The sequence below is a fragment of the Blastomonas sp. AAP53 genome, assembly GCF_000331245.1.
Lineage (GTDB): Bacteria > Pseudomonadota > Alphaproteobacteria > Sphingomonadales > Sphingomonadaceae > Blastomonas.
On the sequence record NZ_ANFZ01000024.1, the window covers coordinates 1 to 56,993 of the forward strand.

Genomic DNA, 56,993 nt, shown 5'->3' on the forward strand with positions numbered 1-56,993 from the left:
GCGAGACTGGCCCCAGCCAGCTGGGGGAGGATTTTGGGTGCGAGACTGGCCCCAGCAAGCTGGGAGAGGATTTTAGAGGTCCGCAATCAGTCGAGGTTGCTTTCCTCGTCGTCGTCATTGCGTTCGCCGGCAAAGGCGCTGTTGTCGATCTGGCCGGAGCTGACCATCTGGTTCATGTGATCGACCAGATCCTGCTCATCCTCGGGCACGACCGGAACGCCGCTGGTGGCGACCTTTTCGCTGTCCTCGCTCGGGTCTTCCTGCCGGTTCAGCGCGTCGTCGGCGACATCGTTCGCCTGGCCTTCGTCGCGCTGCTCCTGGTTGTCCATGGCGTCGGTGGTCTTGGTGTCGTCGGGCGTGTTTTCGGGAGCATTCTCGGGAGTGTCGGCCATGCGGTGGTCCTTTGCGAAGAGGTTCGTCTGCCGCATACTACCCGCAGCATGGCCAGGGCGTTCCGCTCCTGAAATCCTCCCCGAGCTTGTCTCGGGGAGGATTTAAGAAGGCTGGCCGATCAGCGGCACATGCGGGGCGCAGTCCTTGGGGATCACGCCGGTGAGCCTGGGATCAGGCAGCAGTTCGATCTCGCGGCCCGTCGCCACAAAGCCCTGCGCGATATAGAAGCCGAGCGCGCGCGGATCGTCGAGCGTGCAGGTGTGCACCCAGACGCGTTCGACGGCGCCGCGCCAGGCGAGGCCCAGCGCCTGCCCCATCAGCCAGCCGCCAAAGCCCTGCCCGGTCAGCTGCGGGATCAGCCCGAAGAACGCGATCTCGCACTGGCCGCTCGTGCGGAAATCGAGTTCGAGCAGCCCGACCTCGATCCCCTGCGGGTCGAGCACGGCGAAGATCTCGACCGCCGGATCGGTCAGGATCGTGGCGAGAGCATCATCGGCCATGACGAGGCGCGAGAACCACAGCCAGGGCTCGCCCACCCGCCGATACAGCATGCGATACTTGTCGATCCCCGGCGCGCTCCAGCGTTTCAGCCGCAGCGGCGAGGGCTTGAGCGGACGCGGTTTAGGCCGCACGCGCATCTCCAGATGCGTCACCACCGTGGCGATCTCGCCCGGCGCCACCGGCACAAAGCGCGAGGTCATGCGCTCAGCGGAAGACGCAGTTTACGCCCGACCACATATTGGTCACGCGCGCCTTGCCGCCGGTGCCCTCGAGGATGCCCGAAAGTCCGGCGGTGTTGAACTCGGTGCCCAGCGTCGTCTGCTCGATCTTGGCGTCGTACACGTCAAGCAATTGCGCGCGGGTCGATCCGATGCCGATGCCGCTGATCGTGGTGAGCCTGGGCGCGGGCTTGCCCTTGGCCTTCGCGGCGGCGGGCGTGCCGGTCTCGTCGAGCGACCAGCCGGCAAACAGCCCGTCGAGCGAATACAGGGTCAGCCCGTCGCTCCAGCGCAGGAAGCTGAGCGGCCCTGCCCCGCACTCTTCGGCGCGGCCCTTTTCCGCAGGGCCTTTCAGCTTTTCCGCAATCGGCAAGAGCTGGTCTTCGGGCATGCCAAAGCCCACAGGCCGTGTCGCGCCGCTCTTGGGATCGACCAGCCGCAGACCCTCGCCGTCGAGGCTGATGACGGGCGGATGTGCCGATGCGCCGCCTTGTGCTGCCACGCCATCGCCGGGCAGCACCGCAGGGTGGCCCGGCGGCAGGTCGATGCCGGCATGCGGATCGGCCTCGGCGTCCCGCGCGCCCTCACCCTCGGCCCGTTTCTCCGCTGTGGGCTGACAGGCACACAGCAGGACGAGCGCCATCAGGAACGGCGCGGAGCGAAGCGGGGATGGGATGATCATGCCGCGATGATTACGCGCGCTGTGCGCAACTGCAAAGCGGCTTTTGCGGCAAGGGCCCTTGCGATCAGCTGCCAGACAGCATGAGCGCGGGGCGATCCTCTCCGGCAATCTGCGTCGGGGCGCCGGCGATCACCTTGCTCTTGTGGCGGAACTGGCCATCGACATGGCCGCCCTGCTCGATGGTGATCGTCTCGTAGCTAACATCGCCGGTCACCTGCGCGCTGGCGGTAATCACCAGATCGCGGGCATCGACCGAACCGTTGACGGTGCCCGAAAGCCGCGCCGATTCCGCCGTGATGGCGCCATGGATGGTGCTCGATTCCCCCTGCACCAGCGAGGCGCAGGTGATGTCGCCTTCCACCCGGCCGTCCACGTGCAGATCGACCTTGGCCGAGATGTTGCCGGTGATCACGACATCGCCGCCAATGACCGAAAAGGTGGAATTGCCGACCATGTTGGATCCTGACCTGGAAGAGCGGGCGTTAGCGGGTGGTGTCGTCTGTGCGCTGTTCGGCGACGGCTTGGATCTCGAGAACATCTCTGTTTGCCTCCAGGAACGGGCGGGGGTTCATCGCGCGGTCATTGTGACGCACTTCGAAATGCAGGTGGGTACCAGTGGAACGCCCGGTGCTGCCCATGCCGCCCAGCCGCTCGCCCTTGCCGACCTTCTGACCGGGGCGCACGCCAATCGATGAAAGGTGCGCATAGCGCGTGACGAGACCATTGCCGTGCGCCACTTCGACGCAATTGCCATAGCCCGATTTCACGCCGGCATAAACGACCTTGCCCTGTGCGGCGGCGAGGATCGCCGATCCGTGCGCGCCCTTGAAATCGATGCCGCTGTGCAAGGCCGCCGCGCCGGTGAACGGGTCGCGGCGATAGCCAAAGCCGCTGGTGATGGCAGGGGCCAGCGCCGGCGAGCCCGAGGGAATGGCGACCAGGCCACGCTCCAGCGCGTCCATCCGCGCGAGCGTCTGGCCCAGAGCGGTGAAGCGCGGGTCGAGCCGGGCGTTGCGCGATCCCTTGAAGGGAATGAACGGACCACCCTGTGCGACCGCGCTGGCACGGGCGACGCTGTCGGGGTTGAGGCCGAACTTGCGGATCGCGGTTTCGGCATTAGTCGCGCGCACGGCGGCGGCGCGGGTCAGCTGTTCGACGAACGCGATCTGGCGCGCTTCCATCCGGGCAAGGCCTGCGGCTTCGGGCACCATCGCGCTGATCTTGCGCGCGGTCTGCGCGGCTTCGTCGCTGCTGCCCTTTTCGGCGGCGCCCACGACCGCGCTGGCATCATCGCTGGCGGCCTGTTCGCCGATATAGCTGGTGACGATGTCTTCGAGGAAAGCCTGGCGCTTTTCGAGATCGGCGGCGACATCGTTGACCGAGGAGCGGTATTTGTTGACCCGGCTCGCCGAGCTTTCGACCTCCGCCTGCTTGGCGACCAGCGCCATCCGCTCTGCACTGATGCTGTACTGACTGGCGAGCATGGCCAACGTGACGATCAGCCACAGCAGCAGAGCAGCGGCTATCGCACCGGCGATCGTCATCTGCAGACGCGATGACACTTTCACAAATTTGATCTGCCCCTTGGATCGCATGAAAAATTCGCGATCAGGGAACCATTGCGCCAGCGCGTTCGTAACACGCTCACGCATCAATAGAATTTGCACGACCCGTTCGACCCTAAAATTAACCCCGAGGGGCGGCTAGCAAAGCGTCCTGCGCTTGGCGAATCGAGTCCGGGATCTTTGCCACGAGTCGGACGAGTCGTGCGATGAGCCGCAGTCTGAAGTGAATTTTTCGCAATTAATGCGACATTGCGAGTGTCAAAATCATCTCGCAAACGGTTGCGAGTCGATTTTGTCCTATATCTGCGACGAGTCGAGTCGCGGCTTGGAAGCCCCGGTCTGCGCTGATACAGGCGGCGGCATGATCGACACCCTGAACCCTACGTCCGCCACCGTGTCTGCCGCATCGCCTGCGCAGGTCATCGCACAGTGCTGCATCGCCGCGCGCCGCGCCTCGCACAGCCTCAAGCGGATGGACGATACCGCCAAAGCGCACGCGCTGCGCTCGGCTGCGGCGGCCCTGCGCGAAGACGCAGGCACGATCCTGGAAGCGAACGCTCGCGATTGCGCAGCGGGCGAAGCGCGCGGGCTTTCGTCCGCCATGCTGGACCGGCTCCGGCTCGATGCCGGGCGGCTGGAGGCGATGGCTGCAAGCGTCGAGGCGGTCGCCGCACTGCGCGATCCGGTGGGTGAAGAGATCGACCGGCGCACCGCGCCTGCCGGCATGGTGCTCCGCCGGGTGCGCGTGCCTATCGGTGTCATCGGCATCATCTATGAAAGCCGCCCCAACGTGACCGTCGATGCAGCAGCCTTGTGCGTCCGCTCGGGCAATGCGGTGATCCTGCGCGGCGGCAGCGAGGCGCAGCTCTCCAACCGGGCGCTTCACGCCAGCCTTGCGCGCGGCCTTGCAGCGGCGGGGATGGATGCAGACGCGGTGCAACTGGTGCCCACGCAGGACCGCGACGCGGTGGGCGCAATGCTCACGGCGGCAGGCGGCACCGACCTCATCATCCCGCGCGGCGGCAAGTCGCTGGTCGCGCGCGTCCAGGCCGATGCGCGCGTCCCCGTGCTCGCGCATCTCGACGGCATCTGCCACAGCTTCGTCCATGCTGCCGCCGATCCAGCGATGGCTGAGGCGATCGTGGTCAACGCCAAATTGCGCCGCACCGGCATCTGCGGCGCGATGGAAACGCTGCTGATCGACCGCGATTATCCGCACGCCCAAGCCCTGCTCGCTGCGCTCGTCGATAGCGGCTGCGAATTGCGCGGCGACGAGATGGTGATGGAACTCGAACCGCGCGCGGTCTCGGCCACCGCCGAAGACTGGGACACCGAATATCTCGACGCCATTGCCAGCGCCTGTTTCGTCGACGGGCTCGATGACGCGCTCGATCATATCGCCCGGCACAGCTCAGGCCATACCGATGTGATCATCACCGATGATGCGAATGCCGCCGCGCGCTTTCAGGCCGAGGTCGATAGCGCGATCGTGATGGTCAACGCGTCGAGCCAGTTCGCCGATGGCGGCGAATTCGGGCTGGGCGCGGAAATCGGCATCGCCACCGGACGGCTGCATGCGCGCGGCCCCGTCGCGCTCGAAGGGCTCACCACCTACAAGTGGCTGGTCGATGGCGAAGGGCATGTCCGCGCCTGAGCGTCGCTTGCGTGTCCCACGTATACAATGTATACATAAGGCATGAGCAAGTCCCAGGTCATCACCGCCCGCATCGATCCCGAGGTCATGGAGCTGATCGACCGGCTCGCCAAGGCGCAGGGGCGCAGCCGCAGCTGGCTCGCCGCGCGCGCGATCGAGAAGATGGCCCGCGCCGAAACCGCGTTCATGGATTTCGTGAAAGAGGGCGAGGACGACATCGCCGCCGGCCGCACTCTGACGCAGCAAGAGATGGAAGAGTGGTTTGCGGGCATGCGCGCTGAGGCCACAGCGAAGATTGAAGAGCAGGACAGGAAGCGCCAGCAAGAGCAAGACAAAGCTGCGTGATGCCCGTCACCTGGTCGCGGCGAGCGCAAGCTGACTTCACCGCCATTTACAACCGGGCGCTCGATGAAGACGCGCGCTACGCCCTCAATCTAGTCGAATCGCTTGATGCAGCCTTGGCCCGGTTGGCGGATTTTTCGCGCTTGGGAACACCCGTCGGATCACACGGTCACTGCAAATGGCGGCTTGGCAAAACCCCTTTCCTGATCATCTACGCGGATGAAGATCGCGGCCTCAATATCCTGCGCGTCTATCACGAACGCCTGGACTGGGGCTTCGAGCCATGAGCGGGCGTGCCGTACGCACCGGGCTGATGGGCGGGTCGTTCAACCCCGCGCATCGCGGTCACCGCGCGATCAGCCTGTTCGCGATGGAGGCGCTGGGGCTCGACGAGATATGGTGGATGGTCTCGCCCGGCAATCCGTTGAAGGCGGGTGCGCGCGACATGGCGCCGCTCAAGGCGCGGCTCGCTTCGGCGCACAAGATGGCGCGGCGCAGCCGCATCCGCGCCACCGCCATCGAGTCGCAGCTGGGCACGCGCTACACCGTCGATACGCTGTCAGAGCTGCGAAAGCGCTTCCCCAAACGGTCGTTCATCTGGCTGATGGGAGCCGACAATCTGGCCAATTTCCACCAATGGTACCGGTGGCGGGACATCGCGCGGCAAATGCCGATTGCAGTCATCGCCAGGCCGGGATATGATGGTGATGCCATTTCGGGCCCCGCGATGGCCTGGTTCGGGCATCGTGTCCGTCCCCGAAGCCAGGCAAGTGACTGGACACGATGGAGTATGCCGGCGCTCGTGCAGCTGCGCTTTCGTCCTGATCCGCGATCTGCCACTGCCCTGCGCAGGGGCGATCCTGACTGGTTTCTGGATTACGCCGACACGGTCGTGCGCGATGCAGTTACCCGGCAGGATGTTGCGTGACAGTCTGGCCCGTCGCTTCGTCCGTCCTTCGGGACATGCCTTCCAACCTGTCCACTGTGTTCAACGCGCACCCGCACCGCTTTCGGCCCGCGCGATTTTCTCAAGCGAATATCTACAAGGAACTCCATTGACCAATCTTTCCCCAGCCCAGACCCCGGCCCAGCCGCCCGCTGGCCATCCGGCCCCGCGCACCGCAGAAATGCAGCTGGCCGAAGCCACGGAACTGCACGCGCTGGTGCTGCAGTCGCTCGACGACGATCAGGCGCAGGAGGTGGTCTCCATCCCCCTTGCCGGAAAAAGCAACATCGCCGATTTCATGGTCATCGCCTCGGGTCGCTCGACCCGGCAGGTCGCCTCGATGGCGCAGAAGCTGGCAGAGAAGATCAAGCAGTCGGGCGGCACCGCGCGGATCGAGGGCCTGACCAACGCCGACTGGGTGCTGATCGATGCCGGTGATGTCATCATCCACCTGTTCCGTCCCGAAGTGCGCACCTTCTACAACCTGGAACGCATGTGGGCGTTCGGCGAAGCCCCCGAGGCTCCCAACGCCTGATAGGGCGTCCAACGCCCTGAAGGACCAGCGCCGATGCGCCTGCACATCATTGCCCGCGGCAAGATCGGCCGGTCACCCGAGGCCGAGCTGGTGCAGCGCTATGTCAAGCGTATCCAGTGGCCGCTGGCGGTGACCGAACTGCCTGATCGCGGCGGCGTCGTGCCGCCCGCACCGCAGGGCAGCCGCACCGTGATGCTCGATGAACTCGGCAAGCAGCTGACGTCGGTGGAGATCGCGCAGACGCTGGGCCGCTGGCGCGACGATGGCGTGCGCGAAACCCGCTTCCTCATCGGCGCGGCGGACGGCTTTGACGATGCCGAACGCGCCAATGCCGATCTGCTGATCGCGTTTGGCAAGGCCACCTGGCCGCACATGCTGGCGCGCGCGATGCTCGCCGAACAGCTCTACCGCGCCACCAGCATCCTGGCTGGCCATCCCTATCACCGCGAAGGGTAAGGCCATGCGGGGGGCGCCTTGGATGATCGCGCTGCTGGCGGCGATGGCCGCGACCACCGCCCTGCCCGGCAGCGCGGCTGCTCCGCCACAGCGCGCGGTCAATCTGCTCGATCAGGAACGCGCAGCGCTCGCCCGCGCGCTGATCGATGCCCGCACCGCCGCCAGGCGCAGCGACACGCTAGAACGTCAGGCATTGAGCGCGACCGAAGAGGCCGACAAGGCGCGGGCCGAGGCGCGCGTGCTGGCCTCGCGCGTGCAGGAGGCCGAAGCCGACATCGCCGCCGCGCAAGCGCGGGTGAAGATCATCGCAACCTTGCAGCGCGCGCAAAAGGCGCGGCTGGTGCGGCGGCAGCAGCCGCTCGCCCGGCTGACGGCGGCGCTGCAATCGATGGCCCGGCGCCCCACGCTGCTGGCTTTGGTCCAGCCCGGATCGATCGACGACATGGTGCGCGTGCGCGCCGTGCTCGCCACCACCATCCCACGCGTCGAGGCCGAGACGGCGGTGCTGCGCAAGGATATCGCCCGGTCGCGCGATCTGGCGCGACAGGCCCGGCGCGCCGCGCTGTTGCAGACGCAGGGCCGCAAGGAACTGGCGATGCGTCGCGCCGCGCTCGCCCGGCTCGAGGCGCGATCGCGCACCCGTTCGCGCGAGCTCGCCAGCACATCGCGGCTGGAAGAGGAACGCGCGCTGGGGCTGAGCGAGCGCGCGCGCGATCTCGATACGCTGGTCGGCAACATCGAGGCGAGCGGCACGCTGCGACAGCAGCTCGCGTCGCTCGACGGACCCGTGCTGCGCCCGCCGCGTCCACAGGCCTCGCAGGTGGTCGAGAACCCCGCCACGCAAGCGCGCCCCGCCCGCCCCGCCTATCGCCTGCCGACCGCCGGCGCGATCGTCGCGGGCTTTGGCGAGGTCGCCGCCACCGGCGTACGTTCGCGGGGACTCACGCTCGCCACGCGGCCCGGCGCGCAGCTGATCGCGCCCGCCGATGGCCGCATCGGCTTTGCCGGACCCTATCGCGGTTTTGGCAGGATCGTGATCATCGAACATGTCGGCGGTTGGACCAGCCTGATCACCGGCATGGAGCGCACCAACCTGAAGGTTGGCGAGCGCGTAGCGCAAGGCGACCCGATCGGCCGCGCCGCAGAAATCCGCCCGCGCATCACCGTGGAGTTGCGTCGCGGCGGTCGCCCGATCGATATCGCCGCGCTCATCACCTGACCGGCGGGTGTTCATCGCGCAGCAAGGTGCCGACGCTAGCGTGACCACGCTGGTCGAAACCGATTGCGGCTTGATGGCAAAGCATCTGGCAATTGGCTGCCCGGACGACTAGATTGACATCAACGCGCCAGGGGTTTGCGCGCTGAACATTGCCCGGGGACCGTTCCTGCCATGACCGATGGCGGGGCAAGGCGTTTCCCAGGCCAGGTTTCAAGCCGGTTCAACAACAAGGTTGCCACTCGATGATGAAGTCCCGCCTCGCCCGCGCCTCTGCAATCGCTCTTGCGGTTGCGCTGGTTCCGATCACTACCTCGGCCGTGTCGCAGGTCGAATCGGATACGCAGGCGGAGATCGCGAAATTCGTGGATATCTTCGAGCGCGTGAAGGCCGATTATGTCGAACCGGTTGACGACGACAAGCTGGTGCGCGGGGCCATCGATGGCATGCTCGCCGCGCTCGATCCGCACTCCAGCTATCTCGACGCGCGCGATTTTGCCAATCTGCGCACGCAGACCGAAGGTCTTTATGGGGGCCTCGGCCTGTCGGTGACGATGCAGGACGGCGCGGTCAAGGTCATCGCCCCCACCCGCGAAACCCCTGCCGACAAGGCCGGGATCAAGGCGGGCGACTATATCACGCACCTCGATGGCAAGCTGATCTATGGCGGCACGCTAGACGATGCGGTCGATCAGATGCGCGGCGAGCCAGGCACCTCGATCAAGCTGACGATCGTGCGCGAAGGCCGCGACAAGCCGTTCGATGTCGACATCACCCGCGCGATCATCGATCTGAAGCCCGTCACCTGGGAGGTGAAGGACAATGTCGGCATCATCACCATCGCCAGCTTCACCGCCAGCGTGGGCGAAGACGTCAACCAGGCGATCCAGGATATCGAGACCAAGCTTGGCCGCAAGCCGGTGGGCTATGTGCTCGACATGCGCTCCAACCCCGGCGGCTTGCTCGACGAGGCGGTCGCCGTCTCCGACGTCTTCCTGCAGAAGGGCGAGATCGTTTCGCAGCGCGGACGCCACAAGGGCGATATCGAGCGTTACTACGCGCGTCCCGGTGATGCCACCGGCGGCCTGCCGCTGATCGTGCTGGTCGATTCCGGTTCGGCTTCGGCGTCGGAAATCGTGGCAGGCGCGCTGCAGGATCATCGCCGCGCGCTGGTGATGGGCGAACGCAGCTTCGGCAAGGGATCGGTGCAGACTTTGCTGCCGCTCACCCGCACCTCGGCGCTCAAGCTCACCACCGCACGCTATTTCACGCCTTCGGGCAACTCGGTGCAGGAAGGCGGCATCGAGCCCGATATCGCCGTCCCGCAGCTGTCCGACCCCGATTACAAGACGCGCATGAAACTGCGCGAATCCGATCTGCGCGGCCATCTGATCAACGAGATCGGACTGGACGACAAGGATCTGGAGGTCGACAAGCTGGCTGATCCGCGCTTCACGATGACCACCGAGCAGCTCAAGGAAAAGGGCATCGAGGACTTCCAGCTCTATTACGCCCTGGCGACATTGCAGCGCACGACGCTGGCCAGTGCGCGGCTGGCGGCAACCCGGACGACGCCGGTGCGTTCTGCTGTTGCGGGGCGTCCGGTGACGCGCCGCAACTGACGCATTCTGAGCGTTGCCAACATTCAAGCCGGGGGCTGATCTGACATGACTTCGCGCGCGCCGCGTATCGCCGCATGGCTGGCGTTTCTCCTGCCCGCATTCCTGCTGGGCGGGGCCTTGATCAGCCAGTACGTCTTCGGCCTCTATCCGTGCGAGATGTGCTACTGGCAACGCTGGCCGCACTGGGCGGCGCTCGTGCTGGGCGGCATCGCCGTGCTCTCGGTGCGCCGGGTGCAGGGACTGGGTGTCGGCATGGCTGCGCTGGCTGCCATCGCCATCGCCGCCAGCGGCCTGATCGGCGGATTCCACGCCGGGGTCGAATATGGCTGGTGGGAGGGCCTGACCCGCTGCGCCACCGATATGCCGTCCGGCGCGACCACCGACGATGTGCTCAATTCGATCATGGCCGCGCCACTGGTGCGCTGCGACACCGCCCCCTGGTCGATGTTCGGCATCTCGCTGGCGGGGTTCAATTTCCTCTTGTCGCTGGGCGGAGCGAGCGCCATCTATTGGCTGCTGCGCCGCAAGAACACCGGGACAATTGTCGCATGATGCACGAAAACGAACCGCTCCAGCCTGTCGCCAAGGACATCGATCTGGCCCAGATGATCCGGGTCAACCAGGCCGGTGAATATGGCGCGACCCGCATTTACGCCGGGCAACGCGCAGTGATGGGCGACCATGTTCCGGAATCGCGCGCGATCGCTGGAATGGCCGAGCAGGAAGAGGTGCACCGCGCCTTTTTTGACAAGCTGATGGCCGAGCGCGGCGTGCGGCCCACGGCGTTGCAGCCCTTCTGGAATATCGCAGGCTTCGGGCTGGGCGCGGTCACCGCCTTCATCGGCCCCAAGGCGGCGATGGCGTGCACCGTTGCGGTCGAGACCGAGATCGACAAGCATTATGCCGAACAGCTCGAAGAGCTGGGCGATAGTCACCCCGAGCTCAGCACCGCCATCGCCAAGTTCCGCGACGAGGAGCTGGAGCACAAGGACTGTGCACTGGCCGAAGGCGCAGAACAGGCCTTTGGTTATCCTGTGATGAGTGCGGTGATCCGCATGGGCTGTCGCGCCGCGATTGCGCTGTCCAAGCGCATCTGACCGTGCGGCGGCTTGCCGCCGATCACGCCCCGTTCATCCGCGCTGCACTAGACCCGGATGCGACCACATGATTGGAAGGACGATGACGATGAAGACCGGAACGCTGGCAGCCCTGCTGCTGATAGGAACGGCCTTCGCCGCCCCCGCTTCGGCCCAGGAAGCCGCAGGCGACAAGGTGGTGCAGAAGATCGTCTATGGCAACGACACCTGCGAGCCTTCCACCGACCCCAACGAAATCGTCGTGTGCATGCGCATGGACGAACAGGAACGCTACCGCATCCCTGAAAATCTGCGCAATGACCCCAATTCCATCGCCAATACCTCGTGGACTGAACGCGTTCGGTCGATGGAGACCGTGGGCAATTTTGGCACAGACAGCTGCTCGCCGGTGGGCGTGGGCGGGTTTACCGGTTGTACCCAGTCTTTGGTTCAGGCCGCACGGCTTGAGAAGAAGACCGGCGAAACCGCGGTCGCCGGTCGCCTGATCGAGGAAGAGCGCCAGCGCCGCCTGTCGAACATCGATCGCGATGCCGCCGCTGTCGAAGCCCGCCAGCTCGAAGTCGAAGCCCAGCTCGACTCGCGCAAGGCCGAACGCGAAGCCGCTGCCGCGGCGATGCGCGCGCAGGCCGATGGTCTGGAGCCGGTTCGCAAGCCCGAGCCAGAGGCACCGGCCCCCGAGTAAGTTCCGTTCGGCACCGATTAACCGCCTTGTACGACTAATACACCTGCTCCATATAAGGCAGAGCCGCGCTTGAGCGGCGGCCAATCGGGAGCATGTGCGGACATGGCGTCATCATCGGCTGAATTCATGGCTCCGGATGAGGCGGCGGCGAACGGACTGAGCGCCGGGCTGCGTCCCGTCGAGCGTGCCTATATTCATGTCATCCGCATCGGCACTGCGCTGTTCGCAGTGCCGCTGGTGATCGGCGCAGGGGTGTTGAACTTTGCACTCGCCAACAAGGACAAGGTCGAGCACGGCGCGATCCTGATTCCCGCGCTCGCGCTGGCTGCGTTCATCGTCGTGTTCCTGCCGCAACGCCGGTGGCGGCGCTGGGGCTATGCCCATGCCGACGAACAGCTGCGCGTGGCGCGCGGCTGGCTGGTCCGCACCGATACGATCGTTCCCTTCCGCCGGATCCAGCATATCGATGTGGCGCAGGGCCCGATCGAACGGCTGTTCGGGCTGGCCAGCCTCACGGTGCACACCGCGGGAACGCACAATTCCATCGTCACCCTGCCCGGCCTCAGCCGCGACGATGCCGAGGCCATGCGCGACATGATGCGGCTGCACATCCGCCGCGAGGCCGAATGAGCGAGACGCTGAGCGAACCCTCGCCTGCCCCGCTCTCGGCGGCGGCGGGCGTGCAGGTCGGCGAGGAACGGCGGCTCCACCCGCTGACCTTGCTGCTCAACCTCTCGCGCCAGGTACCGCAGGCGATACTGGGGCTGATTGCGCTGCGGCTCAGCGGGCCGGAGGAGCTGCGCGGCTGGGTCGGCCTGTTCGCGCTGATCGCGATCCTCGCGATGTTCGGTACCGAATTCTATAAATGGTGGCGCTTTTCCTATCGGCTCGACCCGCAGGAGCTGCGCATTGCCAGCGGCATCTTCAGCCGCAACGTCCGCTCGATCCCGTACGAGCGCATCCAGGACGTCAATCTGGAACAGGGGCCCCTCGCCCGGATGCTGGGCATGGCGCGGGTGCGGCTGGAAACCGGCAGCAGCGGCAGCGGTGATGAAGGCGCGCTCGATTCGGTCGATCTGGCAGAGGCCGCGCGGCTGCGCGATGTCATCCGGCTGCGCAAGGCCGCGCAGGCGGAAGACGCCTCGATGGCCGGCGACCTCACCCCGGCCGAGGCCGACGCACCGGTGCTGTTCACGATGGACATGCGCAGGGTGCTGATCGCCGGCGTGTTCAATTTCTCGCTGGTGTTCTTCGCCGTTGTCGGCGCGCTGATCAACAATCTCGATTTCCTGATCCCCGGCGATGTCTGGAACCCGCGCCGCCTGCTCGATCTGCTGGGGCTGGACGATCTGTTCGCCGCGCTCGATCTCGCCGCGCGCATCGCATCGGTGATTGCAGCGCTGTTCAGCCTGCTTGTGATCGGCCTGGTCGGCGGCATCATCCGCACGACCTTGCGCGAATACGGTTTCCGGCTGGAACGCACCGAAACCGGCTTTCGCCGCCGCCGCGGACTGCTGACACTGACCGATGTCGTGATGCCGCTGCACCGCATCCAGGCCGCGGTCATCGAGACAGGGCCGATCCGGCGGCGCTTCGGCTGGTTCGCATTGAAGGTGCAGAGCCTGGCCAGCGACAGCGACAAGGAAAGCGACCACGCGATTGCGCCGTTCGCCACCGCCGATGAAGTCCGCGCGGTGCTGGACGAAACCCGGATCACCTGGGAGACCGACCATGCCGCGATGCGCAGCGTCGATCCGGCGATGTGGTGGGTGCCCGTAGTCCTGGCGCTTCCCGTCCCGATGATCGCCATCGGCATATCCGCCACCCTGGCCAGCCCCTTGATTGCGCTGGCCTATATCGTGCTGCCGCTGGTCCCCGCGCTCAGCTGGATGCACTGGCGCGCGCATCGTTACGCCTTGCTCGATGGCCAGCTGTATGTCCGCGATGGCTTCTGGGCGCAGCGGCTCACGCTGCTGCCGGTCCGCCGGGTGCAGAGCGTCGATATCCGCCAGACCGCAGTCAGCCGCTTCATCGGCCTGGCCCAGATCGCCATCGGTGTGGCTGGCCGCCCTTCTGCCGTGACGATCCAGGCCATCCCGATCGAGGACGCGATCCAGCTGCGCGCGCAGTTGATCGCGTCCTGACCGAGCGTTGAGCGTCAGAAACCGACGCGCAGCGAGACGCGAGCGTTGAGCGCAACCTTCTCGTACTGCTCCTCGGCCCCGAGCTCGCCTGCCAGCGAGAAGGCTTCCTGCCCGCCGACCAGCCGCACGCCGCCGATCCAGCCGTTGTTGCGCACACCGGGGGCCAGAGTGAACGCCTCGCCGCCCTTGAAACGCGCGGTGGTATCGCCCAGCGACCCGCCAATGATCTGGCGGCGGCCGCCCTCGACTTCTGCCCGGACCCACACATCGCCAGCGGCCAGGCTGCCGAAGTCATAGCCCGCGACCAAGGTGCCGTTGACCGCGATCTCGTCGCTGCTGCGCTGGTCGAGCGTCAGGTTGAACGCATCGCCGCCACCGGTTTCGGCAAAGCCATCCTCCTCCAGCCGGTAATAGTCGATCGAGGCCGCCGGACGCAGGCTCAGCCGCCGCCCCAGCCGTGCCTCATAGGCCAGGCCTGCCGAAGCGCTGTAAAGCTGACCCGACCAGCTGCCCTGCGCGAGACGCTCGATCGCCGTGCCCGCGATGCTGGTGGCAAAACGGCGCTTGCCGTCGAACTCGACCTGCGCGGCTGACCCCCGCGCAAACGCGCGCACCGGCCCCCAGTCGGCGCGCCAGTGTGCTGCCAGTTCATACTGGCTCGAGCGGACCTCGCTGCCGGTATCGGAATCGTCGTTCTTGCCGTGCAGATAGGCCAGCGACACGCCGAACGCGCCGACATCGCCCGCCTTGATCTCGACCCCGCCGGTCGCGCCCCAGCCGCTGGTGTCGAATGCGGCGGTGCTTTCGCGGTCCTTGGTGCTTCCCCATACGGTCTGCTGCAGCCAGAAGCCCCATCCGCCCTGATCGCTATAGGGCGCTGCCGTATCGGTGAGGAACCGCGCAGTGGCGCGCGAGCCCTGCGTCACGGTGGCAAAGGTGCCGCCGGCATGGTCGGGCAGCATCTGCTGCACCGCCGCGCCTGCCTGCTCGGCGTTGCCGATGGCCAGGAAGCTGTTCGCCACCGCGGCATCGCTGTCCAGCGCCTTGAACACCGCATCATAGGCGCGCGCCTGCGATGCCGACAGTCCCAGTTCGGCGGTCGACTTGCGCTTGATGTCCACCGTCACCGTGCCCGCCGCATCATTGCCCGCGAGCGTCGACTTGAACAGGAACGGCAGTGCGATGCTGGAACCGACGATGTTGGCGCTGCCGCTCAGCTGTCCGGCGCTGATGATCTGGTACGAGCCTTCCGACTTGCTCACATTGGCAAGCGTGACCGCAAGCTTCGATCCTGCGGCAAAGCTGGCAGGCCCCGCGACCGCGATCCGGGTGAAGGTGCCCGCCTTGCCGTCGATGGCGACACCGATCGTGCCCTGCTCGCTCACTGCCAGCGACCCCAGATTGACGGTGCCCGGGCTGGTGATCGCGAGCGTTCCGCCCGATACCGTGACCGCCGCCTGACCCGCACCGGTAAGCGTTCCGCGCAGCTGCGCGGTTCCTGAGAGCGCAAGCGTGTCCGCGCCACCGCCCAGATCCATCGCACCTGCATAGACCGACTTGCCCGAAAGCTGCACCGTATCGGCGCCCGCGCCAAAGGTCGCATCGCCCGACAAGGCCGCCTCCCCGCTCGCCGTCAGCCGGTTGCTGCCCGCACCGAAGCGCAGCGCGCCGCTAATCGTGCCTGCCGAAACTTCGAGCACGTCGCTGCCTGATCCGAAGCGGATATCGCCGGTGATCGAGGGCCTGGCCGTCGCGGTCGCCCCGCTCTGGCGCACCGTCGCGCCGCTGGTGTTGGCAGAAAGGTCGATCGCGATGGCGCGGTCGGTACCGGGCTTGGCACTGGTCGCGCTGATCGTGCCGGTGGTCTCGACCGTGCGCAGCGTGCCCGACAGGTCGACGATGCCGCCCGCAGACCCGTCGGTGGCAGCGACCGCTGCGATCCTGCCGCTGTTGGTCAGGCTGGCAAGGCTGCCCCCGGCATCGATCACGACCGCGCGCACCTGGCTGCCAGCCGCACTGCCGCCAGCCGCCTCGATCGCCCCGGTGTTGCGGAGCGCAGGTACGCTGGCAAGGTTGCCGATGCGGATCGCGGTGGCATTGCCGCCGTTCGATGCCGCGCCAATCGAACCGGTGTTGAGCAGGCCACCGGTGATCGTCGTCGCACCGCCCAGTCCGCCGATGAGCATTCCGGTCGCGGCGACATCCTTGTAGACGCCATTGCCCCGGATACCGCCGTTGTTGACGATGCCGTTGCCAGCCGCCGCCGTGCCCGCGACCGCACCGATCGTGACGGCCTGCGTCGCCGATCCGACCTGTACCGCAGGCGCCGCGCCATAGCTGTTGACCGAGGCTGTGCCCTCATTGGCGTCCTCGATGCCGTCCTTGTCTTCGTCCTTGTCATCGGGGTTGAGATTGGGCGGCGGTGCAGCAAACAGGATTCCGCCCGCCACCGATCCTGCGACCTGCAGCGCCGGGCCACCCTGCAGCAGATCGTCGGCATCGAGCTTGCTGGGGTCCGCAGGCGACGTGGTGCTGCGATAGCCGGTCGCGTTGATCGCGCCCTGCACGGTCAGCGCACCGCCGATCGGGCCGGTCAGCGCAACGCCGATGGCATTGGCACCCGAAGCGCCGATCGATCCGCTCAGCGCGACGTTGCCGCTCACTGCGCCCGCGCGCACGCCCACCGAATTATTGCCCAGCACCGAGATCGCGCCGCTGCTGGTCAGTGAACCGTTGAGCGGGCCTTCCAGGCTGATTGCGGCGCTGTCATTGCCCTCGATGGTGATCTTGCCGCTGTTGACCACCGATCCGGTGAGCGCCCCCAAAGCGCGGATGCCGAAGCGGCCCTGGCCTTGGGCGAATGGTCCGTCGATATCGCCATCATTGTCGGTATCGGTCGGCGCATAGGTCTCGTCGAGCGTGATCGTGCCGGTGTTGGTGATGGTCGCTGCGTCACCTTGCTGCGCGACGATCCCTGCGGAGTTGCTGACATCGGTGGTCTGGATGGTGCCTTCGTTGACGACATTGTGGTTGCTGTTCACCGTCACCGCCGTGCCCGACGTCGGCTTGATCGACCCGGTGCTGGTAATCTTGATGCTGTCGGCAGCACCGTTGTTGGCGGTGGCCGTGGCGATCGGGTCGGTACGCGCGGTGGTCACGCTGGTTTCGGCAAATGCTGCAGCGTGAGGGATCAGCAGGGACACGGGAGTCAGGCAGGTACAGGCCAACAACAGGCGCATGAAACGTCCTTTCAGGGTCTTGGGAAAATGGAGCGTTGAGCTTCACTCACCAAGACGCTGCGGAGGATTCAGACCCGTATCGGCCACCGGCCATGCGGCCGATATTTCAATGCAAACCACTGCAAAACAAAGCAAAAAACTGTCAGAAGCTGAAGTCAGCGCCGATCGTGATCGTGCGCGGGCGCAGCGGCGTGGTCTGCTCGCCATGCGGCAGCGTGAACGGCGAGCCCAGCGCGAACCGGTTGCCGCGCGTATCGAGCAGGTTGCTCGCCTGCAGCCAGAAGGATCGCCCGCCGCGGGTCAGGCTGGCCGACAGCGCGGTATCGAGCACATCGCCCTGCTCGACGCCGAGCACCGGACCGATGCCCAGCCGCGAGCGCCCGATATAGCGCATCGAGCCCCCGACCATCAGGTCACCCGCCCCGCCCAGCGACGTGCGATAGTTCGCCGCCATCCGCCCCGAGAGCCGCGCGACATTGGGCAGGGCGTTGCTGTCGGCGATGACCGCGCCTGCAGGAATGCTCGCGAAATCAAACCCGGCGCGGTTGGCAGGCAGCACGAAAATGCCCGCAGACGGACTGACCAGCCGGCTGTCCGCCCACACCGCCGAAGCTTCGACCGAAAAGGCGGGCACAGGCTGCCACGCCAGCGTCGCATCCACCGTGACGATGCGGCCATTGCCGATATTCTCGGTCGCGGGCAGCCCGTCGCTGTCGATCAGATCGGCCTGGATATTGCGCCAGCGGGTATAGGCCAGCGTCACATCGCCGCTCAGCGAGCCGCCCGAGAACGCCAGCCCCGCCTCGACCGCAGAGACGTTGTCGGGGCGATAGCGCCGCACCATGTCATCGCGCACGCCGATGCCGCCGGGACGAAAACCCTCCTGATACCGGGCATGGCCCGATACGGCATCGGAGAAGCGATAGCGGACACCGGCGGATGGCAGGAATGCCGTCTGGTTCCGCTGCGCGCTGCTGCGGGCGAGCACCGCCAGGGCCATCAGCGGCGTATCGAGCGCCTCGCCCGACAGCCGCACATGGCTGACCCTGCCGCCCAGATCGAGGAACAGCCGGTCGGTCGCCGGGATGGTGAGGTCGGCAAAGGCAGTGGCCTCCTCGACGCGGTTTTCGATACCGGTGATCGCCGAGGATCGTTCGACCGATCCGCGCGCACGGCGGATGCGATAGCGGTTGCTGAGCAGGCTTGTCCCCGCCAGCCAGCCGATGCCGCCTGCGGTTTCGCCCGACAGCCGCGTCTCGTTGGTGATCAGCCGCGTCTGTCCGTGCTGGCGGAACAGGCTGGGAGCGGATCCGGGCTGGCTGGTGTCGAAGGTTTCGGTGAGGTCGAGGCCCGTCACCGTGGTGGTCGACAGCAGCTCGAACGCATCCCATTGCTTGCCGATGGCGGCCTGGCCCAGCCGGAAGCGGTTGCGAAAGGGCTGCGCGAACGGACTGGCCCGATCAAGCCCATCGCCCCGCCGGTCGGCATATTGGCTGTCGCGTCCATCGATGGTCTGCGCAGCGGCCATCAGGTCGATCGTCCAGCCAGCGCCCGGCGTGATCCGCGCCGATATGCGCCCGCCGATGGTATCGACCCGGTTGACGTCACTGCGCCCGCGCAGCCGGTCGTCGATGTAACCGCCATCGCGTCCGCCATAGATCACCGCGCGCAGGCCAAGCTTGCCTGCGACGATCGGCGCGTTGAGCATCGCGCTGGCATTGGCCGAAGGGTCGCCATGCCGTGTGGCGGCCAGCGCGACCGACTGGCCCGCCTGCCAGTCTTCGAGATCGGGCATGTTGGGCAGCAACCGGATCACCCCGCCCAGAGTGCCCGCGCCGTACAAAGTCCCTTGCGGCCCCTGGCGCACCTCGATGGCGCTCAGATCGACCAGCCTCAGGTCCGGATCGGGCGCGTTGTAGTTGAGCCGCGCGGTGCCCAGATACTGGCCGACCACCGCCTGGCTGGGTCCGTTGAAGCTTGAATCGGCGATGGCGCGCAGGAACAGCCGGTTGCGACCGGGGCCAAGCTGGGTGGAGCCAAGCCCGGGCAATCGCTCGACCAGCGCATCGGACCCGCGCCCCTGCCCGCCCAGCGCGAATTCGCCGTCCAACTGGATATGGCCGAACGCGTCGCGGGTGAGCAGATCGCTGCGCGCCGCCGCTGCGGTGACGACGATCTCCTCGACCGGCGCCGTCGCCTGTCTGGGCGTCAGCATCGCCAAGCGGATCGGCGCGCCGCTGCGCCGGGTCGCAGGTGTCGCGCGTACGATGCGCCAGTGGCCGCTCGCCAGCCGGACCGGGCGCGCTTCGCTGGCGTTCAGCAGCCGCTCGAGCGCCTGCTGCGGCGTCATGTGCCCGCGCAGCCGCCGCACCCGCTGCGCGCCCAGCCGGCGGTCGCCGATGCCGATCGATATCCCCGCCTGCCGCCCCAAGGCGATGATCGCGTCGTCCAATCGGCCCGCCGCAATATCGATCGACACCGGTGCCTGGGCCAGCACCGGTGTCGACAGCATCACCACGGGGATCGCCAACAGGGCGAGGCTAGGGCGTCTCATCGGTGCCGATCAATTCCCAGCCATCCGCCCGGCGCACCGCGCGCGCACCCAGCACCGGCGCGATACGGGCGATGGCCTGTGCATCGCGACCGCGGATCTGGATGACGCCGCTGAACGGGCGCGCCGCCATTGCGGACGAAACCGCGACCCGCGTCCCGATACTGCGTTCGAGTGCCGCTGCAACATCGGCGAGCGGCGCATCGGCAAAGCTCAATTGCCCCGACCGCCAGCTGCCGATCTGGTCGCGCGCGATATCGGACACCGTGATGCCATCGGTCGCCCCATCCACCTGCGCCCGGCGACCGGCAGGCAGGCGCACATTCTCGGCCTCCGGATTGACGATCACCACGCCTTCCGACACCGCAACGTCGAGCGCGCTGCCTGTCTGGATCACATTGAACGCCGTGCCTGCATCGACCAGCCGAACGTCGCCGGTTACGACCACGAACGGGTCGCTGGCATTATGACGCACCTCGAACAGCGCCTCGCCGCGCTCCAGCCGCGCAAAGCGGATATTGCCGCGGTCCAGCGTCAGCCTGGTGCCGCCATTTAGCAGGATGCGGCTGCCATCGGCGAGCTCAACGCTGTCCGTTTCGCCCATCGCAGTGACCACCGAATACGGCTGCGGACGCATCTGCCAGAACGGCACAGCGACGATCGCCAGCACCGATGCTGCCAGTGCGCCATAGAGCCAGCCGCGCCGCGCGCGCCGTTCGCGCTGGATCACGGCAGATGGCGCGTCGTCATTCGCGGCACGCGGCAGAACCGGTCCGGCGAGCGCAGTCAGCTCTGCCATGGCATTGCCCGCCGCCAGCGCGCGGTCATAGGCATCGGCATGGCGCGGATCTTCCTCCAGCCAGCGGACAAGCCCGTCCCAGCCGGCAAAATCGGCCTCCTGCGTTGCCAGTGCCCATTCCAGTGCCTGCTGGCCGATGGTGTCTTCATTGCTCATGTTCTGGTCCGTCCTGCAGCAAAGACGTCGCGGTGGCCATCATTCCGCATCATGTGCCTCCCGCCAGCGGATCAGGGCGCGATAGGCCTTTTGCAGATCCTTCTCCACCGCGCTGAGACTGAGGCCCAGATCGCGCGCAATCTGGCGCTGGCCGATGCCCTCGATCCGGAACATGCGGAATATCTGCAGCACCCTTTCGCCCTCGGCCCGCAGCATCGCCTCGGCCTCGTCGAGCGCCGCGCGCGCGATCAGCTGGCGGTCGGGCAATGGCGCATCGGATGCCTCGCCCGGGCCGCCATGCACCTCGACCCAGGCGGAATCGCGCTGCCGGGCGCGCTGGGCAGAGCGATAGCGGTCGTGCATCACATTGTTCGCGGCGCGGAAGAGATAGCCGCGCGGATCGGCGATCGGCCCGGACTCGAGCGCAGTGACCCTCAGCCACAGATCCTGCAGCACGTCCTCCGCAGCATCGCCGGCACCGCGCGCGCGCAGGAAGCGCAGCAACGGCTCGCGTTCGGCGATCAATACAGCTTCAAGACCTTGGGCAGACATCAGCGTGGAGTTCAGACTTCTCGGCATGAAATGGGGCGGGGCCATGCAGCCAGACGTCGCCGGATGCCAACACCCGCATGACATTTGGCGATTTCGCCAACATTCTTATGCACGGATGCGGGTTTCATAGCGCGGTGGCGTCTCAAAGGCAAAGCCAGCCGCCCCCCCGGCTGGTTTGGACCGGTTCATGTTGCCCCCCAACGGACCGGAGGTGCCTTGAGGGGAAGGTTCGACCAGCCTTTCCCTCAGGGTGCCCAAAACCATCCACGGACCCAGGAGTGCCCGCGCGTGCCGTATGTGCTGACCCAGTTGAGTGCGATGGCGCTGCTGTCCGCGACGATCAGCGCGCCTGATGCGGCAGTGCCCGCCGGCAGCAATCTGCTGTTCGTACCGCCGGTCAGCGATGAGGCCGCGCAGCAGATCGGCGCGGCCACCAATTGCATTGCCCTGCACCGGGTGCGATCGACAAGGATCATCGCGGGCGAAGGCATCGTCTACGAGCTGTCCGGCCAAAAGGCGCTGATCAACCGCCCGCGCCATGGCGGATCGCGACTGGCGCGGCACCAGATCCTGATCACCCGGACATCCGGATCAATGCTGTGCGCGGGCGATATCGTGCATCTGGCCGACAGCCTGCCCGGCATGACCACCGGTTTCGTCGCGCTCGGCCGTTTTGAGGCTTATACCCCCGTCCCCGCCCCCGCCCCCGCGTCCGCTCACCGGTAGCCCGCCGAGTGCAACTGGCGCATCTGGAACCCCTGCAAGGCGCGCACGTTGGTCGGTCAGAGTGAGACAACCAACGGAGAGAGACCAATGGCCACCAACTATGACGCCGCCCGGCTAGCAGGGGCGCGGAGTACAGGCTGGCGGTCCGCCCTCTCGGTCTCGACCCGCGAATTTCTGAACCGGCCCGACCTGGTCGGTTCCGCCTTCCCGGCATCGCGCTATCTGGTCGATGCGCTGCTGGACCCGGTGGACTGGAGCACGGCGAGGGTCGTTGTGGAATTTGGGCCCGGGACAGGCCCCCTCACCCGCGCGATGCTGCGCCGGATGCCCGCCGACAGTCGGTTGGTGACCCTCGACGTCAGCCCCCATTTCACCCGTCACTTGCGACGCACGATCGACGATCCGCGCCTGCTCGCGATCACGACCTCCGCCGCATCGGTTCGGGCGACCCTCGCCAAGCACGAATTGGGCAGCGCCGACCTGATTGTGACGGGCATTCCGTTTTCGACCATGTCGCCCGATGAGGGCGCAAAGGTGCTCGATGCCAGTGCGCAGGTCCTGCACCCGAACGGAGAGCTGCTCGCCTATCAGATGCGCACTGCCATCGCTCCGCTGCTTGCCCCGCGCTTCGACGAAGTCGAACGCTCCTACGTCTGGCGCAACATTCCGCCGTGCCACCTGTATTGGGCGCGCCGCCCGTTCAAGCCAGCCCTCTAGTCGGCGTCTGCAGCCCCCATAGCGCCGGCCCTCGTCTTTCATCACACATGTGATAAGCTCCCCATCCGTTGTCTCGATCCCCGCGCGCCCTAGAATGGCCGCTAGCCAAGTGTGAAACGGCAGCGAAGATCGAGGGAGAGACACGATGCAACGGATGAAGGTGAAATCCGCGTCCCGCACGCTTGAGGTCCTGGAACTGTTCATGGAAGAGCGGCGCCCGCTCCGGCTGAACGAGATCTACAAATCGCTGTGCTATCCGCAGTCGAGCGCCACCAATCTGCTCAAGAGCATGGTGATGATGGGCTATCTCAACTACAATCGCGCCACGATGACCTATCTGCCGACGATGCGGGTCTCTGCCCTGGGCAGCTGGCTGCCCAGCATGATGAACCGCGAAGGAGGTCTTGTCAGCCTGGTCGACGAGGTGCAGCGCCGGACGGACGAAACCGTGGGCCTGGTCGCGCAGAACGACCTGTACATCCAGTATCTCATCCTCAAGACGCCCGATCACGAATTCAAGATGGCTCCGAACGAGGGCACGATGCGGCTGATGGTCGATTCCTCGTCGGGTATCGCGCTGATGAGCCGGATGCGCCAGCGCGAGATCGACAAGATCTACCGCTACACCAAGCATTACGGCCTGGGGGGTGACACTCTTCCCTCGTTCGATGACCTGATGCGCGAGGTCCGCTGGAGCCAGCAGGTCGGTCACACCTATCTGCCCAAGCGGCCCACGCCCGAGCTGGCCTCCATTGCGGTGCCGCTCGACGTCGATCTCTACGGAATTCCGCTGGCATTGGGTGTCGGTGGTCTGGCCGACCGGATTTCCCGCGCCAAGCCCGACATCATCGAGGCGATGACCGACGCCATTGCAAATTTCCGGGCGAGGCAGGCGCTCAGCCCGGAAGGACCCGACGCCCTTCGCGACGCGGCTTGACGGGAATTGTCGGCACACGGATGCCGATCTGCCGCCAGTTCACGGCCTGAAATACACCCCGAAAGCAGCCTGCGCCAACGACGGTGCGGCGCTGGGCGGGCGGGCCATCATCGCCCCGCCCGGTCCCGGTATGCTCAGCCTACAGCGACCATCGCCTTGCCGAACTTCAGCGTCGGATAGCCAGACTGCGCAACGGCGGTGCACGCCTCGTTATAGCGGAAGAAGCCGCCGGTATACATGATCAGCCCGCGCGGTTTACCATCGACATTGGTGCCGGTGTACCAGGTGTTGGCCTTGGACACGAGCGTGAGCTGCGCCAGCGAGAACACGGTTTCCATCCAACTGTCCTCGGCTTCGGGCCGGGGCTCGACGGTGGCGATCCCTGTGCTGCGCATATGCGCGATCAGGTCGCAGATCCAGTTCACGTTCTGCTCGTCGAGCGTGATGATGTTGGCGAGCGCTGCCGGACCATTGGGGCCGCAGACCATGAACATATTGGGGAAGCCGGCCATCATCAGCCCCAGATAGGAGCGCGCGCCGCCTACCCATTTGGTACGCACAGTCTGCCCGTCGCGGCCCTCCACCTCGAACGCCATCAGCGCGCCCGACAGGCCATCATAGCCGGTGGCGAGGATCAGCATGTCCAGCTCCACTTCGCCCGCGCTGGTCAGCACGCCGTTTTCGGTGACACGCTCGATCGGGTGCTCCAGGCAGTCGTGCAGATGCACATGCGGCAGGTTGTAGCTCTCGTAATAGCCGGTATCCAGGCACGGGCGGCGCGCGAAAATGGGATAGCCGCGCGGCTTGAGCTTCTCGGCCACGACGGGATCGGTCACCGTCTCGCCGATCTTGCCGCGCACGAATTCGGCGACATGCTCGTTGGCCTCGGGGTTGGTCAGCAGGTCGGAGAACATGCCGAGGAAATCGAGCCCGCCGCGCGCCCAGGCATCTTCCATCACCCGCTGGCGCTGATCCGGGGTGATCGAGAAGAACGGCCGCGAGGTGACCGGGCGCACCCCGCCGAGCTGACTGGCCCGCGCCACGGCGCGGATCGCTGGATAATGCCGCTTGAGCTCTGCGACATAGTCGGCGTCCAGCGCGCTGTTGCGCATCGGCATGGTGAAGCTGGGCGTGCGCTGAAAGACATGCAGCGCGCCCGCCTCCTGCGCGACCACCGGCACGATCTGGATGCCGCTGGAGCCGGTTCCGATCAGCCCGACGCGCTTGCCCTGGAAGCTGACCGGATCGTGCGGCCATTTCGCCGCGCGCAGCAACTCGCCCTTGAAATCGGCCAGGCCCGGAAACTCGGGGTCCTTGGGCACCGAAAGCGGTCCCGTTGCCATGATGCAATAGGTCGCCTCGATCTGCTGGCCCCGGTCCGTCTGGGCGATCCAGCGTTGCCGGGTCGCATCCCAGGATGCCTTGGTGACGCGGGTGTTGAACTGGAACAGTGGGCGCAGCGCCAGCCTGTCCGCAACGAAATTGGCATAGGCCAGGATTTCAGGCTGGGCAGCAAACTGCTCGCTCCAGGTCCATTCCTGCTGGATGTCGTCGGAAAAGCCGAAGCTGTAATCGACGCACATCAGGTCGCAGCGGGCGCCGGGATAGCGGTTCCAGTACCACACCCCGCCGACATCGCCGCCCGCCTCGACACCCATCACGGTCAGACCCATCTCGCGCATCTTGTGGACGGCATACATGCCGCCAAAGCCGGCGCCGACGACCAGGGTGTCGACGGCGATGGGGTCGCTGCTGGCCGGGGGAGTGTTCGCTTGGGCTGGCATAAGGTGCTTTCCGGTCTTGGGGTCGGTTCAGGGAGGGGCCGGGCGGCAAGGCGATGGCCTGGATGCCGCCCGGCGGGCTGGATCAGTAACGGAAGATCAGTTCCGCCCCGAGCACCCGGCCCTTGTTGATCGAGGAAAAGGTGGAGCCTGCGAAAAACGGCAGCGGCGAGACATTGCCTTCAGTCTGGTCGTTCAGCAGGTTGTTGCCGTAGAGCGAGAGCTTCCACCGGCGGTTGTCGGTCTCGAACGACACATTGGCATCGACGATGTCGCCCGCGCTCAGCAGGCCGGTGTTGTTGTCGTTCGACCAGGCGGCATCGCGATGGGCATAGGCCAGCCGCGCGCCGAACTCGCCGCCGCCGCGCACGTCGTGCGCGAAGTTTGCGGCAACACCATAAGTCCAGGGCGAAAGCCGTGGCGGACGCAGTGCGAAGTCCTTGGCATCGATGACCCGGTCACCGGTCAAGTCAAAGAAGATGCGGGTGTATTGCGCATCGGTATAGCCCAGCTGCCCGTTCAGCGTCAGGTGATCACCGATCCGCAGCGTCGCTTCGGCTTCGACACCGCGCAGCCGCAGATCGGCAGAGTTGCGGATGACCTGGGTGGTGCCCAGCGGCAGCACGGGAAGGATGATCTCGCGCTGCAGGCCGTAGACGGTGTTGTGGAAGGCAGCGACATTGAGCCGCAACAGGCTGCCGAAATCCTGCTTCAGGCCGATTTCATAGCTGTTCTGCTTCTCTGCATCGAACGGCCCTGGCGCTTCGGCAGGGTTGCCGTTGCGGAAGTTGTAGCCGCCGCTGCGGAAGCCTCGCGCAAAGAACGCATAGGCCAGCGTGTCGCTCGTCGGCTGCCATTGCAGGCCGACGCGGAATGTGGGGTCTGCCCAGCTCTGCTCGTCCCGGAAACCATAGCTGCTGCAGGTCCTGGTTCCGATCGGGTCGCACAGGTTGCCGGTCAGGTTCTGCACCTGCACCCGCTTCTTCTCCCACGAATAGCGCACGCCGCCGCTCAACGTCAGCGTGTCGGTGAGCCGCCAGTCGGTGGAGACAAACGCGCCGAACGTCGTCTGTGCCTGCTTGCCACCGCCGGAAATGCGCAGCGCGCCGCCTGCCAGCCTGCGCAGCTCGATATAGTCGATGTCCTGCTCGAAATAATACAGCCCGGTGGTGACATCGACCGAACCGAAGGTGCCGGCATAGCGCAGTTCGTTGCTGAACTGATTCTGGCGGGTCAGCGTATCGGCGTGGAAGGTGAAGGCGGGCGAGGAATCGATGTCGCTGACCACAAAGCCGCTATAATCGCGATAGGCGGCAATGTTGGTGATCTTGCCATCGCCAAACGCGGTATCGATGTTGATCTCGACCGAGGCCTGGTTCCAGTCGTTGCGGGTCTCGCCCTCTTCATCGACGCTGATGCCGAAGCTCTCGCGCCGGAACAGGCCGAAGTTGCTGACCACCGCGCCATCGCCGCGCACCCGGCCATGCTCGTAGCGCCCGACGATGCTCACGGTATCGCTGGGGGTGAAGTTGAGTGCGGCGCGGACGATCAGCGTTTCCGACGCGCCGAAATCGGTGTTGCCATTGAACTGGTTGGTGAAATAGCCGTCGTCGTCATTGTAATAGACCGCCAGCTTGGCCGCCAGCTTGTCCTCGATGATCGGGCCTGACACGACCCCGCTGACAATCTTGTTGAGCCCGGACTCCACCGCCACGCGGCCTTCGACCTTGAGATCATTGCCCGGAGTAGACGAGCGGACCACGACCGCACCGCCGGTCACGTTGCGGCCGAACAGCAGACCCTGCGGCCCGCGCAACACCTCAACACCCTCAAGGTCGAAGGTGTCGAACAGGATGCCCGCGCTGATGCCCATATAGACGCCATCGACGAACACGCCGACGGTCGGATCGATCGAGGGGATCGAGCTGTTGATGCCCAGACCGCGAATGGAGAAATTGGCAAAGCCCGGCGCGGTGCCGACATCATCGAGCTGCACGTTGGGCGCGCTGTAGCTCAGGTTGTCGAGCGTGCGGATATGCTGGTTTTCGAGCTGGTCGGCGCCAAAGGCGGTGACGGCGATGGCGACGTCCTGCACATTTTGCGCATTGGCCTTTTTGGTGGCGGTCACGACGATCTCGTCGAAAGCCGATTTCGGGCCTTCAGCGGCCTCGGACGCGCTTTCAATATCCTGTGCCTGCGCCTGGCTGGCCATGGCCAATACCAGAGCTGCACCGCCCAGACCGACACGCAGCCGTGTCTTGCTGACCTTCAACATATTCATCCCCTCCTGTGTTATGTTTTCCCGAAAGGACGCGAGCTCGGGGCGCGACAAGCCGATCAGGCCTGACGGTCATTTGCTGCGCGACAATGCGGGTTTGGCGTCTTTTTCAGTGGTGTGATTTCTCAGCATTGGGCCCGAACAGGCAACCTGCAGGCCCTGTCCAGCCGCGATAATCATAAGGGCGATTTGCGATGTGCCAGGCGCAGCACACCGGATCGACAACCAGCCTCAGCGCGCCAGCGTATGGCCGATGCCGCCATCGACCGCGATCGACTGGCCGGTGACGAAGGAGGATCGCTCCCCTGCCAGCCACAACGCTGCCTGGGCGATATCCACCGCCTCGCCCAGCCGCCCTACCGGGGTCTGCGTGATGCGCCTGGCGATCTGGTCCTCGTTCAATATGGCGAGCACGCCTTCGGTTGCCACCGTGGAAGGCGCGATGGCATTGACCCGGATCTTCCGAGGGCCAAGCTCGACCGAGGCAGACCGGGTCAGCCCGTCGACCCCTGCCTTGACCGCAGCATAAAGCAGCGCACCAGTGCTGCCCAACCGCCCTGCCATCGACCCGATGTTGATGATGGCACCGCCCGGCGGCATATGCGGCGCTGCTGCCTGGATGCCCCAGACAATGCCGCCCAGGCCGACACCCGTCATCCGCGCAAACGTTTCAGGGGTGATGTCCGCGATCAGGTCGTAGCGGTTCCACATCGCGTTGTTCACCAGAATGTCGATGCGCCCCAGGCGTGCGGCGGCATCGTCGATCACGGCGGTCAGTGCCGCGCGGTCCGATACGTCCGCGCCATAGCCGATGGCGGTCGCTCCGGTGGCGGCAATCGCCTCGGCAGCCGCTTCGGCCCAATGTGGCTTCAGATCGACCAGCACCACCGCCGCCCCTTCGGCGGCGAACAGCTCGGCGATCGCGCGGCCCAGCCCGCGCGACGCGCCGGTGATGATTGCAACCTTGTCCCTCAGTTCCCCGCCCATCGTCGTCCTTTCGCTTGTTGCCGCGCATCTAGCCGCAGCCCGGGCCCTGCCAGCAACGCCGCGCTGGGGCGGCAGCGCGATTATTCGGTGCATGATAAGCGCGACTGCCCCTCCGCCGCCCTTTGACCCCAGCGCGATCCGCGCGCGAAAGTGCGGCAAGCCCGATACAGGGCAGCACAAAAGGAGCGGACATGACGGACAGGGCTCAACACGCGGGCGGGCGGCTGGTGCTGGTGACCGGCGCGGCACGCGGCATCGGCCTGGCCTGCGCTCGGCGCTTTGCCGCCGACGAAGATCGCGTCATTCTCGCCGACCGGGATGCTGACGCGTGTTCCAGTGCCGCCGCGAGCCTTGGCGGGCGGCATGTCGCGCTCACCCTGGACGTGTCGGATGAGGCTGCGGTCGCCAGGGCTCTGGCGGATGTGCAGGCGCAGCATGGCCCCATCGACGTGCTCGTCAACAATGCCGGAGTGGTCGACCGGATGGCGCGCCCGCTGCTGGAGGTGCCCGACGACGATATCGACCGGCTGCTCGGCATCAATCTGGACGGACCATTTCTGGTGACCCGCGCCGTCGTGCACGCGATGATGCGGCAAGGCCAGGGCGCGATCGTCAACATCGCCTCGGGCGCAGCACTGCGTGCGCTTCCCGGACGCGCGGCCTATAGCATGACCAAGGCGGGCGTGATCGGCATGACCCGCGCGCTTGCGGTGGAGCTTGCGCCGCACGGCATTGCGGTCAACGCCGTGCTGCCGGGCTATATCGACACCGAGATCCTGCTGGCGCTGGAACGGGAGGGCCGGTTCGATCGCGGCGCGGTGGCGGGCGCCATCCCCGCTGGCCGACTGGGCCGCGCCGACGAGGTGGCAGAGGCGGTCCATCATGTCTCGCGCGCCACCTATCTTGCCGGAACCTTGCTGTCGGTCGATGGCGGGGTCGATGCCTTTGGCGGTTCGGGCCGGGCGTCAGAATCGGTAATGCCGCATCGGCCAACGCGTCCGGGCGATGTCGCCTGCGTGACCGGCGGGACGAGCGGCATCGGCGCGGCGATCGCCGACCGCCTGGCGGCACAAGGCTGGCAGGTGGCGGTGATCGATCAGCAGCCAGCAGGCCATTGTGCGCATCGCGTCTGGCAGGCCGACATGGCCGACGCCGACGCGGTCCGCAGTGCGATCGCCGGGATTGCAGCATCGCTGGGCCCGGTGGCCTTGCTGGTCAACAACGCAGGCATTGTCGATCCTGCCCATCCGACGCACGCGCAGTCGCCAGCCGACTTTCGCCGGACCATCGCCGTCAACGTCAAGGGCGTCATCCACGCCGCGCGCGCCGCTGCACCGATGATGATCGCCAGCGGCGGCGGGGCCATCGTCAACCTGTCCTCGATCACCGCCAGCCTGGGACTGCCGGGGCGCAACGCCTATGGTGCATCCAAGGCCGCAGTATCGATGCTGACGCGCAGCATGGCCTGCGAATGGGCCACGCACGGCATCCGGGTCAACGCGGTCGCGCCGGGCTATATCCGCACCCCCGCGGTGGAAGCGCTGATCGCATCGGGCGCGCGTGATCTCGATGCGCTGATTGGGCGGATACCGATGGGCAGGCTGGGCGAGCCTTCGGAAATTGCCGATCTGGTCGCCTTTCTGGGATCGGACGCGGCATCCTATATCACCGGCACGACGGTGCAGGCCGATGGCGGCTATCTGGCCAGCGGCCACCCCGCCGGTGCACCGATGCCCTGAGCGCCCGGGCTCGCATGGCATATCCTATATGCAATAGTTGCGTGTCCCGGCACGGCGCAGGTGCCAAGCCCCCACTGCCCCCATAATCTTTCGGCCAGCAAAACAAGACGGTGGGAGAGCTTCGATGAGTCAGGTCAGGTTGGAAGTCGCGGATTATGTTGCAGTGGTCACGCTCGACAATCCGCCGGTCAACGCCCAGAACATGGAGCTGATCGAAGAGATCACCGCCACCTTCGACAGCTTCAACGACCGCGACGATGTCCGCGTGGTGGTGCTCACCGGGGCGGGCAAGTGCTTTTCGGCTGGCGCAGACCTGCGCAACCGGCCCGACCTGTCCGCGCCCGGCGCGCGCTGGGCCCGCAACCGCAAGGTGCGCGAGGTCAGCTATTGCATCATGGACAATGCCAAGCCGACGATCGCGGCAGTCAACGGCGCGGCGCTTGGTGCGGGCCTGGGGCTGGTGGCCAGCTGCGACATCATCGTCGCCTCGCAGAACGCGGTCTTCGGCCTGCCCGAGGTCGATGTCGGCCTGATGGGCGGCGGCAAGCATGCAGAGCGGATCCTGCCACATTCGCTGGTGCGCCGGATGATGCTGACCGGCTATCGCGCGCCTGCCGAAGAGCTCTATCGGCGCGGCATCATCGAGGCGTGTCTGCCGCCCGAAGAGCTGATGCCCTGGGTGATGGACATGGCGCGCAACATCGCCGCCAAGAGCCCGCTCGCCACCCGTCTGGCCAAGGACAGCATGCGCACGATCGAGAACATGACGCTGCGGGACGGCTATATCTACGAACAGGGCAACACCGCCAAGCTGGCAAGCTCGCACGATGCGGCGGAGGCGGTGGCGGCGTTCGTCGAGAAACGCCCGCCGGTGTTCCAGGGACGCTGAGCCCGGCCATGACACGCACGCGCGCCGGCAACTGGAACTTTGGCGATCTGCTCGATATCGCCGCCGCCCATGTCCCCGCAGAAAGACCCGCGCTGGTGCGCGGCGACCGCACGATCTGCTGGGGCGATTTCGATGCCCGCACCAACCGGCTGGCGCGCGCCATGCTGGCAGGCGGGCTGCAGACCGGGGACAGGGTCGCCATCCTGGCGCGCAACATTCCCGAGTTCATCGAGATCGCGTGCGCCGCATTCAAGGCGCGGCTGACCCATGTGAACATCAACTATCGCTACACCACCGCCGAGATCGAATATGTGCTGGCCGATTGCCAGGCCGCCGCGCTGTTCCATCAGGACGAATTCGCCTCGGTCGTGGCCCCCCTGCCCGCCGCTCTCGATCACCTCAGGCTGATGGTGCAGATCGGCGGCGAAGGCGATGGCTATGAGGCGATGGTGGCCGAGGGCGATGGCGCGCCGCTGGGCATCGTGCGGTCCGCCGATGACGGCTATCTGCTGTACACCGGCGGCACCACCGGTCGGCCAAAGGGCGTGATGTGGGCGGCAGGCGATGCCCGCGCGGTGCAGCTGGAATCGCCTACGGTCCGCACGCCGGTGCTGACGCTGGACGATCATGGTCGGCAGGTTGCGGCGAACGTCACGCCGGGCCGGGTGCTGCCCGCCTGTCCGCTGATGCATGGCGCCGGGCTCAACAGCTCGATGGCCGAACTGCTGATGGGTGGCACCGCGGTACTGCTGGAAAAGGACAGTTTCAACGCTGCCGAATTGTGGGATCAGGTCGAACGCCACCGGGTCAGCCGCATCCTGATTGTCGGCGATGTCTTTGCCCGGCCCATGCTGCAGGCGCTCGAAGCGCACCCGGGCCGCTGGGATCTCGCGAGCCTCAAGGTCATATCCTCTGCCGGCCTGATGTGGAGCGAAGAGGTCAAGCGCGGGCTGGTGGCGCAGCTGCCGCAGCTGTCGCTCGTCGACATCCTGGGCGCATCGGAGGCGTCGGGCTTTGGTTATGCGGTCACCAATGCATTGCGCTCAACCCCCACCGGCTATTTCGAGCCGGGCCGACAGACGGTGATCATCGATGTCGAGACCGACCGGGTGCTCGCCGATGACGAGCCCGGCACCGGCTGGCTCGCGCGCAGGCCGCCATTTGCACTGGGCTATTACGGCGATCCGGAAAAGACGGCGCAGACCTACCGGCAGATCGACGATACCGTCTATGCCATCCCCGGCGACATGGCCGAACGCACCGCCGATGGGCTGATCCGGCTGATCGGACGCGGCAACCTGTGCATCAACACCGGCGGCGAGAAGGTGTTCGTCGAAGAGGTCGAAGAGGCGCTGAAACGGGCTCCGGGGATCGAGGACGCCATCGTGGTCGGCGTTCCCGACGAGACCTGGGGCAAGGCCATCGTGGCGTTGATCCGCACCGCACCGGGCTATGACGAGGCCAGCGCCCGCGCGGTTCTGGAAGCCGATCTGGCCCGCTACAAGCTGCCCCGCCGGATGATCGTGCTCGACGATCTGCCACGCCACGCCAGCGGCAAATCCGATTATCGCCGCGCGACCGAAATGGCGCTGGCAGCGACGAGCTGAACCGGTGCGCCCGCAGGCTCTCGTCACCGGCGGTGCACAGGGAATCGGCCGCGCCGTCGCTGAAACACTGGCGGCACAAGGCTGGCAGGTTGTGGCGGCAGACCGGGACGAAGCCGCGCTCGGCTGGGTGACAGACCATGCCGATACCGTGACCGGCGCGGTGATCGATGTCACCGACGCACACGACATCACCCGCGTGCTCGATGCGATGCCCGCGCCCGATGTCGTGGTCAACTGCGCCGGAATCGCCGCGCAGCTGCTGCCGCTCAAGCAGATCGAGCGGGGCGCCTTCGAGCAGATGCTGCGCGTGAATACCGGGGGGACGTTTCTCGTCGCGCGCGAGGCGGCTCGCCGGATGCAGGGCGGTGCGATCATAAACATCGCCTCGCGCGGCTATCTCGGTGGGGCGGGCGCTGCGCATTATGTTGCGTCGAAAGCGGCGGTGGTCGGCATGACCCGGGCGATGGCGGTGGAGCTGCGCTGGCGCGGCATCAGCGTCAACGCGGTCGCACCCGGCATGGTCGAGACCCGGATGATCGCGGATTTTACCCCGGGCATGCGCGAACGCCTGACGCGGCTGGAGCCGAGCGGCACGGCGTTGCAGCCGGACACCATTGCAGGCGCCGTAGGCTATCTCGCCTCGCCTGCCGGACGCGCGCTGAGCGGCCAGGTGCTGCTGGTCGATGGCGGCAAGTCGCTGGGGGTCTATCCATGCTGACCGTCGTTGCAGACCCAGGCAGCGTGGCAGACAGCATCGCCGCGCTGGTCGACCGCCAATGCGCCGACACCCTCACCATGGCCGCCGCTCTGGTCGATGCCATGCCACCCGGTCGCGCAGCTCCGCTCGATGCGCTGGGCGATGCAGACCTCGAGGCCGGCCTCATCCAGCCGCTGGCATCGCTGGGCGCCACGCTCGCCGGGCTGGTACCGCAGCATCGCCGCATCGTGCTGATCGGCACCATGGCGGGATTTGGCCAATGGCATGCCAGCCTGTCCGCCGGTTTTGCAGCCGGCGCGACCGGATTGATGCGGTCGGTCGCGCTGGAATTCATGCGCGAGGGCGTGACGGTCAACATGATTGCTCTTGGCGACATGGATGATCGTCAGGCGGTCCGGGCCGCAGGCCTTGCTGCGGTGCTGCTGCAATCGGATGCGATGAGCGGCCAGGTGCTGCCCTGCGACGGCGGCGACAATCTGCGCATGACCCAGGCGCGCAACCGCCCGCTGGCATAACCCCTTTACGAGCCGCCCGCACGCGGGCAGGATCGATGGCGCAGACAGCGGCAACGGGGGAGAGGCGCGAATGTCGCAACCAGCCGTCAAATCGGCGCTCCGGACGTTCGAGGTGCTCGAACTGTTCGTCGAACGGCGCACCCCGCTGCACCTGCACGAGATTCACACGACGCTCGGCTATCCGCAATCGAGCACCACCGCGCTGCTCAAGAGCATGGTGATGATGGGCTATCTCAACTACGACCGCGACCACCGGACCTATCTGCCCACGACACGGGTCAGCCAGCTGGGCAACTGGCTGCCCGACTATATCCAGGCAGCGGGCGGCTATCGCGAGCTGGTGGAAGAGCTGCAGCGCCGCACCGACGAAACCGTCGCGCTGATCACCCGCAACGACCTGTTCGTCCAGTACATCATCCTGCTGACCCCGGACCATGAGTACCAGATGGCCCCGCAGGTCGGCGTCATGCGCAAACTCGTCGATTCCTCCGGGGGCCTGTCGCTGATGGCACGGATGGACGATCGGGCGATAGAGAAGCTGTGCCGCTATTCGAATGCCTATTACGGCGGCGGGGAACGGGTCTCCTATGCGCAGCTGATGCGGCAGGTCGAATGGGTCCGCCATGTCGGCTATGCCTATGTCCCCAACCGCCCGACGCCTGCGGTGTCCTCGATCACCATGGCGCTGGATGCCGATCTGGGCGGCGTGCCGCTGGCGCTGGGCGTGGGCGGGCTGGCCGAACGGATCGCCGACCGCAAGGATGCCATCGTCGAAACGCTGCAGGATCTGGTCACCTCGTTCCGCCCCACACCGCGATAGGCGCGCAATATCGCGGACATGATAGTCTGCCCGCCCTGCCCTCAACACGTGCGCAGGCCCGAACTCGCTGCATAATCTTCTGCAACAATTCCAAGAACCGGCACAGGCCGGCAGCAGAGAGGCGCAGGCGTGGCAACCGACATCAGCTTTCTGGGCGACTTCCGGTGCAGGCTGGGCGAAAGCCCGCTCTGGGATCCGGCGCGCGCACGCCTGTGGTGGGTCGATGCGGTCGGCCAGACCATCTGCAGTGCAGCCGCCGACGGTTCGGCCCCGGTCAGTTGGACCTATGACAGCATGGTGGGCAGCATCGGGCTGACGCAGAATGGCCTGATCGCGGCCTTTGCCGATCATTTCGCCTTGATCGACGCCGAGACGGGCGAGGCCAAACGGCTGCTCGGCGTGGATGCGCAGGACGGTGCCGTCAGGCTCAACGACGGCAAGGTCGATCGGGGCGGGCGCAGCTATGTGTGCGGCCACACCCGGATGCACGACGCCGCGGCCGGATCGCTATTCCAGCTGTCCGCCGATGGCACACTGCGCGAACTGGCGGGCGGCATGCGCATATCGAACGCCATCTGCTTTTCCCCCGATGGCAGCCGCCTGTATTGTGCGGACAGCCTCGACGGCTTCATCCGCTGCCATGCGTATGATGCAGCGACCGGAACGGTCGGAGCGCAGACCGGTCGGATCGACCTTGCCGGCATCGGCCAGGCACCCGACGGCGCGACGGTCGATGCCGATGGCAACCTGTGGATCGCGCTGGTGCTCGATCAGGCGCTGGCCTGTGTCAGCCCCGATGGCAATTTGCTGCGCCGGATCGCCATGCCGATGCCCTTCCCCTCGTGCCCGGCCTTTGGCGGCCCCGATCTCGACACGCTCTACGTGACCTCGATCGGCAATTCCGGTCACAATCTGGTGACCGATCATCCCGATGGCGGGCGGATCGCGGTCATCCGGGGGCTGGGCGTCACAGGGCTCCCCGAAAGCCGATTGCGCATCCCATCAGACACAGGCAGCAACCATGGAATTTGAACTCGACCCCGCCGACCTCGCCTTCCGCGAGGAGGTGCGCGATTTCTTCGCCACCGGCATTCCGCCCGAATGGCGCACCCGGGTGCGCGCCGGGCTGCGGCTGCACCCCGAAGAGCTGATCGCCTATCAGAAAAGCCTCGCCGAGCGCGGCTGGGGCGCGCCGACCTGGCCGGTGGAATATGGCGGCACCGGCTGGAGCCCGATCCGCCAGTACATCTTCTGGACCGAAGCTGCCGCCGCCGATGCGCCCGCGCAATTCCATCAGGGACTGGAACTGATCGGCCCGATCATCTTCACCTATGGCAGCCAGGCGCTGAAGGACCGCTATCTGCCCGGCATCATCAACGCCGATGACTGGTGGTGCCAGGGTTATTCCGAACCCAATGCCGGGTCCGACCTCGCCTCGCTGCGCACCCGCGCGGTGCGCGAAGGCGATGATTATGTGCTCAACGGGCAGAAGGCGTGGACCAGCTATGGCCATGTCGCCAGCCACTGCTTCGTGCTCGCCCGCACCTCTGACGAGCCCAAGCGGCAACAGGGCATTTCGCTGCTGCTGATGGACATGAAGACGCCGGGGATCACCATCCGCCCGGTCGCCACGATGGACGAGAAGCACCACACCAACGAGATGTTCCTCGACGACGTCCGCGTGCCCGTGGCCCAGCTGGTGGGCGAGGAAGGGCGCGGCTGGGAATATGGGAAGGTTCTGCTCGACCGCGAACGGATGGTCACCGCTTCGGTCGCGATCTTTCTGGTGCAGACGGTCAAGGGCATCCGCGAGGCGGCCACGCGGCGGACGATCGGCGGCGTGCCGCTGATCGACAAGCCCGGCTTCAAGGCCAAGCTCGCGCAGTACGAGATCGAGGTTATCGCGCTGCAGACGATGGTGCTCAAGGTGATGGCCGATGCCGCAGCGGGGGTCGATTCCGGTCCGCTGGGGTCGATGATCAAGCTGCGCTGGTCGCAGCTCTCGCAGGCGGGCACCGCCCTGTGGGTCGGCGCACTGGGCCCGCAGGCAGCGCATTTCGCGCCGCTCGACAACGGTTACGCCCTGCCTGCCGACATGCCGTACGCGATGCAGGGCGCGCTCTATGCGCGGGTCACCTCGATCTATGGCGGCTCTAGCGAAATTCAGCACAACATCATCGCCCAGCGCGCGCTGGGCCTGAAGGGATAACGCGATGCGTTTCACCTATTCCGACGAGCAGGCAATGCTGCTCGACAGCGTCCTGCGCTTTGGCCAGGAGCATTTTCCGCCGACCGAGCGCCACCGGTTGATCCAGCAGGGGCGCAGCGGGGAAGCTGCGAGCTGGGCGAAGATGGCAGAGCTCGGCTGGCTGCTGCTGCCGATTGCCGAAGAGTGCGGCGGCCTTGGCGGCGGCATTGCCGAGCTGATGGCGCTGGGCGAAGGCTTTGGCCGGAACCTCGTGCCCGGACCCTATGTGGCCGCCTGCGTGCTCGCGCCGGCCCTGCTCGCGCGGGGCGGCGATGGCCAGTACGATCTGATCGAGCAGATCGGCACCGGCGAGACCCTTGTCGCTGCTGCGCTGCTGGAAGATGACGGCGGCTATGACTTGCACCATATTGCCACGCGCGCTGCGGTTGCGGGGGATCACTGGACGCTCGACGGGGCCAAGGCGCATGTCGAGGATGGCGGCGATGCCGACTGGTTCATCGTGCCCGCCCGCACCGGCGGGGAAACAGCCGACCGGACCGGCATCTCGCTGTTCCTCGTTGCGGCGACCGTTCCGGGGCTGAGGGTCGAGCGGTTCCGCGGCATCGACGGCCATCGCCACGCGCGGCTGGAGCTGGACGGCGTGGCCGGGCAGCTGATCGGCGCGGAAGGCAATGCGCTGGCGGACATCGAGGCGGCGGTCGCCCGCGCAAACTGCGCGTATCTGGCCGAAGCGGTCGGATCGATGGAGGCGGTGAGCGCGATCACGCTCGAGTATCTGCGCACCCGCGAACAGTTCGGGCGACCGATCGGCAGCTTCCAGGTGCTGCAGCACCGCATGGTCGACATGACCGTGGCCTGCGAGGAAGCGCGCGCGATGCTGTGCCATATCGCGCTGTCGCTCGCCCAGGGTCAGGCCCAGTTCCAGCGCGCGGTCTCTGCTGCCAAGGTACGGATCGGCGAATGCGGCGTCTATGTCGGCCAGCAGGCCGTGCAGCTGCACGGCGGGGTCGGCTTCAGCGACGAGCTGATCGTCAGCCACCATCTCAAGCGGCAGATGATGCTTGCCATCGCCCATGGTTCGGTCGATCACCATCGCATGAGGTTTGCCGCATGACCCCCGATCTGCAGTCCACACTGGCCGAACTGATCGCGCGCGAGCGCATCCGCGATTGCCTGTACCGCTATTGTCGCGGCATCGACCGCGCCGACGAGGCCATGCTGCGCTCTGCCTATTGGCCCGATGGGACCGACAATCACGGCCCTTATAATGGCAGCGCCGAAGGCTTCATTGCCTGGGCGATGAAGACGCTGCCGCATATCGAACGCGGCATTCACCAGATCCACAATGTGCTGATCGAGTTCCGCGAGGGCGGCGCGGCGGTGGAGAGCTATTTCTCCGCCTTCCAGCGTCAGCCGGGCGCCGATGGCCAGCTCACCCAATGGGACATGAAGGGCCGCTATCTCGACTGGTTTGTGGAGCGCGACGGCGAATGGCGCGTGCTCAACCGACTGGTGGTGTTCGACTGGGTCGAGGAAATGCCGTTGCCGCCGGGTACCGAGGACGAACGTTTCGGTGCGCGCAAGCCGGTGGGCGGTCGCTGGCCTGACGACCCGGTCTACCGCCTGTAATGACCTCAGGCTTTGCCGAGTTGATCGACCGGGGTGATGGCCGTTACGCCATCGCCATCGGGCCGGAGCTGGCGGTGGGACCGCCGGGCCATGCCTATCTGTTCGGCGGGGCGAGCCTCGCGCTGGCGCTGGACGCGGCCGCAGCGACGACCGGGCGCGCGGTGGTGCAGGGATCGTTGCAGTTCGTCAGCTTTACCCCGCTGGGCCAGACGCTCGATCTGGCGGTGACCGTGCTGCAGGCCGGCAAGACGCTCGCCCAGGTGCAGGTCACCGGCCATGTCGGCGAACGCCTGGTGCTTCAGGCCGGTGTGACGCTGGGTGCGCGGGCGGGAATTGCTGCGCAGCAATGGGCGCGTGCACCTGACGTTCCGCCCCCCGGAAGCTGCCCGCCCAGCACCAGCCTGCCGCGCCAGGACGACAAGGCGCAATTCCTGGCGAGCATGGAGGTTCGCGAGCTGCCCGCAGATGATCTGCCCACCGGGCGCGCCCGCTTCTGGCTGCGGCGCAAGGCGGCAGGGCCGATCGATACGGCGAGCCTCGCGCTGTTTGCAGACTTCATCCCCGTCGCGCTGGGCAGGGTCAGCGGCAGGCCCGGCGGCGGCAACAGCGTCGACAACAGCCTGCGCATGGTGAGCACCGCGCCGCCGGGATGGTGCCTGTGCGATATCACGATCACCGCTGCCGCTTCCGGTTTCGCGCAGGGCCGTGTCGATCTGTGGAGCGAAAACGGCCAGTTGCTCGCCACCGGCGGGCAGACGCTGCTGTTCAATCCCGCCTGATCGGGCGGGCTCTGCCCCCCTAATCGAGCCGCGCCAGCGCCTCTCGCGTGAACGGCGTGATGCGATCCAGCTGTCCTGCGCGCATCTTGTGGCCCCATTGCGCATCGCCGATCAGCGCGCGGCCCACCGCCACCAGATCAACCTCGCCGGTTGCCAGCATATGCTCGAGCAAGTCCAGCCGCGCGCTGTCGGCCACCGGATCATCGCCGACACGCGTCACCAGGAAATCCTCGTCCAGCCCGACCGACCCTACGGTGATTACGGGCTTGCCGGAAAGCCGACGCGTCCACCCGGCAAGGTTCATCCGGCTGTCGGCGAATTCGGGTTCCCAGAAGCGGCGGGTGGAACAGTGGAAGATGTCCGTCCCCGCATCGGTCATTTCCGCCACGAACGCTTCGAGCTGCTGCGGCGTATCGAACAGGCGCGCGGGATAATCCTGCTGCTTCCATTGCGAAAAGCGCAGGCAGATCGGGAAGTCCGGCGCGGTCCGCCTGCGGCATTCGGCGATGATCTCGCGCGCAAAGCGCCACGGTTCCCGCCCCCAGATGTCGGTGCGCCGGTTGGTTGGGCCCCAGAAGAACTGGTCGATCAGATAGCCGTGCGCCGCATGCAGCTCTATCCCGTCAAAACCCAGCCGCCGGGCATCGGCAGCGGCATCGCCAAATGCGGCGATGATCGCAGCGATGCGCGCCTCGTCGAGCATTTTGCCGTTCGGCTTGTCCGGCGCAAACAGGCCGGAGGGCGAGACGGCGGGCACCTGCGGTGTGTCGGTCTGGTCGGGTCTGCGCGCGCTGCCGACATGCCACAGCTGCGGGAACATCCTGCCGCCTGCACCATGCACCGCGGCGAGCACGCCAGCCCATCCGGCAAGGCCTTCGCCATGGAACTCCGGCACGCCCCGTTCGGCCAGCGCCGCTGGATCAGCAATGCCTGTACCCTCCGAGATGATCAGTCCCACCCCGCCCTCTGCCCTCTTGCGATAATAGGCTGCGACATCGGCGCCCGGAACCCCGCCGGGGCTCATCCGCCGCGTCATCGGGGCCATGACCAGGCGGCTGCTCAGCGGCAGAGCGCCGATCTGGCAGGGTGAAAAAAGGCTGGGCACTGGCATGCTGATGATCCCCTTAATGCAGGGGCGCAGCTTGCCCCTGCCCGCGCTATGCCGCAGCCGATCGTGGCATCAGCGACGGTTTATCTCATGCGCGATGATCCGCCGCTGCCACCCTGCGCGCGCCTGCCTGCGCCACTGCGGCCAGATCGGGATAGCCATTGACCGCCATCAGCAGGTCGGCCTCGGCAAGGATCGACCGGAGCACGTGCGCAGCGCCCTCGGCGCCACCGATCGCGAGGCCATAAGCATAGGGCCGCCCGATCCCGACGGCCTTTGCGCCTAACGCCAGCGCCTTGATCACATCGCTTCCCGAACGCACGCCGCTGTCGAACAGCGTTGGCACATCGCCCGCAGCCTTCACCACATCGCCCAGCATGTCGATCGCCGCGATCCCGCCATTGGCCTGACGCCCGCCATGGTTGGAGCAATAGATGGCGTCGACACCATGGTCGACTGCCCGGCGCGCGTCGTCAGGGTGGCAGATGCCCTTCAACACGATCGGCAAATGCGTGATCGACTTGAACCAGGCGATATCGTCCCAGGTCAGCACCTTGCCGAAGACGGCGGCCCAGGCCTGCACCGCTGCGGCGATGTCCTCTTCGGGCGGGCGCGCCAGCAGCGAGCGGAACACGGGATCGGAAAAATAGTTCTCCAGCACCTTGCCGCGCAGCTGCGGGAAATTGGATGTATTCAGATCGCGCGGTCGCCAGCCGGTGACCCAGGTATCGAGCGTGATCACCAGTGCCTTGTACCCGGCGGCTTCGGCACGGCGAATGAGGCTGACGGTCAGGTCGGGATTCTTGGGCGTGTACAGTTGGAAGAAGCCAGGCGTATCCCCGGCAGCTTCGGCGACCTCTTCCAGCGGACTGTTCGCCAGCGTGGAGGCGCAAAAGGGAACGCCGGTCATCGCCGATGCCGTTGCTGCCGCCATGTCGCCGCGCCGGTCCTGCGTCATTTCTCCGTTGACGCCGATGGGAGCCATGAAAATCGGCGATGGCAGGCCCAATCCGAACAGCTCGATCGACAGATCGCGCGTGCTGCAATCCACCAGCATGCGCGGCACCATGCCCCAGTGGTGAAACGCGCTGGCATTGGACCGCTGCGTATGTTCATCGCCGCAGCCACCCTGGACATAATTGAGGATCGACGGCGCCAGCGCATTTTCCGCGCGCTTTTCAAGCGTCGCGAAATCGACCGGAAAGTCGGGGAGAATCCCGCGCAGACCGGCCTGATAGATATGCGTTTGTAGATCACCATAATGCGCCACTGCACCGTCTCCCATTCCATCGTTGGCGGCACTTTTACACGCGCCTGCCTGGCTGTCGGGAGAAAGTTACCAGCATCATATAAAAACTACTAGCAGGTAGATATGATTTGCGGCATAACTCTGCCACGAGCTGCCATCGACAGAATGGCGCCGCAGAGGGAGGTTATGATGTCACTATCCGGCTGCCTCAGGTCAATGCTATGACCCTGGCCATGCCTAGTGATCCCATGACCCGGCCCGCTGCCTCCAGCGGCTCGCTGAAATCCGAATTCATCGCATTCAAGACCAACCGCATCGTCGAGGTGGCCAGCCACCTGTTCTACGAACGCGGCTACAGCAGCTGCACGCTCGACAATGTCGCGAACCAGCTCAGCGTCACCAAGCCCTTCCTCTATTCCTATTTCAAGAACAAGGAGGCGATCCTCGCGGCGATCTGCGAGGTGGGCATCAGTGAGGCGCTGGCGGTGCTGGAGATCGTGCTGGCGGATACGCATGCCAGCCACCGCGCCCGTCTGGCCGAGGTCGTGCGCAAGGTCGGGCAGATCGTCATCGACCGGCAGGAATATGTCGTCGTGTACCTGCGCGAGATGAAGCATCTCAGCGCGGACGACAGCAAACGCCTGCTTCGGCTGCGCCACAGTTTCGATCACCAGATCGGCGAGATGATCCGCGAAGGCGTCGCCAGCGGCGAGTTTCGCGAGGATATCGACCCGTTTGTCGCGGTGTGGATCGGCGGTCTCATCAGCTGGATCCCCACCTGGTATTCGCCCAATGGACAGCGATCCGCTGAAGAGGTGGTCGAATATCTCGTGCAGGCCGCGCTGCGGCTTGCCGGCGCGGAATAGCGGCAAAAGGTTCTAAAAACAGCAAGGCCTGGACTGGTCGATTTGGGACCACAACCATAGCCGTAACACAAGATACTGACCGGTAGAAAATTATAGAGCCGGTAAATTAGGGAGGTTGAACATGAAGGCGAACATCAAACATCTGCTGTCGGCTACGGCATTGGCGTCCTTTGGCATCGCTTCACCAGCGTTTGCGCAAGAGGCAAGCCAGGGCGCCACCGAGCAGGAAGGCGGCGAAGACAGCACGATCATCGTGACCGCGACCCGGTCCGGCAAGTCGCTGGAGGATACCGGCGCGTCGATCTCTGTCCTTGGCGCCGAGGATTTTGGTGCAGGCGGCATCGAGAATGCCGGCGACCTGGCTGCGGCCATTCCCAACCTGTCCGTGGGCGATCAGTTCGGCGTCAACCGTACCTTCATTCGCGGCATCGGCCTGACCAGCATCGATCTGGGTGCCGATGGTGCCGTCGCGTTCCTTCAGAACGGCGCGATGATCAGCCGCCCGGCAGCGCAGCTCAGCGGCTTTTATGACGTCCAGCAGATCGAGGTGCTGCGCGGACCGCAGGGAACGACTTATGGTCGCGGTGCCACCGGCGGCGTCATCAACATCGTCACCGGACGGCCCACCGCCGAATGGGGCGGCTTTGCCCGCGCCACCTATGGCAACTATGATGCCCTCACGGTCGAGGGCGCCCTGGGTGGCCCGATTGCGGGCGACACGCTGATGGCGCGCGTCGCGGGCAAATATGAAAAGCGCGATGGCTTTGGCACCAACCTGTTCACCGGCAATCCTGTCGATGACCGCGACGCCTATGCCATTCGCGGTTCGCTGCTCGCCAAGTTCTCGCCGGACCTTGAGCTGCTGATCGTCGCCGATCATTTCAAGGAAGACGACAACAACTACGCATTCCACTATTTCGGCCCCACGGTCGCCCCCGAGGCGGTGCTGGCATCGAAGCTGCTGGGCGGGCGGACGATCTTCGACTTCTATGCAGCGCGCGGCGAAACGCCGAACCTGCGCAACATCTATTCGAACGAAGACGCGATCAACAAGCGCGACGGGTCAAGCATCCAGGGTGTCCTGACCTGGAATTCGGGCGATTTCTCGCTCGTCTCCACCACGGCGTACCGCGAGTTCGAGCGCTTCAACCGCAATGACCTCGATATCAGCGACATCAATGCCTTCGGTCAGAACAACTATACCGAAGACAGCAAGTCGTTCAGCCAGGAAGTGAACTTCACCTACAAGGCAAACAACCTGACGCTGCTGGGCGGTGCGACCTATTTCGAGGAGAAGCTGTTCGGCGAAGTGCGCGTGCCCACAGTGAACCTCGCCCGTTTTTTCAACATCGCGCTGGGCACCAACCTGCCCGGCAACCTGTTCGACAACGGCTTCTACCTGCAGCGCGGCACGGTGAAGACCAAGGCGGCGGGCGCCTATCTCGAGGCAGCGCTCGAGATCCTGCCCGATCTGACGATCACGGCAGGCGCGCGGTACAACTGGGAAGAGCGCGCAGGCGTGGGACGGTTCACGTTCGATGCGCAGGGGCTCGACATCCCCACCGACAAGACCGGCAGCTGGAACGCGATCACGCCCAAGTTCGCGATCGAATACCGCACGCCCGGCGGCACGTTGTTCTACGGCAAGGCCACGCGCGGCTTCAAATCGGGCGTGGTCAACATCGGCAGCGCCAATGCGGTGATCGATCCTGAATATGTATGGAGCTATGAGGCCGGTTTCCGCGGCGAAACTGCAGACCGGACGTTCGGCTTTGCCGGCGCGGCCTTCTATTACGATTATACCAACCTGCAGGTGGGCTTCGTCAACGCCAACAGCATCGTGGAAACGATCAATGCTGCAGCGGCGCGCAACTATGGCGTCGAGCTTGAGGCGACCATCCGCCCCGCGCAGAACACCACGGTGCGCATTTACGGCACCTATCTGAACGCGAAATACCAGGATTTCTGCAACGGCTATTACGCGGCTGGCAACGCGGCTCGCCCTCAATATCCCACCTGCTCCACTGATCCGGGCCTGGTCGACCTGTCGGGCAACCGGCTGTCCAACGCCCCCAAGTACACGGTCGCGGCCTTCGTCGACCAGCGCTTCGAACTGGGCGATTCCGGGTTCCTCGATCTGGCCGCCGACATCAATCTGCAGGACGAGGTGTTCTTCACCGAGTTCAACAACAACGATGCGCGGCAGGAAGCCTTCGCTCTGGTCAACGCCAGCGTCACCTATCGTTCGCCCGACGAACGCTGGTCGCTGGCCTTGTGGGGCAAGAACCTGACCGACAAATTCGCGCTGGCCAACACGATCATCGCTGCGCCGCTTTACAGCTTCGTGTCGGTGGGATCGCTGCGGCCCCCGCGCACCTATGGCATCACGCTCGGCGCCGAATTCTGATCGGGAGGATGCCATTGTGGACGCAGCCTTCACCATCGGTAGCCACAAGGTCTACCGGCTAGAGGAATGGCAGGGCGGGTTCAGCCCGCCCGAGGCCCTGTTTGCAGAGTATGAAGAGGCCGCCTTCCGCGAGCAGGCGGCCGGCTTCGAGCCTGCATTCCTGCGCGATGGGCTGATCTACGGCTATCTTCAAAGCTGGCTGATCGACACCGGCAGCGAGCGGATCATCGTCGATACTGGGGCGGGCAATGACAAGGACCGCCCCGGCATCCCGATCTTCGGGCAGCTGGCTACGCCGTTTCTCGAGGGGCTGAAGGCCGCAGGTTTCGAACCCGGCGACATCGACAAGGTCTTCTGCACGCACCTTCACATCGACCATGTCGGGTGGAACACGCAGTTGCGCGACGGCAGCTGGCAGCCGACCTTTCCCAACGCGCGCTACTATTTCCCCCGGGTGGACGAAGCGGCGTGGAACCCGGCCAAGGCGCAGTACGCGACGCTGGCAGGGGCCGGCGTCAACGCCAACGTCTTCGAAGACAGCGTGCAGCCGGTCATCGACGCCGGCCTTGCCGAACTGATCGATGATGGCGCATTGATCGCTCCAGGCATGACCGCCTGGGCCTCCCCTGGCCACACCCCTGGCCATATGGTGCTGGAGGTGGAAGCCGGTGGCGAGGCGGCTCTGTTCACCGGCGACATCCTGCATCACCCGATGCAGCTGGTCCGCCCCGACTGGAACAGCGTCTATTGCGAAGACCGCCATGCAGCAGCCAGCACGCGACGGCGCGTTCTGGAACGCGCCAGCGATACAGGCGCGCGCATCGTGCCTGCCCATTTCGGCGCGCCGCATTCGGTATTTGTCGATCGCGGCGCCGACGGGACATTCGTGCCGCGCACCCTTCGATAACCAGGAGAAACCTTGTGACACACGACCCTGTTCCGCGTTTCTCTCCCGATGATGCAGCATTGAAGGCGAATCCATACCCCGCTTTCGGTCGGCTGCGCGAAGACGATCCGATGCATTGGGCAGAGCATGGCTATTGGGTTGTCAGCCGCCACGAGGACGTTCGCGGCGTCCTGATGAACCGCGATGACTTCGGCCAGGGCGATTTCGTCGAGAATATCCGGCTGTTCTATGGCCCGGACTTCGATGTGATGGGGCAACGGGGCTACAAATGGCTGTCCGAGGTGTTCCTGATGCAGGACCCGCCGCACCACACGCGGGTGCGCGGGCTGGTGACCGGCGCGCTCACCGCCAGGCGCGTCCGAACGATGGAACCGCGCATTCGCGAAATCACCGACCGGCTGATCGACAGCTTCGCCGCCGACGGGCAGGCCGACCTGATCGCGCGCTTCGCCTATGAACTGCCCGTGCGGGTGATGTGCGACATGCTGGGAATCGATCCGGAGGACGAGCGGCTGCCGGCGGTCATCAACGCCATAGCGCAGAGCTTCATCGTGTTCGAAGCGCGCGCGCTGACGGCAGATGAGCTTGCGACGGCCAACACGCAGATCGCGGTGCTCCAGCGGTTCTTCGAAAGCCTGTTCGACGAGCGCAAGGCGGCGCCGCAGGATGATCTGGCAACGGCGCTGGTGCAGGCCGGGGGCAAGGAGGACGCGCTATCGCACGATGAGCTGGTGACCGTGGCGATCGGCCTGTTTGGCGCGGGTTTCGAAACGACCGCGCACATGATCGGCAACGGCCTGCTGACGTTCAGCCGGTTTCCCGATCAGTGGCAGCTCCTTCTCAGCGATCCGGTCGCGCTGTCAGCCGGAACGGTCGATGAAATTCTGCGCTACGAAAGCTCGCTGATCGCGACCTATCGCACCGCATTGCGCGCCACCGAGGTGCACGGACAGGCTGTCGCCAGGGGTGAAAAGGTGCTGACGCTGATCGGTGCGGGCAATCGTGATCCGCGCGTGTTCGGCAACCCGGACAGCTTCGACATAGGCCGCGAAAATGCCGCCAAGCATCTGAGCTTCGGCGGCGGAATTCATTTTTGTGTCGGCGCAGAACTGGCGCGGCTGGAAGGGCGGATCGCATTCGAGCGGCTGGCGACACGGCTGCCGGGGTTGCGCGTCGATACCCGCGCGCCGGCCTGGCGCGACGGCTTCCTGTTCCGGGGACTGGGCACGCTTCCCGCCCATTGGTAACCTATCAGGGAAGCACGACGACCTTGCCGATGCGATCGCCCGCTGCCAGCGCACGAAACGCTGCGGGCGCATCGGCGAGGGCAAACGTCTGGGCAATCACCGGCCTGATCTGCTGGCGGCTGGCCATGCGAAAGATGACGCCCAGTATCTCGCGCACCCGCTCGGGATCGCTTTCGCCCAGATAGCGCGCATCGACCCCCGCCAGCTCGCCTGACTTCAGCAGCGGCAGGTTGGTCGGAAGTTTTGCGATGCCCTCCCCGGACGCAAAGCCGACCACCAGATGGCGACCATGCTTGGCGAGCGATCGAAAGCAGGGCTCGAGCAGCGAACCGCCCACAGGATCGAAGACTCGGTCGACACCGCCGGGGAAACGCGCCTTCAGCGCCGCACGCCAATCCGGGTTGCGGTAGTCCAGCACCATATCAGCCCCCAGCCTGGCAACATGGCGCAGTTTGGCCTCGCCCGAGGCCAGCGCGATGACACTGCCGCCACTGGCATGGGCCAGCTGGACCGCTGCCGACCCGACACCGCCCGAAGCACCGGTCACCAGCAGCGTGTAGTGCGCCTGAAACTGACCGCGATCGAACAGGCCATAATAGGCTGTCAGGAAATCGAGGATCAGGGCCGAGGCCTCAGGCGACGGCAGGTCATCGGGGACTGCAACGCTGTTGGCCGCCTTGACGATCGCCCGTTCGGCCAATCCGCCGCCGAACTGCCAGCTGGCGATGCGCTGACCCGGCAGGAAGCCGGTGACGCCCGCCCCCAGCGCCACGATCCGCCCGACGATCTCGCCGCCCGGAACGAACGGCACCGCAGGCTGAACCTGATACAGGCCGCGCATCACCAGGGCATCGACAAAGCCCAGCGCCGTCGCCTCGACGCGCAGAAGCATTTCCCCTGCGCCCGGGGTGCCGACGGCGCGCTCTTCGACAGCAAAGGCCTCGACTTCGCCCAGGCGATGCCCCTGAAAGGCTTTCATCGTGCCCGTGCTGCCGGCCATTCAGCCAGCGTCCGCCAATGCGGGGCTAGCGCCTTGTGTCTTGCCGAACTCCAGGTCGTCCACGTTCGGCGTCCGCGTCATCCGCCAGAAGGCATCGTTGCGCCAGGGCGTGATCGCGACCACGCGGCCCTTGGCATTGCGGTACCAGTTTTCCGTGCCCGGATGCGTCCAGACAAGCCTTTCGTGCGCCTCGTCGATCTGGCGGCGGTAATCCTGATACACCTCATCCTTCACTTCGACGGTGTCCGCCCCTTCCCTCGCGCTGGCAAGAACGACTTCGCCGGCGAAGTGCATCTGGTTTTCGATGTTGCGGATCATGCTGCCGCCATGGCCTGACCCAACATTGGGTCCGAGCAGGATGAACATGTTGGGAAAGCCGGGAACCAGCGTCCCCAGATAGGCTGCCGCGTCATCCTCGCCCCACAGGTCGCGCAACACCTGCCCGCCCTTTCCGACGACGTCGTACGACCCCAGCACCCGCGTCGTCTGGAACCCGGTCGCCAGGATGATCACATCTGCCTCGATCTCGATGCCCGATGACGAGAACAGGCGGCTGCCTTCGACCTTGGCCAGATGCTCGGGGATCAGCCGCGTGTTCGGCTTGCGCAGCATGCGGTACCAGCCATTGTCCAGCAGCATGCGCTTGGCAAACGGCGGGTAGTCGGGGAGCACCGCCTCGATGAGTTCGGGGCGATCCGCCAGCTGCTCCTCGACATAGCGCGTGAAATGGCGGCGATGGCCGTCGTTGATTTCATTGACCGCGCGCTCGGGGTGCGGCCATTGCGGGTCGCGGCGCAAGGTGCCGTGGACCCGGTCGTTGAAGGTCCAGGACAGGCGCTGTTCCAGCCACATGCGATACAGCGGCACAGCCTGCATCAGATAGCGCACGCCTGCGGGTACATCCTTGCGAAACTGCGGGAACGGCGCGGCCCATTGCTTGGAGCGCGCAAAGACGGTGAGCGCGGCGGCCTCGTCTGCCACCGCTGGCGCAACCTGCATTCCCGACGCCCCATTGCCGATCACCGCGATGCGCTTGCCGGCCAAGTCGATGTCCTTGGGCCAGCGGCTGGTGTGGATGACCTCGCCGGTAAAGGATTCCAGCCCCGCGATCCTGGGATATTGCGGGATGTTGAGGATGCCGACGGCGCTGAACAGGTAATCGGCGCGGTGTGTCGCGATCGATCCATCGGGCTTCGATACGGTGACCTCCCACTGATCGGCCCCTTCGATCCAGCGTGCGGCTTCGACCTTCGAGCTGAACTGCGTGCGCGCTGCCAGTCCGTACTCGCGGGCGGTGTCGAGCAGATAGCCTTCGATCTCGTCGCGCAGCGGAAAATATTTCGACCAGTCGTTGGGACGGCAGGAGAAGGTATAGGTTAGCGAAGGGGTATCGACACCGCAGCCGGGGTAGCGGTTTTCAAACCACGTGCCGCCGAAATCCTCGTTCTTTTCGAAGATGACATGGTCGATACCGAGCCGCTGAAGCTCGATGCCTGCGCAAATTCCGGAAATGCCCGCGCCGATCACGATCGCCGATTTGCTCTTGAGCATCGGCGGCGCATCGCGTTGCACCGGCGGCTTCGTCATGCCGGCAGCGATGATGTCGCCATATTCCTCAGGGACATGCTCGGTCATCGCGACGCTCAGCATCTTCGCCAGCTGCGCATTGTCCGGCTGGGGCAGTGCCAGCGGCTTGCCGTTCAGCCACGCCTTGATGGCCTCAAGCGCATGGTGGCGGACCTGCTGCTGAGTTTCCTCATCCAGCTGGCCGCTGTCATTGTCATCGAGGCCCGGCGCGCGCTTCGGCACGAACGGCTCCTCGAGCCACCGCGCTTCGCCGGTCATCTGGTGCAGCAGCATCAGCAGCGACGGGATATTGCCGTGCTCGACCCCTGACTCCAGAAGTGGCCAGTCGATCTGATTGGGAGAAATCGGCCGGTCAGGCAATGCATGTGTCATGTCGAAAAATATCCTGGAACAATCGAAATTGCGGCAAGGCGACCATCTGGCCCGGCTGACCGGGCCAGATGCGCAGAAAGGTTGAAACTGGCCGACGCAGCGGGGCCGATCATGGTGTAAACGCTTCCCGGCGAACCCGCAGACCAGCCGCTTCGCGATCCCATGTGTCGCTGGTCACGCCCTGCTTGCGCAGATCGGTCTTCAGCACCTTGGCAGACGGGGTCTTGGGCAGCTCGTCGAGCACGCGGAAATAGCGCGGCACCATGAAATACGGCATCGTCTCGATCAGAAACTCAGCCAATACCCGGCAGTCGATCGACCGGCCCGGAACGGGTGCGACCACCACCATGACCTCGTCCTCCGAATATTCGCTCGGCACCGCAATCGCCGCCGCCTCGCGCACATCGGGGTGACGGCAGACCTCCGCTTCGACCTCGAATGACGAGATATTCTCACCGCGGCGGCGGATCGCGTCCTTCACCCGGTCGACGAAATAGAAATAGCCTTCGTCATCGCGGCGGAACGCATCGCCGGTGTGGAACCAGCCGTTGCGCCAGGCTTCGGCGGTGGCTTCTGGGTTGGCGTTATAGCCGCTGTTCATCGCCCAGGGCCGGTCGGTGCGCACCAGCATCTCGCCGATCTCTCCAACCGCCACTTCGCAATCGTTGCGATCGACCAGCCTGACCTCGACGCCGGGACGCACCTTGCCGCAGGTTCCGATCTTGACCGGATTGGCCTCCGAAACGACGGGCGACGACACCTCGGTCATGTTGAAGATCGTGTAGATGTCGATCCCGAAACGTTCGTTGAACGCCGCCGCATCACCGGTCAGCGGCACCATGAACGCCTTCCTGACGCAATGGTCGCGATCCTGCGGCGAAGGCTGCGCCTTGAGCAGGAATGTCGCCATCACGCCAAGCAGAAACACGACCGTCGCACCGGTACGCTTGGCCACCGACCAGAACTCGTCGGTCGAGAAATTGTCGATCAGCGCCACCGAAGCCCCGCGCGCCAGCATGACGAACGGAGGCCCCATGCCACCGATGTGGAAGATCGGCGCGACGCACATGTAGCGGTCGTCCTCTCCCACCATCGGCCAGCTTTCCGGCCCGGCGTTGGAGAACATGTGGAGGTACGAGGACAGCACGCCCTTCGACGGACCCGTCGTGCCCGAGGTGTAGATGATCGACTGGATGTCCCACGGCTCGATCGCGCGCTCCAGCGGCAGGTCGTCGGCGGGGTCGCCTTCGACGTCGTCGAACCGAACCGAGGGCAGCGGTGCGTTCTCGACCGGGTTGCTGGTGGTGATGACCAACTGCTCGAGCTGGCCAAGCTCGACGCCATTCAGGCGCGCGACAAGGTCGGGATGCACCAGCAGCAGCCGCGCTGCCGAGTTGACCAGCACATGTTCCAGCAGCGCGCCCCTGTAGGCGGTGTTGAACGGCACGAACACGGCCCCCAGATAGTTGATCGCATAAAACGCGATCAGCGCGTCCGGTCCGTTCGGCAACCATACGGCCACCCGGTCACCCTGCCGCACACCCAGCTGGCGCAGTCCGGCGGCCTTGGCGCGAACGCGGGCGTGCACGTCTGCGAAGCTCCACTCGGTGCCATCGGCAAAGACGACATGCGCCTTGGACGATCGCTCGTCCGCCCAGCGGTCGAGCAGATAGCGCAGCACGCATTCGTCGCGGTTGGGAATGCGGGGATCCAGAAAGTCCCGCGATCTTTCAGCATTCGGCATGATGCTTCCTTGTGCTTGGGGCGATGTGGCCACGGATGAGCGCGCCGTCACGCCGCGCGACGCAGGATTTCGAGAATGTCGGCTGCTGAAGTCACCGGGCGCGGGTTGGTGCGGCCCCAGATGTCGAGCAGCGTGTATTCGGCGACCTGCTGGAAGCGCGATTCATCCACGCCCACTTCGCTGAGCCGACGCGGCATGCCCAAGCCTGCGATGAAGCTGTCGAGTGCGGCAGAGGCGCTTTCGTGCGCGCCGCCCAGCGCCGCCAGAGTCCGCACCTGCCGGCTGGCATCGTGCTCGGCATTCCACGCCAGGACATAGGGCGACATCACGCATGACGTATAGCCATGCGGAACATCGCAGGTCCCGCCCAGAATGTGGCCGATGGCGTGGCTGGCCCCCATTGGCACCCCGCCGATGATGCTGATCATCGATTGCCAGGCGCCGATCTGGCATTTCAGGCGGCCTTCCATGTCATTGGGATCCGCCTTCACGCGAGGCAGGCCTTCGACCAGCAGCCGCAGCGCGCTTTCGGCCAGACCATCGGCAAAATCGTTCGACTGATAGGAAGACAGAGTCTCGACCGCATGATCGACCGAACGCACCCCGGTCGACAGCCACAGCCATTCGGGCGTGTGCCGGGTGATTGCGGGGTCCAATATCACCATGACCGGCGCCATCTTGGCGTGTTCGTAGCCCTGCTTGTGCTGCGTAACCTCGTCGGTCGCACCTGACAGCGCATTGAACTCTCCGCCCGACAACGTGGTCGGCACGCAAATGACCGGAATGTCGGGGCCAACGGTGACGGGGTTCACGACCTCGCCCGCATCGGTGACATAGGTGCGCAGCGGTTCGAAGGCTTCGACGCTGCGGACATCGTGCTTGATCAGCAGCGCGACAATCTTGGCGGCATCGGTCGCAGACCCTCCGCCCACCGACACGATCAGGTCCGCACCCGCATCACGCGCAGCATCGGTGGCCTTGAGCACATCGGCGCGCGGTGCGTGCGGAGCAATTCCGCTGAAGGTGCCTGCATGGCTGGATCCCAGCCGGGCCTCGATCCTGGTGATTTCATCAGTGTTTTCCCGCAGGCTCGCAGAGACCAGCAGAAACACCTTGCTGCAACCCATCTTGGCTGCCTGATCGGCGAGCGCTTCTGCCGTCGGAACGCCCATGGTCACGCGCTCGGTGCGGGTGAAGCGAAGTTCGCTCGGGGTAATTTCAGCCATCATCCAGTCTCCTCTTGCGGCCCGGTCTGTGCCGGCCTCGTGAATCAGATAGTGACAGGACAAGCAGATACTGGCTAGTATATTTTTCAACTGATGAGAATATTCTCTGCTGCCCGGCAGCAGGTCATGGGGAGCAAAGTCGTTATGAATGCACCGGTCAATGGCGCGCTGCCGCCTGCCGCGAACATCCGGATCCTCGAGTTTTCCGGTCTGGGCCCTACCCCGTTCGGGGCGATGCTGCTCGCCGATCTTGGCGCCGATGTGCTGCGGATCGAGCGTTTTGGCGCCGCGCGGCCCCTGGGCGGTGACGAGCAATACGACTTTCTCTACCGCAGCCGCCCCTCCGTCGCGATCGATCTGAAATCGCCAGCCGGGCTCGCGCTGGTCCGCGATCTGGCGATGCAGGCCGATGTGGTAATCGAAGGCTACAGGCCTGGCGCCATGGAACGGCTGGGCCTGGGGCCAGAGATCCTGTGCGATGCCAACCCCCGGCTGATTTACGCGCGGATGAGCGGCTGGGGCCAGACCGGTCCGCTCGCCGGACGCGCGGGGCATGATATCAACTACCTGGCCATGACAGGCGCGCTGTACCCGATGGGGCCCGCCGATGGCCCGCCGCTGCCGCCTGTGAACCTGGTGGGCAATTTTGGTGGTGGGGGTACCTTCCTGGCCATGGGGGTGCTCGCCGCGCTGCTGGAGCGGCAGCGATCGGGCAAGGGCCAGGTTCTGGATGTTGCGATGGTGGACGGAGTTTCGGTGCTGCTGACCCAGATGGCAGGCTGGATGCAGATGGGTTTGTGGAACAGGGGCCGCGGCGGCAATCTGCTGGATGGCAGCGCCTATTTCTACCGCTGCTATGAGACTGCCGATGGTCGGCACATGGCGGTGGGTGCGCTCGAGCGCGAATTTCACGATGCGTTCCTCGCGGGGCTCGGGCTCGATCCCCAGCACTTTGGCGATTATCTCAACCCCGCCGTATGGCCCGACCGCGCGCAGCAGGTGACGCAAATCTTCCTGTCGAGCACGCAGGCCGAGTGGCGCGCGATCTTCGATCATCTCGATGCCTGCGTTTCTCCCGTGCTGACCTTTCATGAGGCCGCCGGTGATCCGGCGAACCGTGACCGGCATGTCCATGCGCATGAGGGTCCATCGCTGCAACCGGCACCGGCGCCGCGTTTTGACCGGTCACCTGGCCGGTCACCCGATGCTGTCGTATCGAGAGGCGATCCGGCGGATAGCCTGGCAGGCTGGTCAGTCAGCGCCGAGCAGGTTCAGCAGCTCCAGCAGACGAGGGTGTTGCAGTAGCAGGCGACAGCGCGCAGGAACCAACCCGCCCCGGCAAGCGCGGGCAGATCAGCCATCCGGCTATCATCGGGGATGCCGGTCGCTCCTTGACCGGTAGCATGCCCGATACGAAGTGCGCCGCACTGCCTGGGCAATGCGGCGCACAAAGAGATCGGGTGATGGCCGGCTAGCTTCATTCGACCACCACCCGAATGATGAGTTCACGGTCGCATAGAACTCAGCATCTGGTGGCTCGGCGTCCCCTTTTTCCCTTCGGGCGTGGCTGACGCAGGTGTGGTGATCAGGGCCGGACGCGGCAGGAACCTCGGTGCGGCAGACGCGCGGACGATCATGACCATACTCCCCCAGCGGGCCGGACATTCCGGGTCGGGCCAGCTCATGCGGGGGTTGATGGGGCATCGCCGACCGCGCCGATACACCATGCGTCATGCTACCATATCATGGGATATCGCTGATGCGTTGGTGCGCCGGTCCGGCACGCCATCGATCCGCTGGCCCCAGCCTCATCCAGCGCCAGCACAGCCCCCTAGGTCCGCAGAGCAAAGCGCGCTAAGCTGGCCTTGAGGGTGCCACTAGCGGCGCCTTTTGCGTCGAAAGGGACAAGCCATGCGCGCTGCGTTCATTGCACTTGCCGTACTCGTTGCTCATCCAGCCTGGGCGCAGGCGTTGCCCAAGCCGGTGCCATCGGCAGGCACGCCCCAGGACATTCCGGGGGCGGTGGAGAAACCGAACCCCGCACTGAAATACCGCATCCTGTATGATGTGTCCGAACCGAACCGCGACAAGGCGCAGCCCCATCAGACCTTCCGGCGCGCAGCGAGCCTGATGAACAGCATGGCCGCGCATGGCGTGAAGCCCGCCGCAGGCGACATCGCCATCGTCGTGCACGGCGCGCCAGACAGAAACCTGCTGACCGATGCCGCGCACATGAAGCGTCATGGCACGCCCAACCCGAGCCGCCAGCTGGTGGAAGAACTGGCAGCGGCGGGCGTTTCGATCCGGCTGTGCGGCCAATCGTATCTGGCGAGGGGCTATGACCGCAATGACCTGCTGCCAGAGGTCCAGCTGGACCTGATGGCAATGGTGACGATCGCCAACCTGATGGCCCAAGGCTATGGTGTCGTGCGCGACGATTGACCGGCGCAGGCGGTTCGCCATCGGCTGGCGCCCTCAGGCCACCGCGTCGGCGACAACCATGACGGCCGCATGCCGCGCGCCCTGGTACGACCGCACGGCCGTGTGCTGAAAATTGACAGGCGGACCGCAGCCTATCTCCACGAAAAAGGGTGACCGCATGATGCGGCCACCCTTTCAGGCAGAAACGCTGCTGCGCGCTCCAGACACCGATGCGATCAGGCATCGGCAGCGCATAGAATCAGGAATACAGCTTCTTGCTGGCTTGCTTCTTGTCACGGCGCTTCTTGAGCAGATAACCGCCCGCGCCAATGGCCAGCATCGACGGCAGGCTCATGCGAGACACGATGAACGGGATCGCCGTTGCCGCGATTGCGCCAGTGGTGGCACCGGCAGCGCTGTCAGCCTTGGGCGACTTGCCTGCGAGCTTTGCGCCCACGACTGCACCGATAATGTTCTTGATCATTCGATTTCTCCTTCATTGCGCTTTACCGCGCACGAGCGATATGGTTCCCGATCCGTCCACCGGCGGATGCGGCCAAAACGCTGCAATGACATCGGCCATCCAGCGCTGCTCGCAAGCTTGCGCGAGGGCCGTCGTTATGGTGTGGTCCGATCCATGAAGTCACCGTGCAACCAGACCTGCAGGATCCATCACCGCACGGGCTATTGCGAAGGCTGTGGGCGCGATCTGGACGAAATCCAGGAATGGCCGACGGCATCGGTCGGCAGACGGCAGCAGATTCTGTCGGCCCTGCCCTCGCGAATGGCCGAAATGGCCGAGGCCGTCGATAGCCAGGCCTGCCAGGCTGCGGCCCGGTCCAGAGAGCCGTCCAAAGCCCTGCCCTAAGGCAGAACCTCGAACGTCAGCCCGGCATGGGCCTGCAGCCGTTCGATTAGCCGATCGCCAAGGATCGTGGCAGGCGTCCAGAAACCACCCGGCACATCGTCGGGGACGTCCAGGGCCAGGCACGCTGCGGCCTGAGACAGCATCTTGGCGGTTGATCCATAGCCCGGATCACGATCACCGGTGACCCGGCACCTGATCGTATCTCCGCTGGGCGTCACTCCGATGAACATCAACTCGAACCCGCCTTCGATCTGCGCCTTTTCGCTTGGCCCTTCGCCGGGCTTTGGCAGCACGGCTGTTTCGAGCAGCC

At 65.6% G+C, this 56,993-nt stretch carries 54 protein-coding genes (1 of these 54 running past the window's edge); 34 read left to right on the plus strand and 20 right to left on the minus strand.

Annotated elements, in window-relative coordinates; all coding sequences use genetic code 11:
• Window positions 1-86 precede the first annotated feature (86 nt).
• The 5 genes from D618_RS0116850 to D618_RS0116870 all read right to left on the minus strand — a co-directional run bounded on the left by D618_RS0116850 (window position 87) and on the right by D618_RS0116870 (window position 3,446).
• A complete protein-coding gene (locus D618_RS0116850; RefSeq protein WP_026091808.1) occupies window positions 87-392 on the minus strand; it encodes a hypothetical protein in 306 nt (101 codons plus the stop codon).
• 102 nt (window positions 393-494) lie between these two features.
• On the minus strand, window positions 495-1,094 hold the full coding sequence (locus tag D618_RS0116855) for a GNAT family N-acetyltransferase (RefSeq protein ID WP_017672712.1): 600 nt from the start codon (window positions 1,092-1,094) through the stop codon (window positions 495-497).
• A gap of 4 nt (window positions 1,095-1,098) precedes the next feature.
• Window positions 1,099-1,794, minus strand: a complete 696-nt coding sequence (locus tag D618_RS0116860) for a hypothetical protein (RefSeq protein ID WP_017672713.1) — start codon at window positions 1,792-1,794, stop codon at window positions 1,099-1,101.
• Between the two features lie 64 nt (window positions 1,795-1,858).
• Complete coding sequence (locus tag D618_RS0116865) at window positions 1,859-2,248, minus strand: polymer-forming cytoskeletal protein (protein WP_017672714.1); 390 nt, start codon at window positions 2,246-2,248, stop codon at window positions 1,859-1,861.
• Between the two features lie 28 nt (window positions 2,249-2,276).
• Window positions 2,277-3,446, minus strand: a complete 1,170-nt coding sequence (locus tag D618_RS0116870) for a peptidoglycan DD-metalloendopeptidase family protein (RefSeq protein WP_017672715.1) — start codon at window positions 3,444-3,446, stop codon at window positions 2,277-2,279.
• Window positions 3,447-3,720: 274 nt separating this feature from the next.
• On the opposite strand from D618_RS0116870, the gene D618_RS0116875 reads away from it, so the two are divergent.
• From D618_RS0116875 to D618_RS0116940, 13 genes are all read left to right on the plus strand, one after another.
• Entirely contained in the window at window positions 3,721-5,013 is a 1,293-nt protein-coding gene (locus tag D618_RS0116875) for a glutamate-5-semialdehyde dehydrogenase (RefSeq protein ID WP_017672716.1), read from the plus strand.
• Between the two features lie 42 nt (window positions 5,014-5,055).
• On the plus strand, window positions 5,056-5,358 hold the full coding sequence (locus D618_RS19200) for a ribbon-helix-helix protein, CopG family (protein WP_017672717.1): 303 nt from the start codon (window positions 5,056-5,058) through the stop codon (window positions 5,356-5,358).
• The gene (locus D618_RS0116885; protein ID WP_017672718.1) at window positions 5,358-5,642 is read left to right on the plus strand and encodes a type II toxin-antitoxin system RelE/ParE family toxin; all 285 of its coding nucleotides are present in this window, start codon (window positions 5,358-5,360) and stop codon (window positions 5,640-5,642) included. Before D618_RS19200 ends, D618_RS0116885 begins: the two co-directional genes overlap by 1 nt.
• Entirely contained in the window at window positions 5,639-6,283 is a 645-nt protein-coding gene (locus D618_RS0116890; protein ID WP_017672719.1) for a nicotinate-nucleotide adenylyltransferase, read from the plus strand. The genes D618_RS0116885 and D618_RS0116890 overlap by 4 nt, the downstream gene beginning before the upstream one ends.
• A gap of 199 nt (window positions 6,284-6,482) precedes the next feature.
• Entirely contained in the window at window positions 6,483-6,836 is a 354-nt protein-coding gene (gene rsfS, locus D618_RS0116895) for a ribosome silencing factor (RefSeq protein WP_017672720.1), read from the plus strand.
• A gap of 33 nt (window positions 6,837-6,869) precedes the next feature.
• Complete coding sequence (locus D618_RS0116900) at window positions 6,870-7,292, plus strand: 23S rRNA (pseudouridine(1915)-N(3))-methyltransferase RlmH (RefSeq protein ID WP_017672721.1); 423 nt, start codon at window positions 6,870-6,872, stop codon at window positions 7,290-7,292.
• A gap of 4 nt (window positions 7,293-7,296) precedes the next feature.
• Window positions 7,297-8,511 carry a peptidoglycan DD-metalloendopeptidase family protein gene (locus tag D618_RS0116905; RefSeq protein WP_040371014.1) on the plus strand — a complete coding sequence of 405 codons (1,215 nt, stop codon included), beginning with the start codon at window positions 7,297-7,299 and terminating at the stop codon, window positions 8,509-8,511.
• Window positions 8,512-8,756: 245 nt separating this feature from the next.
• Window positions 8,757-10,130: a S41 family peptidase gene (locus D618_RS0116915; RefSeq protein ID WP_051041418.1), complete on the plus strand. Its 1,374-nt coding sequence runs from the start codon at window positions 8,757-8,759 to the stop codon at window positions 10,128-10,130.
• A gap of 45 nt (window positions 10,131-10,175) precedes the next feature.
• Window positions 10,176-10,682 (plus strand): disulfide bond formation protein B, encoded by a 507-nt coding sequence (locus D618_RS0116920; protein WP_017672725.1) that lies wholly within the window; start codon window positions 10,176-10,178, stop codon window positions 10,680-10,682.
• Window positions 10,679-11,227 (plus strand): demethoxyubiquinone hydroxylase family protein, encoded by a 549-nt coding sequence (locus D618_RS0116925; protein WP_017672726.1) that lies wholly within the window; start codon window positions 10,679-10,681, stop codon window positions 11,225-11,227. The genes D618_RS0116920 and D618_RS0116925 overlap by 4 nt, the downstream gene beginning before the upstream one ends.
• 88 nt (window positions 11,228-11,315) lie before the next feature.
• Window positions 11,316-11,909, plus strand: a complete 594-nt coding sequence (locus tag D618_RS18800) for a hypothetical protein (RefSeq protein WP_040371021.1) — start codon at window positions 11,316-11,318, stop codon at window positions 11,907-11,909.
• A 102-nt stretch (window positions 11,910-12,011) separates the two neighbouring features.
• The gene (locus D618_RS0116935; RefSeq protein WP_026091813.1) at window positions 12,012-12,539 is read left to right on the plus strand and encodes a PH domain-containing protein; all 528 of its coding nucleotides are present in this window, start codon (window positions 12,012-12,014) and stop codon (window positions 12,537-12,539) included.
• Window positions 12,536-14,053, plus strand: coding sequence for a PH domain-containing protein (locus tag D618_RS0116940; protein WP_017672729.1), 1,518 nt, complete (start codon window positions 12,536-12,538; stop codon window positions 14,051-14,053). The genes D618_RS0116935 and D618_RS0116940 overlap by 4 nt, the downstream gene beginning before the upstream one ends.
• 14 nt (window positions 14,054-14,067) lie before the next feature.
• Here the strand turns inward: D618_RS0116940 and D618_RS0116945 are convergent, their stop codons facing one another.
• The 4 genes from D618_RS0116945 to D618_RS0116960 form a co-directional block, all read right to left on the minus strand.
• A complete protein-coding gene (locus tag D618_RS0116945; protein ID WP_343207544.1) occupies window positions 14,068-17,256 on the minus strand; it encodes an autotransporter domain-containing protein in 3,189 nt (1,062 codons plus the stop codon).
• 178 nt (window positions 17,257-17,434) lie between these two features.
• Window positions 17,435-19,846 carry a TonB-dependent receptor gene (locus D618_RS0116950; protein ID WP_026091814.1) on the minus strand — a complete coding sequence of 804 codons (2,412 nt, stop codon included), beginning with the start codon at window positions 19,844-19,846 and terminating at the stop codon, window positions 17,435-17,437.
• Window positions 19,833-20,798, minus strand: coding sequence for a FecR domain-containing protein (locus D618_RS0116955; protein WP_017672732.1), 966 nt, complete (start codon window positions 20,796-20,798; stop codon window positions 19,833-19,835). The genes D618_RS0116950 and D618_RS0116955 overlap by 14 nt, the downstream gene beginning before the upstream one ends.
• A gap of 39 nt (window positions 20,799-20,837) precedes the next feature.
• Window positions 20,838-21,377, minus strand: coding sequence for a sigma-70 family RNA polymerase sigma factor (locus D618_RS0116960; RefSeq protein WP_026091816.1), 540 nt, complete (start codon window positions 21,375-21,377; stop codon window positions 20,838-20,840).
• A gap of 261 nt (window positions 21,378-21,638) precedes the next feature.
• Here D618_RS0116960 and D618_RS18805 point away from each other — a divergent pair, with 261 nt between their 5' ends.
• From D618_RS18805 to D618_RS0116975, 3 genes are all read left to right on the plus strand, one after another.
• Window positions 21,639-22,076 carry a hypothetical protein gene (locus D618_RS18805; RefSeq protein ID WP_152414813.1) on the plus strand — a complete coding sequence of 146 codons (438 nt, stop codon included), beginning with the start codon at window positions 21,639-21,641 and terminating at the stop codon, window positions 22,074-22,076.
• 87 nt (window positions 22,077-22,163) lie between these two features.
• On the plus strand, window positions 22,164-22,793 hold the full coding sequence (locus tag D618_RS0116970) for a methyltransferase domain-containing protein (RefSeq protein ID WP_017672735.1): 630 nt from the start codon (window positions 22,164-22,166) through the stop codon (window positions 22,791-22,793).
• A 145-nt stretch (window positions 22,794-22,938) separates the two neighbouring features.
• Entirely contained in the window at window positions 22,939-23,730 is a 792-nt protein-coding gene (locus D618_RS0116975) for a helix-turn-helix domain-containing protein (RefSeq protein ID WP_026091817.1), read from the plus strand.
• A gap of 134 nt (window positions 23,731-23,864) precedes the next feature.
• Here D618_RS0116975 and D618_RS0116980 read toward each other — a convergent pair whose 3' ends face one another.
• The 3 genes from D618_RS0116980 to D618_RS0116990 all read right to left on the minus strand — a co-directional run bounded on the left by D618_RS0116980 (window position 23,865) and on the right by D618_RS0116990 (window position 28,776).
• A complete protein-coding gene (locus tag D618_RS0116980; protein ID WP_017672737.1) occupies window positions 23,865-25,514 on the minus strand; it encodes an NAD(P)/FAD-dependent oxidoreductase in 1,650 nt (549 codons plus the stop codon).
• Window positions 25,515-25,596: 82 nt separating this feature from the next.
• Window positions 25,597-27,786 (minus strand): TonB-dependent receptor, encoded by a 2,190-nt coding sequence (locus D618_RS0116985; RefSeq protein WP_238550709.1) that lies wholly within the window; start codon window positions 27,784-27,786, stop codon window positions 25,597-25,599.
• A gap of 234 nt (window positions 27,787-28,020) precedes the next feature.
• Window positions 28,021-28,776 carry a glucose 1-dehydrogenase gene (locus D618_RS0116990; RefSeq protein WP_017672739.1) on the minus strand — a complete coding sequence of 252 codons (756 nt, stop codon included), beginning with the start codon at window positions 28,774-28,776 and terminating at the stop codon, window positions 28,021-28,023.
• Between the two features lie 191 nt (window positions 28,777-28,967).
• On the opposite strand from D618_RS0116990, the gene D618_RS0116995 reads away from it, so the two are divergent.
• The 11 genes from D618_RS0116995 to D618_RS0117045 all read left to right on the plus strand — a co-directional run bounded on the left by D618_RS0116995 (window position 28,968) and on the right by D618_RS0117045 (window position 39,681).
• Entirely contained in the window at window positions 28,968-30,515 is a 1,548-nt protein-coding gene (locus D618_RS0116995) for a glucose 1-dehydrogenase (protein WP_026091818.1), read from the plus strand.
• A gap of 124 nt (window positions 30,516-30,639) precedes the next feature.
• Window positions 30,640-31,404 (plus strand): enoyl-CoA hydratase/isomerase family protein, encoded by a 765-nt coding sequence (locus D618_RS0117000; protein ID WP_017672741.1) that lies wholly within the window; start codon window positions 30,640-30,642, stop codon window positions 31,402-31,404.
• Window positions 31,405-31,412: 8 nt separating this feature from the next.
• Window positions 31,413-33,011, plus strand: coding sequence for an acyl-CoA synthetase (locus tag D618_RS0117005; protein WP_017672742.1), 1,599 nt, complete (start codon window positions 31,413-31,415; stop codon window positions 33,009-33,011).
• Window positions 33,012-33,015: 4 nt separating this feature from the next.
• Window positions 33,016-33,729, plus strand: a complete 714-nt coding sequence (locus tag D618_RS0117010; protein WP_017672743.1) for an SDR family oxidoreductase — start codon at window positions 33,016-33,018, stop codon at window positions 33,727-33,729.
• Window positions 33,723-34,244: a hypothetical protein gene (locus tag D618_RS0117015; protein ID WP_017672744.1), complete on the plus strand. Its 522-nt coding sequence runs from the start codon at window positions 33,723-33,725 to the stop codon at window positions 34,242-34,244. Before D618_RS0117010 ends, D618_RS0117015 begins: the two co-directional genes overlap by 7 nt.
• A 70-nt stretch (window positions 34,245-34,314) precedes the next feature.
• A complete protein-coding gene (locus tag D618_RS0117020) occupies window positions 34,315-35,064 on the plus strand; it encodes a helix-turn-helix domain-containing protein (RefSeq protein ID WP_017672745.1) in 750 nt (249 codons plus the stop codon).
• Window positions 35,065-35,193: 129 nt separating this feature from the next.
• On the plus strand, window positions 35,194-36,096 hold the full coding sequence (locus D618_RS0117025) for an SMP-30/gluconolactonase/LRE family protein (RefSeq protein WP_017672746.1): 903 nt from the start codon (window positions 35,194-35,196) through the stop codon (window positions 36,094-36,096).
• Entirely contained in the window at window positions 36,086-37,273 is a 1,188-nt protein-coding gene (locus tag D618_RS0117030; RefSeq protein WP_017672747.1) for an acyl-CoA dehydrogenase family protein, read from the plus strand. The genes D618_RS0117025 and D618_RS0117030 overlap by 11 nt, the downstream gene beginning before the upstream one ends.
• 4 nt (window positions 37,274-37,277) lie before the next feature.
• Complete coding sequence (locus tag D618_RS0117035) at window positions 37,278-38,387, plus strand: acyl-CoA dehydrogenase (protein WP_017672748.1); 1,110 nt, start codon at window positions 37,278-37,280, stop codon at window positions 38,385-38,387.
• The gene (locus tag D618_RS0117040; RefSeq protein ID WP_017672749.1) at window positions 38,384-38,902 is read left to right on the plus strand and encodes a nuclear transport factor 2 family protein; all 519 of its coding nucleotides are present in this window, start codon (window positions 38,384-38,386) and stop codon (window positions 38,900-38,902) included. The genes D618_RS0117035 and D618_RS0117040 overlap by 4 nt, the downstream gene beginning before the upstream one ends.
• Complete coding sequence (locus D618_RS0117045; RefSeq protein ID WP_017672750.1) at window positions 38,902-39,681, plus strand: thioesterase family protein; 780 nt, start codon at window positions 38,902-38,904, stop codon at window positions 39,679-39,681. Before D618_RS0117040 ends, D618_RS0117045 begins: the two co-directional genes overlap by 1 nt.
• Window positions 39,682-39,700: 19 nt before the next feature.
• Here the strand turns inward: D618_RS0117045 and D618_RS0117050 are convergent, their stop codons facing one another.
• Together D618_RS0117050 and D618_RS0117055 are read right to left on the minus strand one after the other, a co-directional pair.
• Window positions 39,701-40,792, minus strand: a complete 1,092-nt coding sequence (locus D618_RS0117050) for an NADH:flavin oxidoreductase (protein ID WP_017672751.1) — start codon at window positions 40,790-40,792, stop codon at window positions 39,701-39,703.
• Between the two features lie 85 nt (window positions 40,793-40,877).
• On the minus strand, window positions 40,878-42,074 hold the full coding sequence (locus D618_RS0117055; protein ID WP_017672752.1) for an alpha-hydroxy-acid oxidizing protein: 1,197 nt from the start codon (window positions 42,072-42,074) through the stop codon (window positions 40,878-40,880).
• A gap of 212 nt (window positions 42,075-42,286) precedes the next feature.
• Here D618_RS0117055 and D618_RS0117060 point away from each other — a divergent pair, with 212 nt between their 5' ends.
• From D618_RS0117060 to D618_RS0117075, 4 genes are all read left to right on the plus strand, one after another.
• Entirely contained in the window at window positions 42,287-42,904 is a 618-nt protein-coding gene (locus D618_RS0117060) for a TetR/AcrR family transcriptional regulator (RefSeq protein ID WP_017672753.1), read from the plus strand.
• A 121-nt stretch (window positions 42,905-43,025) separates the two neighbouring features.
• Window positions 43,026-45,311: a TonB-dependent receptor gene (locus tag D618_RS0117065; RefSeq protein ID WP_017672754.1), complete on the plus strand. Its 2,286-nt coding sequence runs from the start codon at window positions 43,026-43,028 to the stop codon at window positions 45,309-45,311.
• 16 nt (window positions 45,312-45,327) lie between these two features.
• Window positions 45,328-46,218 (plus strand): MBL fold metallo-hydrolase, encoded by an 891-nt coding sequence (locus D618_RS0117070; RefSeq protein ID WP_040371024.1) that lies wholly within the window; start codon window positions 45,328-45,330, stop codon window positions 46,216-46,218.
• Window positions 46,219-46,232: 14 nt separating this feature from the next.
• The gene (locus D618_RS0117075) at window positions 46,233-47,465 is read left to right on the plus strand and encodes a cytochrome P450 (RefSeq protein ID WP_152414814.1); all 1,233 of its coding nucleotides are present in this window, start codon (window positions 46,233-46,235) and stop codon (window positions 47,463-47,465) included.
• A gap of 4 nt (window positions 47,466-47,469) precedes the next feature.
• Here the strand turns inward: D618_RS0117075 and D618_RS0117080 are convergent, their stop codons facing one another.
• From D618_RS0117080 to D618_RS0117095, 4 genes are all read right to left on the minus strand, one after another.
• Window positions 47,470-48,465 carry an NADPH:quinone oxidoreductase family protein gene (locus tag D618_RS0117080; protein ID WP_017672757.1) on the minus strand — a complete coding sequence of 332 codons (996 nt, stop codon included), beginning with the start codon at window positions 48,463-48,465 and terminating at the stop codon, window positions 47,470-47,472.
• Window positions 48,466-50,424 carry an NAD(P)/FAD-dependent oxidoreductase gene (locus D618_RS0117085; RefSeq protein WP_017672758.1) on the minus strand — a complete coding sequence of 653 codons (1,959 nt, stop codon included), beginning with the start codon at window positions 50,422-50,424 and terminating at the stop codon, window positions 48,466-48,468.
• Between the two features lie 109 nt (window positions 50,425-50,533).
• Window positions 50,534-52,168, minus strand: a complete 1,635-nt coding sequence (locus D618_RS0117090; protein ID WP_017672759.1) for an AMP-binding protein — start codon at window positions 52,166-52,168, stop codon at window positions 50,534-50,536.
• A gap of 47 nt (window positions 52,169-52,215) precedes the next feature.
• A complete protein-coding gene (locus tag D618_RS0117095) occupies window positions 52,216-53,394 on the minus strand; it encodes an iron-containing alcohol dehydrogenase (protein WP_017672760.1) in 1,179 nt (392 codons plus the stop codon).
• 144 nt (window positions 53,395-53,538) lie between these two features.
• Here D618_RS0117095 and D618_RS0117100 point away from each other — a divergent pair, with 144 nt between their 5' ends.
• Both D618_RS0117100 and D618_RS0117105 read left to right on the plus strand, forming a co-directional pair.
• Complete coding sequence (locus tag D618_RS0117100; RefSeq protein WP_017672761.1) at window positions 53,539-54,699, plus strand: CaiB/BaiF CoA-transferase family protein; 1,161 nt, start codon at window positions 53,539-53,541, stop codon at window positions 54,697-54,699.
• Between the two features lie 606 nt (window positions 54,700-55,305).
• Entirely contained in the window at window positions 55,306-55,836 is a 531-nt protein-coding gene (locus tag D618_RS0117105) for a DsrE family protein (RefSeq protein ID WP_017672762.1), read from the plus strand.
• A 238-nt stretch (window positions 55,837-56,074) separates the two neighbouring features.
• Here D618_RS0117105 and D618_RS18810 read toward each other — a convergent pair whose 3' ends face one another.
• Complete coding sequence (locus tag D618_RS18810) at window positions 56,075-56,299, minus strand: hypothetical protein (RefSeq protein WP_017672764.1); 225 nt, start codon at window positions 56,297-56,299, stop codon at window positions 56,075-56,077.
• A 153-nt stretch (window positions 56,300-56,452) separates the two neighbouring features.
• Between D618_RS18810 and D618_RS18815 the strand changes: the two genes are divergently transcribed.
• Window positions 56,453-56,683: a DUF1289 domain-containing protein gene (locus tag D618_RS18815; RefSeq protein WP_238550710.1), complete on the plus strand. Its 231-nt coding sequence runs from the start codon at window positions 56,453-56,455 to the stop codon at window positions 56,681-56,683.
• Here the strand turns inward: D618_RS18815 and D618_RS0117125 are convergent.
• Window positions 56,680-56,993: the end of a saccharopine dehydrogenase NADP-binding domain-containing protein gene (locus D618_RS0117125; RefSeq protein ID WP_017672766.1), read on the minus strand. It continues 892 nt past the right edge of the window; 314 of the gene's 1,206 nt are visible here — the last part of the coding sequence; its start codon lies off the right edge, out of view — the gene reads right to left on this strand; it ends in the stop codon at window positions 56,680-56,682. The genes D618_RS18815 and D618_RS0117125 overlap by 4 nt on opposite strands.

Coding starts and splice junctions, on each gene's coding strand:
- D618_RS0116850 (WP_026091808.1), bottom strand. CDS start 392: ATGGCCGACACTCCCGAGAATGCTCCCGAAAACACGCCCGACGACACC.
- D618_RS0116915 (WP_051041418.1), top strand. CDS start 8,757: ATGAAGTCCCGCCTCGCCCGCGCCTCTGCAATCGCTCTTGCGGTTGCG.
- D618_RS0116940 (WP_017672729.1), top strand. CDS start 12,536: ATGAGCGAGACGCTGAGCGAACCCTCGCCTGCCCCGCTCTCGGCGGCG.
- D618_RS0117005 (WP_017672742.1), top strand. CDS start 31,413: ATGACACGCACGCGCGCCGGCAACTGGAACTTTGGCGATCTGCTCGAT.
- D618_RS0117100 (WP_017672761.1), top strand. CDS start 53,539: ATGAATGCACCGGTCAATGGCGCGCTGCCGCCTGCCGCGAACATCCGG.
- D618_RS0116870 (WP_017672715.1), bottom strand. CDS start 3,446: ATGCGTGAGCGTGTTACGAACGCGCTGGCGCAATGGTTCCCTGATCGC.
- D618_RS0116900 (WP_017672721.1), top strand. CDS start 6,870: ATGCGCCTGCACATCATTGCCCGCGGCAAGATCGGCCGGTCACCCGAG.
- D618_RS18815 (WP_238550710.1), top strand. CDS start 56,453: ATGAAGTCACCGTGCAACCAGACCTGCAGGATCCATCACCGCACGGGC.
- D618_RS0117000 (WP_017672741.1), top strand. CDS start 30,640: ATGAGTCAGGTCAGGTTGGAAGTCGCGGATTATGTTGCAGTGGTCACG.
- D618_RS0117085 (WP_017672758.1), bottom strand. CDS start 50,424: ATGACACATGCATTGCCTGACCGGCCGATTTCTCCCAATCAGATCGAC.
- D618_RS0116960 (WP_026091816.1), bottom strand. CDS start 21,377: ATGCCGAGAAGTCTGAACTCCACGCTGATGTCTGCCCAAGGTCTTGAA.
- D618_RS0116875 (WP_017672716.1), top strand. CDS start 3,721: ATGATCGACACCCTGAACCCTACGTCCGCCACCGTGTCTGCCGCATCG.
- D618_RS0116865 (WP_017672714.1), bottom strand. CDS start 2,248: ATGGTCGGCAATTCCACCTTTTCGGTCATTGGCGGCGATGTCGTGATC.
- D618_RS0116860 (WP_017672713.1), bottom strand. CDS start 1,794: ATGATCATCCCATCCCCGCTTCGCTCCGCGCCGTTCCTGATGGCGCTC.
- D618_RS0117080 (WP_017672757.1), bottom strand. CDS start 48,465: ATGGCCGGCAGCACGGGCACGATGAAAGCCTTTCAGGGGCATCGCCTG.
- D618_RS18800 (WP_040371021.1), top strand. CDS start 11,316: ATGAAGACCGGAACGCTGGCAGCCCTGCTGCTGATAGGAACGGCCTTC.
- D618_RS0116905 (WP_040371014.1), top strand. CDS start 7,297: ATGCGGGGGGCGCCTTGGATGATCGCGCTGCTGGCGGCGATGGCCGCG.
- D618_RS0117060 (WP_017672753.1), top strand. CDS start 42,287: ATGACCCGGCCCGCTGCCTCCAGCGGCTCGCTGAAATCCGAATTCATC.
- rsfS (WP_017672720.1), top strand. CDS start 6,483: ATGCAGCTGGCCGAAGCCACGGAACTGCACGCGCTGGTGCTGCAGTCG.
- D618_RS0117030 (WP_017672747.1), top strand. CDS start 36,086: ATGGAATTTGAACTCGACCCCGCCGACCTCGCCTTCCGCGAGGAGGTG.
- D618_RS0116995 (WP_026091818.1), top strand. CDS start 28,968: ATGACGGACAGGGCTCAACACGCGGGCGGGCGGCTGGTGCTGGTGACC.
- D618_RS0116920 (WP_017672725.1), top strand. CDS start 10,176: ATGACTTCGCGCGCGCCGCGTATCGCCGCATGGCTGGCGTTTCTCCTG.
- D618_RS0117015 (WP_017672744.1), top strand. CDS start 33,723: ATGCTGACCGTCGTTGCAGACCCAGGCAGCGTGGCAGACAGCATCGCC.
- D618_RS0117040 (WP_017672749.1), top strand. CDS start 38,384: ATGACCCCCGATCTGCAGTCCACACTGGCCGAACTGATCGCGCGCGAG.
- D618_RS0116925 (WP_017672726.1), top strand. CDS start 10,679: ATGATGCACGAAAACGAACCGCTCCAGCCTGTCGCCAAGGACATCGAT.
- D618_RS0116885 (WP_017672718.1), top strand. CDS start 5,358: ATGCCCGTCACCTGGTCGCGGCGAGCGCAAGCTGACTTCACCGCCATT.
- D618_RS0116985 (WP_238550709.1), bottom strand. CDS start 27,786: ATGTTGAAGGTCAGCAAGACACGGCTGCGTGTCGGTCTGGGCGGTGCA.
- D618_RS19200 (WP_017672717.1), top strand. CDS start 5,056: ATGAGCAAGTCCCAGGTCATCACCGCCCGCATCGATCCCGAGGTCATG.
- D618_RS0116855 (WP_017672712.1), bottom strand. CDS start 1,094: ATGACCTCGCGCTTTGTGCCGGTGGCGCCGGGCGAGATCGCCACGGTG.
- D618_RS0117095 (WP_017672760.1), bottom strand. CDS start 53,394: ATGGCTGAAATTACCCCGAGCGAACTTCGCTTCACCCGCACCGAGCGC.
- D618_RS0117065 (WP_017672754.1), top strand. CDS start 43,026: ATGAAGGCGAACATCAAACATCTGCTGTCGGCTACGGCATTGGCGTCC.
- D618_RS0116980 (WP_017672737.1), bottom strand. CDS start 25,514: ATGCCAGCCCAAGCGAACACTCCCCCGGCCAGCAGCGACCCCATCGCC.
- D618_RS0117105 (WP_017672762.1), top strand. CDS start 55,306: ATGCGCGCTGCGTTCATTGCACTTGCCGTACTCGTTGCTCATCCAGCC.
- D618_RS0116935 (WP_026091813.1), top strand. CDS start 12,012: ATGGCGTCATCATCGGCTGAATTCATGGCTCCGGATGAGGCGGCGGCG.
- D618_RS0116955 (WP_017672732.1), bottom strand. CDS start 20,798: ATGAGCAATGAAGACACCATCGGCCAGCAGGCACTGGAATGGGCACTG.
- D618_RS0117050 (WP_017672751.1), bottom strand. CDS start 40,792: ATGCCAGTGCCCAGCCTTTTTTCACCCTGCCAGATCGGCGCTCTGCCG.
- D618_RS0117090 (WP_017672759.1), bottom strand. CDS start 52,168: ATGCCGAATGCTGAAAGATCGCGGGACTTTCTGGATCCCCGCATTCCC.
- D618_RS18810 (WP_017672764.1), bottom strand. CDS start 56,299: ATGATCAAGAACATTATCGGTGCAGTCGTGGGCGCAAAGCTCGCAGGC.
- D618_RS0117020 (WP_017672745.1), top strand. CDS start 34,315: ATGTCGCAACCAGCCGTCAAATCGGCGCTCCGGACGTTCGAGGTGCTC.
- D618_RS0117055 (WP_017672752.1), bottom strand. CDS start 42,074: ATGGGAGACGGTGCAGTGGCGCATTATGGTGATCTACAAACGCATATC.
- D618_RS0116970 (WP_017672735.1), top strand. CDS start 22,164: ATGGCCACCAACTATGACGCCGCCCGGCTAGCAGGGGCGCGGAGTACA.
- D618_RS0117045 (WP_017672750.1), top strand. CDS start 38,902: ATGACCTCAGGCTTTGCCGAGTTGATCGACCGGGGTGATGGCCGTTAC.
- D618_RS0116890 (WP_017672719.1), top strand. CDS start 5,639: ATGAGCGGGCGTGCCGTACGCACCGGGCTGATGGGCGGGTCGTTCAAC.
- D618_RS0116975 (WP_026091817.1), top strand. CDS start 22,939: ATGCAACGGATGAAGGTGAAATCCGCGTCCCGCACGCTTGAGGTCCTG.
- D618_RS0117035 (WP_017672748.1), top strand. CDS start 37,278: ATGCGTTTCACCTATTCCGACGAGCAGGCAATGCTGCTCGACAGCGTC.
- D618_RS0116990 (WP_017672739.1), bottom strand. CDS start 28,776: ATGGGCGGGGAACTGAGGGACAAGGTTGCAATCATCACCGGCGCGTCG.
- D618_RS0116950 (WP_026091814.1), bottom strand. CDS start 19,846: ATGAGACGCCCTAGCCTCGCCCTGTTGGCGATCCCCGTGGTGATGCTG.